This window comes from Aestuariibacter sp. A3R04, from assembly GCF_018860805.1.
Classification (GTDB): Bacteria; Pseudomonadota; Gammaproteobacteria; order Enterobacterales; family Alteromonadaceae; genus Alteromonas.
In genome coordinates this window covers 575,844-633,514 of sequence record NZ_JAHKQR010000001.1, presented here as the reverse complement: position 1 = coordinate 633,514, position 57,671 = coordinate 575,844, and the positions used below count along the sequence as shown (strand labels likewise).

Sequence of the window (57,671 nt, the reverse complement as noted above, 5' to 3'; positions counted from 1 at the left end):
AGGCAGGCCCCTCGAGAAAAGTAAACCTATCCGGTATTTTTGCGATTGATAAAATCAAGTGCTCACCCGCAACACTTTCCTTACATTGAGCTGTATAACCAAATAAAAAAACGGGAAAAAAACAAAATAAAGAGAGATATCTTATCATTTTAACCTAATTGTCATTTGGACCATTATGTGGTATTCGTAACTTACAGCATGCAGCAGAAGATTTGCAAACAATTTGTAAATCTTCACAGTGAAGCCCAAAAGAGAAAAAACGCTGTTGTGATTTTTTTAACAATATGGAATATCCAGAATGACAAAAACGCTTTGTGCAATTGGCGTACTTTTAGGTACCGCTTGGTCAACATTTTCTGTAGCAAATTCCACGGCGCTGAAGACCCATTTTTCATCTGATTTTAAAGTGGGTGCAGCAGTGAGCCGTGACATCGTAAACGGACAGTCTCCTGAGGCTGATGCCATCGTTGCCAAACATTTCAACACACTCACTGTTGAAAATGATATGAAGGCAGAGATCGTCAGCCCCAGGCGCGGACAGTATGACTTTTCACATGCGGACAATTTCATCGATTACGCTCAAAAGCACGGCACTTTTGTTATTGGGCACACATTAATTTGGCACAACCAAACGCCGCCGTGGTTCTTTGAAGATGAACAAGGCGTATCCTATACACAGGATCAACAGGCAGAGGTTCTCAAGCGTCACATCGAGGTAATGGCAAAGCGCTACGCAGGTAAAGTAGATGCCTGGGATGTGGTTAACGAAGTTATAGACGACAATGGCGAGTATCGTCCAACAGTTTGGGTGAAGCGGATTGGCAATGGTGACAAGCTGGTAAAATTAGCTTTCAGTACAACCCAAAAATACGCACCGGACACGGAACTTTACTACAATGATTTTAACGCTTGGAAACCCGGTAAAGTAAAAGGCATTGTCAGAATGATCCGCATGCTCAAAAAGGCGGGGATCCGCATTGATGGAGTGGGCATCCAGGGGCATTGGGGTTTGAACTACCCAAGAATTGAATTGATTGAAAGCGCCATCGATGCATATGCAGCAGAAGGGGTAAAAGTGATGATTAGCGAAATTGATATTGATGTGCTTCCCATCACGAAAGAAGGCCAGGTAATTGGCACGGGCTTGTTACACAAACAATTTCAGCAACCGGAATTTGAAGTGTTTCTCGACCCCTATAAAACCGCCCTTCCCGCCGATGTTGAAAAGCAGTTGAACGCTCGCTGGACAGAATTGTTCTCACTGTTCAAGCGCAAGTCGGATAAAATTGACCGCGTAACATTCTGGGGCGTTGATGACTCGACATCTTGGAAGAATTATTACCCTGTGGCGGACAGAACTAATTACCCACTGATGTGGAACCGGGACTTTTCCCCCAAGGGCGCACTTGAGGCGGTTTTGGCGCTATAGTTTTACCCGCAGATGTGCCTGTTCCCGGCACATCTGTCCCTAACTTTACCCACCTTTCTCTCCTCTGCTGCACTCCCCCCCCAAATAAACATAATTTCACCTGGCACTTTTCATAATTGTACCCAGCGCATTCTTAGTTAACTATAGGTTAAAAAATGAGGACAAATTATGCATTACGTAGGAATCGACATCGGCACATCAGGTGTTAAAACAATCGTGTGCGATGCATCCGGACGGGTTATAGACAGTGAGTCTCACGCCCTCTCTGTGAGCTCTCTTCATCCCAAGTGGTCAGAACAAAACCCGGCTGACTGGTGGCATGCTATTGATTACACCATGACAGCCTTGGGCGGACGGGGCAGCCTGAAAAAAGTCAAAGCTATAGGTCTGGCCGGGCAAATGCACGGCGCAGTGCTTATCGACGGAGAAGGTGAGGTTATTCGGCCCGCCATTTTGTGGAACGACGGGCGTAGCGAACAACAATGCGTTGATTTAATGGCGGCATGTCCTGATGCTACAAAGATTACCGGCAACCTAATCATGCCCGGCTTCACCGCCCCTAAAGTCAGGTGGGTTAGGGAAGTAGAACCCGATAACTTTGCCCGCATCAGCAAAGTACTGTTGCCTAAAGATTATGTTCGATATCTGTTAACGGGCGCGTTTGCCAGCGACATGTCAGATGCAGCTGGTACTTGCTGGATGGATACCCAACAGCGAGATTGGTCTGACGAACTGCTGGCGGCATGCGGACTTAGCCGGGAAAACATGCCTGAACTGGTTGAAGGGCCCGCATCAACGGGCGTACTTTCAAAACACCTTGCCGAACAATGGCACATGCCCGAGGTTCAAGTTGTCGGCGGTGCCGGTGACAATGCTGCCGGCGCCATTGGCAGTGGCATTACGGAAGCTGGGCAAGCGATGATATCCTTGGGAACATCTGGTGTGATCTTTGCGGTGACAGACCGTTTCGTGGCCAATCCCGATGCAGCATTACACAGCTTTTGCCACGCCATTCCAGACAAATGGCACGCCATGTCTGTACATTTAAGCGCAGCCTCTTGCCTTCAGTGGTTTGCTAACATTGCCGCAGCCGGTGATGTACAAACGCTACTCGATGAACTTGGCGACAGTCCGGAACCCGCTTTAGAACAGAATTGCTATTTCATTCCTTATCTCAGTGGCGAAAGAACGCCTCACAACAACCCCAGCCTCACCGGGCGCTTTTGCGGTCTTACTCACAATACGTCACGAAAAGATATGACCTACGCCGTATTGGAAGGCGTTGCCTTTTCTTTTAAAGACGGATTGCAGGTAATGCAGGATGCCGGGGTGACCTTAGATTCGGTCTCAGTGATTGGCGGCGGGGCTCGTAGCCGGGTTTGGCGACAACTTATTGCTGATGTGCTTGGTATTGCCATTACATACCGAAAAGGCGGCGAAGTAGGTCCTGCGCTTGGTGCCGCTAAGTTGGCGTTACTCAACGAATACGATAAAACGGACATTCAAAGACTATGCCCGGTGCCTGATGCCATCGAACAACACGTCCCAAATAAATCCCGCTATGACTTACTAAACCGCCGGTACGGGGTGTTCAAAGAATTAGCCCAACAACAATAGCTATTAGCGCAAATGGAAATTGCGCCGCCTTAGCGCTTTGCATATCAATAAGCGGAAAGCTGTTAGCAAAAAACATAATTGTTAGCAGCTTGTAAACACTCAATAATCTCTAGCCATACAACATTATTTTTTTACGGAGAACCATCCATGTCTCACTATTTCGAGTCCATAGATAAAATCAAATACGAAGGACCCGCTTCAGAAAATCCTCTTGCTTTCAGACACTATAAAGAGGACGAAGTGGTTCTGGGTAAAACCATGAAAGAGCACTTGCGCTTTGCTGCCTGCTACTGGCATAACTTCTGTTGGGATGGTGCCGACGTATTTGGTGCCGGAACGTTTCAACGCCCATGGTTGCGCCCTGGGGATGCCATGGAGCGGGCTAAACAGAAAGCGGATGTCGCCTTTGAATTCTTTAGCAAATTGGGTATCCCCTACTACTGTTTTCACGATGTTGATGTAAGCCCCGAAGGCAACAATCTCAAAGAGTATACTGAAAATTTCGCTGCAATGACCGACGTGTTGGAGCAAAAACAGGAAGAAACCGGCTTGTCTCTTTTGTGGGGTACGGCCAATCTGTTCAGTAACCCACGCTACGCCGGCGGCGCAGCAACAAGCCCTGATCCCGAAGTGTTTTCATATGGTGCAACACAGGTGTTTAATGCTCTGAACGCCACTAAGCGTCTTGGCGGCGCAAACTATGTACTGTGGGGTGGTCGCGAGGGCTATGAAACACTGTTAAACACAGATTTGCGTCAGGAACGCAAACAGCTTGGTCGTTTCATGCAAATGGTGGTAGAACACAAGCACAAAATTGGCTTCACCGGTACTTTGCTTATTGAACCTAAACCTCAGGAACCAACAAAACACCAGTACGATTATGACACAGCAACCGTGTTTGGCTTCCTCAAAGAGTACGGTCTGGAAAACGAATTCGCGGTAAATATCGAAACCAACCATGCCACCTTGGCAGGTCATTCATTTCACCATGAAGTAGCAACGGCAATATCATTGGGTATTTTTGGCAGTGTCGACGCCAACCGCGGTGACGCGCAAAACGGATGGGACACAGATCAGTTTCCCATTAACGTTGATGAACTAACCTTGGTAATGTATGAAATTCTAAAATCCGGAGGCTTTACCACCGGTGGTTTCAATTTCGACACTAAGCTGCGCCGCCAAAGCAGCGACCCAGCTGATTTGTTCTACGGTCACATCGGTGGCATGGACCATTTAGCTATGGCACTAAAACGCGCAGCTAAATTAATGGAAAACGATTTTCTCGGCCAAGCGGTATCAGCGCGTTATAAAGGCTGGAATACCGATTTGGGTAAAGGCATTATTGATGGCAACTATTCACTGGAAGCGTTATCTGAGCTGGCACTAAGTCAAAACCTGACTCCCGCACATCAAAGCGGGCAGCAAGAGCTGCTGGAAAACAAAGTAAATCGTATTATTTACGGTTAATACACACCGCGTCACGCAAACACAAAGGCAGGGTGCAAGCACCCTGCCTTTTTATTTGCAACACGACTGGGAACCCACGATAGTATCAACATCACGCGTCTAACCTGGAGATGTATCATGCAAAGAAAAGTAAAATGGGGAATAATTTCAACCGCGAGAATCGCAGAAACCTTCGCACGGGATATCAGACATTGTGCCAACGCTGAATTGTGCGCCGTTGCGTCACGGTCCCAGAAGAGTGCCGACGCCTTTGCCAAACGCCTCGATATTCCACAAGCCTTTGGGCGTTACGAGTCACTCCTCAATGATCCAACCATTGATGCAATATATGTAGCAACGCCCCACACCCTGCATGCCGATCACGCTATCATGGCGCTTAAGTCAAATAAACACGTACTGTGTGAAAAACCCGCCACTACCTCGGAGGCCGAATTACAACGCATATTGCAGGTTGCCAAATCACAGCAGCGCTTCTTTATGGAGGCCATGTGGACCTACTTTTTACCCGCTATCAAAACGGCTTTTGAATGGGTAGACTCAGGTCGAATTGGCAAACCCCTTCATCTTAAAGCCAGTTTCGGATTTCCCATGCCTTACTCTCCTGATTGCCGGGAATACGCTGTTGAGTTAGGCGGCGGATGTTTGCTTGATATGGGAATTTATCCCATCGCCTTTGACGCTCTGCTAAACCGAACAGAAACTGAGCCACAACTGATCCACGCTTCCCGCGCACCGAATGGTGTAGATGATGATGTTCTGTGGTTTCATCGCTATGATGATGTCGTATCAACTCTGCATACCAGCTTTAGAAGTCGCCTAGGAAATGAAGCGCTAATCATCGGCGACAAGGGGCTTGTCCGTATTCCCGATTTCTGGTCGGCCAGCGAGTGTTATTTGTTTGATGCCAACGGACAACAAGACTACTTCCAGGACAATCGCACCGGCAGCGGTTTCGAATTCGAAATTGAACATGCCAGCCAGGCAATACTGAATAATCGCATTGAGTCAGACATTGTATCCCATGCGGTTTCACTTGGCTTCCAACGCCGATTAGCCGCTGTGAAGGCCCAGTTCAGTTCCATCCGCTAAATTGCCCCATCTTGGGTATGGCTGGTATGATTGCGCCTCATTTTTAATGAGGCAATAACAAGTGATACGATTTTCAGACCGCGCAAACGCCATTTCTCCGTTCTTTGCGATGGCTTTTTCCGAGAAAGCTTCTGCGCTGGAAGCACAAGGTCATCATGTTATCCGGCTAAACATTGGCGAACCGGATTTCGGCGCTCCCCCGCCGGTGGTTAGCGCCATGCAAGAGGTAATGGAAGCGGCCGAACTACCTTATACATCGGCCCTTGGTCTTCCCGCTTTACGGGAAGGGATAGCGCGATTCTATAAACACATGCACAACCTTGATGTTTCTGCTGACAATGTCGTTGTAACGGCAGGCGCCTCTGCCGCCTTGTTACTTGTATCAGCAGCCTTAGTCAATGAGGGTGACACAGTTATGCTGGCCGACCCGGCCTATCCTTGCAACCGTCAATTTATCAAAAGTTTTGGCGGGAAGTTGCAAAGCATCCCCTGTTCTGCCGACGATCGTTTTCAACTGACGCCCGAACTTGTGCGAACAAACTGGAATTCTCGAACGCGGGGCATCATGCTGGCAACGCCTTCGAATCCCACGGGAACATCCGTTTCGCCTGAGCACATGCAATCCATCCTTGAATTTGTGAAACAACAGGGCGGATGGCGAGTTGTGGATGAAATATACCTCAACCTCAGTCATGACGGAAATGCGCAAACCGTGCTTGCTTACGATGATGAGGCCATTGTTATCAATAGTTTTTCTAAGTACTTTGGCATGACAGGCTGGCGATTGGGGTGGTGTGTCGTTCCCGATGTGATGGTGCCCGTTATGGAAAAACTGGCGCAAAATTTATATATTTGCCCTTCTACCCCCGCACAACACGCTGCGGTAGCATGCTTTACCCCGGAGTCTCTTACCGTATGTGAAAGGCGACGCGACATTCTTGTACACCGAAAAAATCTGGTTTTACAGGGGCTGCAGGACATAGGCCTAAGTATTGATGTGACACCTGATGGCGCGTTCTACGTGTACTTTAAGATCGCTCAATTTGGTTTGTCATCGATGGAATTTTGTGACCGTCTGCTCGCGGAGTATCACCTTGCCCTAACACCGGGGAATGATTTTAGCGAATCATCAGGCAGTGACTTTGTACGTTTATCTTTTGCCGCCTCTGAGCACGCACTGGAAATAGGGTTACACCGTCTTGGCCAGTTCGTCGCCTCTCTGCGCTGCCGTGACTAATTGAAAGATCAGTCAAATAAATCGATGCTGCCAGACTCCTTGCACTTCTCATTGATACGCACCGACAATTCTACCTCCCGTTCCGTGATTGTATTGTTGTTCATATCGTGGATGCGTTTCATCAGTACAGTGCCGTTAGAAGGCGTAAAGTAAATCTTTCGCGCGTAGTTGTTCATCAAATCACTACTGATAATAGGAATATTCTCTGTGCGGAGGAAGGTAAGAACGAATTCAGAGTTCGAAGCACCAATATTATTTTGAATATAGGTTGGTAACACTTTAGCCCCTCCAAACACTTTGGCGACAAGCCGTTTTTTTTCAGCTCCCAATGACAGACAGTCGTTAATGAGTACCTCCATGGCGTGCACTCCGTATCTCGTCGCCTGCAAATTATCTCGGTCTACGGCTTTATTGCTAGGCAACATAAAGTGGTTCATGCCGCCGATTTCTGTGATTGGATCAAAAATACATGCAGCCACACACGAGCCGAGCACAGTAACAATTAACTTATCTTCGTTAGTCACGAAATACTGACCAGGCAGTATCTTTGCCGCATCTCGGCCAAAACGGCTGTCGTAGTAATACGCGGGCTGACTAAAATCGCGATCGTCCACGCTTGCTGTATCTACCTGACTGGCGCGTAGATGGTTTTACCCACCGGACGAATGAGATGATTAGCTTCGGTGAAGTGTTCCGAGTGTCCGGCAATGTATAGCCCATCTTTATTAAGATGACTAACCAGATTATTAAGTACCTTATACTGGGTAGGTTTATCAAAATAGATCATCACGTTTCTGCAAAAAATCACGTCCATATTGTGATTAAAACCATAGTTATCGTCTGTGAGATTTATCTGCCTGAACGTTACCATTTTGCGCACGTCATCAATCACTCTAACATTGCCAGTATGACTACCTTTCCCGCGGTAGAAAAACTGCTTTTGTCGTTCCATCGGCATCTTGTTTAGCGTCTGAGCTTTGTAAATGCCTTGCCTGGCAGTAGCCAACACCTTGCTATCAATATCAGAGGCAATGATTTTGATACCCGGCGAAAACGTGCCAAAAACCTCTGCAACTGTCATGGCGATAGAATAGGGCTCTTCTCCCGTGCTGCTAGCTGCACACCAGATTGCGGTGGTTTTCGGATGGGCCCGCAAGTATTTTTCCAAGGCCGCGAAATGATGGGGTTCGCGAAAAAACGATGTCAGGTTAGTAGTAAGTGCATTAACAAATTCTTGCTGCTCGGTCTCACTTTTATCAACCAGCCCAAGATAATCCCGAAAAGAGCCGATCCCCAGCGCCCTGAGGCGTCGGGATAACCGGCTGTAAACCATGGTGACTTTGGTATCCTGCAACCGTATTCCCGCTATCTTAAATACGGTGGCGCGTACCCGTTCGAAGTCGTCCTGACTGTAGGTGTATTGCTTGCGGACATCATCGGCGGATACAGCAGTCATGTTAGAATGTCTCCCATTCGCTTTCTACTGGCGCACTTGGCTTCAGCGTCGCTGGTTGACTCATCGCGGTTACCCGCATCGCCGGCTTGGCAGAGCCATTCATTTGGGTACGCGCTGGCGGTGGCGTAAGCATACTGGCGCTACCCTGCTGTAATTTAAACATGGCAACCCGTTCTGAAAGGTTCACCGCTTGTTGCTGTAAGCTGTCGGCTGCAGCCGCGGCCTCTTCAACTAACGCAGCGTTCTGCTGGGTCATTTCATCCATGTTGTTTACGGCCTTACCCACTTCTTCAATACTGGTGGCCTGTTCAGAGGACGCAGCGGAAATCTCTGACATAATGTCGTTGACACGCTTGATGGCATTTACCACTTCTGCCATGGTATCACCCGATTTATTCACCAGGTCGTTGCCGTCATTAATTTTATTCACTGAGTTGGAAATGAGTTCTTTGATTTCTTTCGCAGCTTCGGCAGAACGTTGCGCCAGGGTTCTCACTTCCGACGCGACAACCGCAAACCCACGACCTTGCTCTCCAGCCCGGGCTGCTTCCACAGCGGCATTAAGGGCAAGAATATTGGTTTGGAACGCGATGCCATCTATCACACCTATAATGTCGGAAATTTCTTGTGCTGACGCGTTAATATCACCCATAGTGTTTACCACTTTGCGGATGAGGTCTCCCCCTTCGTTAGCCACTGTTGATGCTTGTGAAGCCAACATGTTCGCCTGCTCAGCGTTTTCCGCATTCAGTCTGACCGTACCAGTAAGCTCTTCCATTGACGAGGCTGTTTGCTCAAGGCTGGACGCTTGTTGCTCGGTTCTACTGGACAAATCAGCGTTGCCTGTGGCAATTTCCGACGACGCGGTGTTAATGGTTTCAACAGCTTCATTGATGCTGGTAATCGTACTCGTTATCTCATCTGCAAATGAATTGATGGCATCGCCAAGCACCTGAAACTCACCTTGAAAAGAATCTTCAATGCGCATGGAAAGGTCGCCGGAGGACATCGCCGTCATGACTTGTTTAATCACCCCGATAATATTTTTGATATCACCAACAAAACGGTTAATTGAGTCACCCAGCTCTTCAAAATCACCCTCAAAGTCCAGTGGCTTAGTATTGAGGTTGCCCTGAACCAAGTGTGTCATGGTTGCTTTGATATCGTTGACGGCTTTCGTTCTGGCAGTAATATCCGTGGCGTATTTCACCACGCGATATGGCTTCCCATTCTGGTCGAAAATAGGGTTGTAGGAAGCTTGGATCCATACTTCATCTCCTGATTTGTTAAACCGTTTAAACTCATCAGCAAAATAAATTCCTTTGGCCAGTTGATCCCAAAAAGAGCGATATTCAGCGCTTTTGCGATACTCCACATCGACAAACATACTGTGATGCTTGCCTTTAATTTCATCAAGGGAGTAGCCCATTGCAGACAGGAAATTGTCGTTGGCATCGATAATCGTACCATCAAGTTGAAACTCGATAACGGCTTGGGCGCGGTTCAGCGCTTCGATTTGCCCGCCGTAGTACGCGTTGCGCATTTTCTCTTCGGTGATGTCTGTGGCAAATTTCACCACGCGAACGACGTTGCCCTTATCATCGTAAACCGGGTTGTAAGACGCCTGGATCCAAATTTCACTGCCATCTTTTTTAATGCGGCAATATTCGCCAGAGGAAATTTGACCTTTCGCCAGATTTCGCCAGAAATCTCTATATTCATTAGACGCTGCATAATCGGCAGCCACAAATAAGCGGTGGTGCTGGCCCTGAATTTCATCCAATTCATAGCCAACTGCGCCACAGAAGTTATCATTGGCGGTGATAATGGTACCGTCGGGTTTAAATTCGATAACGGCCTGAACACGGTGAAGCGCGTCGGTGATCGCACGCATCATCATACTGTCTTCGCCATCAATTAACTCGACTGACCAGGACCTCACCTCACCATGGGTATCTTTAAGAGGAGAAACTTTGATTTTCACGTTTTTCTCGCCATAGGATACCGTTGAATCAACCGGCATCTGCGCAGCTTGGTTGATTTGTCCGGAGGAAATACCCAGTATGCTGACATTGTTGCCATGCAGATTCATGGCTGAAAACTGTCCGTTCACTTTTTTTATGCTGGCCTCCAACGCTGTCAGTAAGTGCTTTGCTGCACTGTTGGCCACCAAGATGTTGTGCTGACTATCGAGTAACAGTAAGCAGGAGGAAGAAGCTTCTAACGCCTGAATACTCTCAAGCGCACCGACTACTGCGCCATTGTCACCACTCAACCACTTAAACATACCCATGCCTCAATCTCCTGCCTTTACCTGGTTTACATCAACCAAACCCAGTTCATTACTGGTAATCAAATTTTCAATATTTACGAGTATCACCATGGTATCGTCCACGTCCGCTAACCCATGCAAATACTCACTGTCAAACGCCACCCCAAATTCTGGCGGCGGTAAAATTTCATCTTCGGCCAGACGGATAACGTCAGAAACCCCATCAACAACAATACCTACAATACGATCGTGTACGTTGAGCATAATCACGATGGTGAATGCGTTATACGTTGCCTCGCCAACACTAAACTTGATTCTAAGATCTACCACGGGAACGATATCGCCCCGCAGGTTCATTACCCCTTTTATAAATTTCGGGGCGTTAGCAATTTTTGTTACCTGCTCATAACCGCGAATTTCTTTGACAGTAGTAATGTCCAGCGCATAGTGCTCTTCGCCCAAAACGAAGCTCAAAAACTCCTGATCATCGCCAGCCATTACAGAGTGCTGTACCGCAGCATCACTCATGAGACTCACTCCTCATATAGTTGTTTCCCGTTTTACCGACCTGCGCACTGGTTACGCTGTCTATTTTTTGCCCACTTCTGTCTATATTTGTAGTTCAGAAAATGTGAAATTGCGAAGCCCTTAACTGGTTCGAACATGGAATTCGACTAAAGAACTAATTTTATTAGTGATCTAGTTAAAATCCGGTTGTCGAAACACTGGGTGGCCCACTCACAGCCAATAAAGGTATTATTTTAAATACTCATAACCATCAATTCATACCGAAATATTGACAGTGTGACCTACACTTTTCAGGCTCGCCACTCGGGCATTACTACCGCTAAATTACTATGAGGCAATGCACTTATTGTTGGCTCAGTGCCTTAACTCTTGTACACAGTATGAGCAGTTTTAAAATAAGTTAAATTATACTTTTGAATACTTTGTGACTTTTAAGCAAAAAGTGACATTTGCGACAAAAGACCCAATTGCAAGTTATTTGATTGCTGGCGTTTTCAAACGCAGTTGTTTTTTACTCATTTCAAAACGAGCAGGGTTGGCGCTTCGGACGAGGGAAAGAGTGAAGGTGGCGAAAAAAAAGCCCAACTGGCGTACACCAACTGGGCTTTTTCTAGCAGGGCAGACGTTATTCGTGGATACCATGAGCAACAAGCATAAATGCATGCTCTTCTGCTGCGTCTTTTAACCTGCCGTAGCGCCCGCTGTTAGCAAAGTGCCCGGCGCCCATGTTCATGCGCATTATTAGCAGGTTATCATCGGTTTTTGTCGCCCGCATCTTGGCCGTCCATTTGGCAGGCTCCCAATAGGTAACCCTAGGATCATTGAGCCCGCCGGTAACCAACATTGGTGGGTACGCTTTGGCCTCAATGTTGTCATAAGGTGAATAGCTGGCCATATACTCATAAGCTTCAGCATCTTCGATAGGGTTGCCCCATTCTGCCCACTCTGGCGGTGTTAGTGGCAAATTTTCATCCAACATGGTGTTAAGTACATCCACAAAGGGTACTGACAGCGTGACCGAACGCCACATCGACGGAGCCTGGTTAATCACTGCCCCCATTAGTTCACCGCCGGCACTACCTCCTGCAATGGAAATATTGCCTTCCGCAGTATACTTTTCGTTTACCAGAAATCTGGCCGCATCGACAAAATCGTTAAAGGTGTTGGTACGTTTGAACAACTTACCGTCTAAGTACCACTGATAACCCATGATGTCAGACCCTCTGACATGGGCTATGGCAGCGATAAAACCACGGTCGAGTAAACTGTGTCTCGCCAGTGAGTAGCGCAGCGGATATGTAATGCCATACGCGCCATACCCTGTCATAAATAAAGGGTTTGAACCGTCTTTCACTATGCCTTTTTTATACACCAGTGATACAGGAATAAGGGTACCGTCACGCCCAGGTGCCATAAGGCGTTCTGTGACGTAATCGTCTTTGTTGTAGCCAGACGGTATTTCTTTCACCTTGCGGGTGATCAAGCTCTTTGTTTGAGTGTCGTAGTCATACACTGTCAGCGGCGTAATGAGCGACTGGTAATTTAAACGAAGTTCAGTCTGATCGAACGACGGGTTTTGTCCTAATGACACACTGTATACAGGTTCAGGAAAGTTGATGTTGTATTCTTCACCATTGTACTTGCGCAAAGTGATCTGATCGACGCCATTTACCCGCTTGGCAATGGCCATGAAACTGGAAAAAGTAGCAAAACCAGTCATGTACTGATTGTCGCTGCCCGCTTCTAAAGTTTCCCAATTCTCGTAACCGGCGTTGTCGTCTTTTGCTGAAGCGAGGCGGAAATTCGCATGAGTGTCATTGGCTAGAATGTAAAAACTATCACCGGCGTGATCCACAGTATAAGAGAAACCTTCATCACGGGATGCAAACAGGGTAGGCTCGGCGCTTAGGTCATTTGCCGGCAGATAATAGTATTCACTTATCTCGCGCTGCCCGCTGCCGAGGACAAGGTATTTTTTGTCGCTGGTCAGACTGAAACCAAGAAAGAAACCATCATCACTTTCGGCTAACAGCACCTTGTCATCCGCTTGGTCCGTACCCAGCACATGTGCATTGATGCTGGCGATACGCCATTTTTGCTGCTCCAGCATGCCATAAACTAACGTTCGGTTATCAGCGCCAAACAGTACAGCCCCTGACGCATTGTTCACTGTGTCAGTAAGGTATTCACCAGTGGTTAAATCTTTAATTCGCACTTCGTACCGCTCAGCTCCGTCAGTGTTAAACGAGTACGCTAAATAACGGTTATCAGGGCTGATGTCCCAGCCGCCAAGGGTGAAGTAGTCATACGCTTCCGCCAGGACTGGTTCATCAAGAAACACGGTTTCTTCGCCAGTTTCCAGGTTTTTTCTGGCATAGGTGCGATACTCCTGTCCTTCGCGAAAATACCAGCGATATTCATACCCGTTTTCTTGCCAGGGTACAGAGCTTTCGTCTTCTACCACCCGCCCTTTGAATTCCTCAAACAGGGTATTAATCAGAGTATCGTTCTGACTGCGAAACGCATCGTAATAGGTATTCTCTGCCTTGAGATAATCGAGAACACGTTCGTCGTTGACATCAGGGTAATTTTCGTCCTTTAACCAGTGATAGGGGTCGCTGAGGGTGTTACCGTGATATTCAGCTGTGTAATCCTCTCGCGCGGCCATCGGCGCTGGTGTACTGAACTGCTTTATTCGCGTGTACTCTTTCACAGCTACCTCCTCTACGTCCTGCTGCTTAGAACACGCTGTAATGCCAACAAAGCAGATAATGGCCCCTACAATGAGCTTCATGTTGTTTTTCCTTCTTCCGTGTATCATTTATGTGCTGTCTGTTGCACACTAATATGCAGGCAACACCTGCACCTGTGATTATTCATACTACCCTTAACCGGTAAAAAGTCTATTTATCATCCAGCGTCGTTGGAAAGATCACGATACATCATCGAATGAAACTCGTCTGGCAGCCCGGCTTTAAACTGGATGGCAAGTGCGTTAATACTTATTTCACTAAACCGCTTTAATACCAACCGTTCGGCTTCCTTCAACACCCCTCCCACTGTGCGATTCACCGCTTTTTCAACCAGACATCCATCATGACTGTCAGTCAACCCCAGTGTAAACAACGAGGTTTCTCCTAACAATTTATGAATGTCTAACAGCGTGATATCTGTTAACACTCGGCAGAGTGTCCAGCCTCCGTGATGCCCTTTTACAGAGGTGACAATTTTTGCTTCCCGCAACAGTGACATGAAACGCCTCACTACGACCGGGTTAGTTTTCAACATTCTGCCCAGTTGCTCTGATGTTACAGGGCGTTCAGCCACATCCAAATAAAGCAGAACATGAAGAATACGCGACAACCTGCTGTCTTTTCTCACTTTTTATCTCCAATTATTTTTATCACGCAAGCATATCACGTAACTTAATAAGTTACTTAAGTTGCAATCACCACAGAATGATGTAACCATAAAAGTTACATGAATTTAAAGGTATAAACCAATGGATCGCAATGCACTAGAGCAACTTTTTAACGAACAAGCCCACACCTACGACAGCAATTGGAGTAAATTAGCGTTATTTAAAGACGCGTTACACGTATTGATGAAGGCACAGTTGCAAACTATACCTGAAAAAGCGCGTTTTCTTTGCGTTGGCGCTGGCACAGGCCAGGAAATTGTTTATCTTGCGCAGCAATTCCCCCACTGGCATTTTACGGCAGTGGAACCCGCGTTTAACATGCTTGAAATGTGCCGTGAACAGCTGAATTACCACGGTCTGCTAAACCGCTGTTCACTGCACCATGGCTACTTGGATACTCTTGCAACCACCCCGGCCTTTGACGGTGCAAGCTGCCTGTTTGTTTCCCACTTCCTCACTGATGAAACCGAACGTATGCAACTGTTTGAGGCCATAGGTAAACGACTGACAAGCGCAGGCATTTTCATTAACGCCGATTTGATGGCCGATAAAGAAGTCAGTACCTACGCTGCGTTAATGGCACTGTGGATAAACACCATTGCTGATGCCGGGGCGAGTGATGAAAAGCTCGCCAACATAAAAAGTGCATACGAAAAAGATGTGGCGATCCTCAGTACCGCAAAGGTTGCGGCACTCATTCAGGCTGGCGGTTTTAAAAGTGCCTTTCCCTTTTTCCAATCCGGCTTGCTTGGCGCTTTAGTCGCGATGCGCTAACGGTAAAAGCGCTTATAAGCAGGGTTACATTCACAATAGCCAGGACGCATTTATCGGATGAAAATGGGAGGCCTGTCTGATAAGCGAAGCGGCCGTCAGACTTGGTGCACTAAACACATGGGTTTGTACATGAGAGTGCCGCTTTAAGTGCGCAAGTAGTATGTCAAAATCGCCGTCACCACTTAACAAATACACGTGTTCTACCTGCGGCCCATATTCCATGACATCAATAGTAATACCCACGTCCCAATCGCCTTTGGCCGAGCCATCCTGGCGCTGAATATACGGCTTGGTTTTCACCTCAAACCCCATACACGTCAACGCCTTTTGGAATTTGTGCTGACCATCGCTGTTACTTTCGGTGGCATAAGCAAATGCATGTTTAAGTGAGTAAGTCTCATTGAGGTATTGCACAAGTTTGCGGTAGTTAAACTGCCGGGAGAATGCATCCCGGCAGGTATAATAGATATTTTGTACGTCAACAAACACGGCTGCCGAGGCTGGAGAATGTTCCATAGCACATCCACTGGCTAATTAAATTGCGCTCAATGCTACGGGGAACCCTGCCGCTGTGCAATCGTTTCTAAATACGAACTCAACGATGCACTTGCGACAGTTTTTATCAGTATCCTCAAACTCTCGTGCTAAACCCAAAATAGATCTCGTCCCCTATCGGCAAATCTATGGGGCAACAAATAGCATACCCAGTATTAAAGCTAACGGTACCCAAAGCACGCTGTTCTCGGCCTTTTACTAGTCTCATTTCTTTTTTAGCCTGATAAAAAAGCGTCTTTGTAAAACGGAGAACCAAAAGGCCATTGGTAGCGACAATGAGTTAGCGGTACTTATTACGGCTTAGCTGTTTGACGCGTGCAAATACGTCTACCCCTAACTGGCGGTATACGTGAAGCAAATCAATCAATACCCAATTCTCTCGGATCATACCATTTTCATTTCGCCAAAAATCCAAGCTGCGCATAGTGATAGGTTTATCGTTGGGGATAATACCCAGCCAGCCATCACCAGAAATCGTCATGCTCATACCAGGCCAACCGGTAAACCCAACGTAGTTATTTTCAGAGAATAAATGGCCATTTGCCGGGTCGCCTACGCGGTTAGGCATGCCGTTTAGAAACGCTTCCTGGTGAGTGTTGCGAAAGCCTTGAATACCGCGTCCAGTCCCAATGCCAGAAGGGCCATACCAGTTTGATTTAGGGTGCCAGTACTTGTCGAGGTTCATGGCTGCCACGCCACCTTCGGCAAAATTTCCCAGGCTGTTAAGCATGTCGAGTACGAGCTGGTGACTTTGCGCTGTTAAGACCTTGTCTTCTTCAATAAGCTGAACGCCATCTTGAGTAGTTGGGCCAGGTACATGCCATTCAGTACCCAGGCTTGGGCTAAATGGCCAGCACCTGGCCTGCATCATGACTTCAGGTAAATCCCAAATGGCTTGCACTTCAACAATTTTCTCATCAACGAAACGATAGAATTCGTGAAAGCGCATATGAATTTGATCACCGGTGGCAGGAATGTCTAACCAGGACTTTTCCAAACGCCCCGTGTAATACCCACAACACCCAAGCCAGCGTAACTGCTTGTCGTCTTCTCCCGCCATCACAATGGTGTCGCGGCGCTCAAGGTCTGGCACAGATTCCAGCAGAGGCGCGTATACCCGGTCCAACATTTCGCCATGGCCAACCATGTCGTCAAAAGGCACACAAAATTTAATGGCCGCATCTTGAGAAAAAAGTTCATCACCTAGTGCTTTTAGCTTTTCTAAATCAAAATCGTACTGGGCTTTACGAAAAGGTAGAAACTTCTTTTTTAATTTAACATTGGAAATAGTAGACATTGCTATCGCCTTCTAATCTATAAATTCCGGCGCTTTAGCCACATCACCGCGTCGGGTTACGTAAATTAATGCAGCTTCATCGCCGTGTTGCGCAAAACTGCGGGCAGCGCCAATGGGCGTAGTAAATGTGTCACCCTTGCTTAGAATCAGCACCTCACCATCGACGTGCATTTTTATGCTGCCTTCTTGCACAAATACAACTTCTTCTTCGAAACGTTTATGCGCATCAATAAATGAACCTGGTTTGAATTTCAGCGCACGGACGCAAAAACCATGAGACCAGTTTAACTTTGTTTCGCCAAGCTTTTCATCAGCACTTGCCGGGCCAATGAGGGGGGCTTCCAGTACACCGGTGCCTTGCGTTAGGGCCGTGTCACCGCTAAACGGGAAATCGGCTAAGCGCACTACGCATTGTTCAAGCGCCTCGCTATCGATAACGCGATGTTGGGCAACTTGTTGTTCTGACGTTTTCGGCATTGGAGCAACACCGTCGGGAATTTTTTGCCCCTGAGTTGTATCAACCAAGCCACCATTTTCGAGCAGTACCAAACCGTAATCCCTTGCCATGTCGAACACTTGCGGCGCCCAAAGAACGCGCCCAGGATCATCTTGCCCCAATACGGCGTAGAGATAGCCAATGCCATCCCCCACATTTTCGAAGCCGCGAAATAGATCCATTGGAATTGAAATAATATCGCCTTCTTCCATACGTACTACGGCGTCTTTACCCTCTACGCCTGTTGTAAAGTGCCAGCTGCCCTGAGATACCACGAACACTTCTTCCGTTAAATGGCTGTGCTGTGAATTCAGGCATCCAGGAGGTTGACGGGCGCCACCGATATTAAATCCGTGGGGAATGGCAATGTGAACGTGTTGATCCGGGTTTTCTGCCACACCCGGGCCAATTATAGTGAAATTTTCTTTTTGATCACTGCCTGGCGAACGCGTATCGATAAACGCGTTGCGGCACGGAATTAATTCTTCATAGCGGACTAAACGCTCGGATAATACTGACACAGTGATACCTCGTAATTAATGGGCGGTCCAACCGCCATCGACTTTAAGACAACTACCCGTGGTGGTCATAGACAGTTCACTAAGTAGAAATACACACGCATTAGCAACGTCTTCGACACTGCCTAAGCGTTGTAAGGGAATGTTGTTCATTACCATTTCGGCGAATTCAGGCTCTTTGAGCATGGGCTCAGTCATCGGCGTTTTTATAAACGTGGGGGCAACACTATTTACGCGGATGTTGTTAGGGGCTAACTCTACAGCCATCGCTTTGGTCAAACCTTCAATAGCGTGTTTGCTTAAACAATAGAGCGTGCGTCCCGGGGAGCCGACAAACCCCATTTGAGATGACATGTGAACAATAGCGGGGGCTTGGCTCTTAAGCATTGGCGTGATGGCAGCTTGGGCAACTTTGTATGCCGAGCGGATATTTAAATTCAATATATCGTCAATGTTTGCATCGCTCTGCTCTTGCATGGGTGCGACGCGGTTTGTGCCCGCGTTATTGATTAGGCCATGAAGAAGGGGCAGCGCCCGGATCTTTTCATAAAGTGCCTCATTTTGAACATCTCCCACCCAATAACTAAGCCTTTCTGAGCTCTCGTTTTTAAGCTCAACAAGATCACCTTCGGTGCGCGCCACAGCGATTACATTTGCACCACATGCATCTGCCAGTAAAGCACACGCTTTACCAATGCCTTTGCCTGCACCTGTGACCAAAATCGTCTTGTCTTTTAATAGGTCCTGAGAGAAAGCCACATGTCACCTCAAAATAATAATTGCATTCGAAGTCATTCTTATGTAATTTTTGGTGAAGATCAAGATAAATGTTTGTTCGATTAATGTAACATCTCATTCACCTTCGTAGAGGAATAGACCGTGATCAAGTACTTAAAGCAAGGCAAGCAAGCAGAAGAAAAAGCAATTGATAATCAAAAAGTTAAACAGATTGTAGAAAATATAATTGGCGATATAGAGAAGCGTGGCGACGTTGCCGTTTCAGAGTATTCCGGTCAATTCGACAAATGGACTCCGAAGTCTTTTCGACTGAGTCGTGAAGAAATTGATGCATGTTATGAAAAACTTAGTGAACAAGAGATCAGCGATATAAAATGGGCGCAAGAGCAAGTTCGTAATTTTGCTACCATTCAGCGTGAGTCAATGAAAGACGTAGAAGTTGAAACACTGCCAGGTGTGGTGCTTGGTCACAAAAACCTCCCCGTAGACAGCGTGGGTTGCTATGTACCAGGAGGGAAGTACCCGTTAGTTGCATCTGCACACATGAGTATTGTTACGGCAAAAGTGGCTGGCGTAAAACGGGTTATTGCTGCTACTCCTCCATTCCAGGGAAAACCCGCACCCGCAGTAATTGTTGCTATGGATTTAGCAGGTGCAGACGAAATTTATACTTTTGGCGGTGTACAAGCGATTGCCGCCATGGCGGTTGGAACAGATACCATTGAACCGGTTAGTATGATTGTTGGACCGGGCAACGCATTTGTTGCTGAAGCGAAACGCCAGTTGTTCGGACGCATAGGTATTGACCTTTTTGCAGGTCCTACAGAAACACTGGTTATTGCAGATGACAGTGTTGATGGCGAATTATGTGCGGCAGATTTGCTGGGTCAGGCAGAGCATGGCCTTAACTCTCCTGCAGTGCTTCTCACCAACAGTGAAAAGCTTGGCAAAGAGACCATGGCCGAGGTTGAACGCCAGTTAACAGTTCTTCCTACGGCGGATGTTGCCTCAGTAGCATGGCGTGATTACGGTGAAGTCATTGTGTGTGACACGTATGACGAAATGCTAGAAGTCGCCAATGATTTAGCCTTCGAGCATGTGCAGATCATGACAAAAGACATCCCCTACTTTCAGAAGAACATGCGTAACTTTGGCGCATTATTCTTAGGGCCTGAAACAAATGTGTCATACGGCGACAAGTGCATTGGAACGAATCACACTCTACCCACAAAGGGCGCAGGTCGTTATACTGGAGGCCTATGGGTTGGCAAATTCTTAAAAACCTGCACATACCAGCGTGTTACGGAAGAGGCGTCAGTCATGGTTGGCGAATACTGTTCACGTTTATGTGCGATTGAAGGTTTTGCAGGTCACAAAGAACAGGCTGACATTCGATTACGTCGCTACGGAAAAAAATAATTGAATAAAAAAACCAGGGTAACGTCCTATGACGTTGCCCATGCAGCAGGAGTCTCACAATCGGCAGTGTCTCGGGTGTATCGCCCGGGCGTTAGCGTATCTAAAAAAACCCGTGAAAAGGTGCTGAAAGCCGCTGAGGAATTAGGTTATAAGCCGAATGCCATTGCGCGCATGCTGATAAACAGAAGTACGGGTATGATAGCGGTGATTATTTCGTCGCGAGCAAATGTGAATTTTCCCGAAGTCTTAGCACAGTTAAATAAACACATCGCCGAGAAAAATAAGCGGGTACTTTTGTTTACGCTCGACGACGCCGAGCAACTTGAAACCGTTATTGAACAAATCTTAGCGTACCAGGTTGACGGTGTTGTGGCACTAACTGCGCATTTTGAGCCAGACAGTGTGACACAGTTTACCAAGCACAATATTCCTGTGGTGTTGTACAATCGTGAACTGCCTGATCACAGTGTAAGCTCAGTATGTTGTAACCACGATCAAGGCCTTCGTATGTTAGTCGATATTTTGGTGGCGCACCATCACCAGCGCTTCCTGATCATGGCTGGGCCCAAAGATTCAGATGTGGCCCGTGCAAGGTTAAGTGGTGCAAGGAATGCCTTACTATCTCATGGATTTACCGACACTAACGTGGTTTATGGCGACTATAGCTATGACTCGGCAAGAGAAAGCCTGAGTGCTTATGCTGAGAAAAATGCGCTTCCTACTGCAATAATTTGTTCCAACGACACAATGGCAATTGGTGCCATTGACGAAATACGGGAAAACCTGAATTTACGGGTACCCGAAGATATTTCAGTTGTTGGGTTTGATGGTATCAGTGCTTCTTCGTGGCACAGCTACCAGTTGACTACCGTAAGTCAGCCAACCTATTTTATGACAAAAGCAGCGGTAGAAACCTTAGTTAACTTAATTGAGAACCCTGACATACCACCAGAAACACGCTATTGGCCAGGCAAACTCATAGAAGGCAACTCGGTCGCTGCAGCCCCAAGAGACGATGAGTAACCTATTATTTATACCCGGAACCCTTTGTAACAGCGCCGTTTTTTCGGACCAAATTACAACCCTGACGAATGCTGGCCATCACTGTGTAACCTTAGCGTATGATCTGCATAACAACCTCAGCGATATTGCAGAGCACGCCTTAAGTCTTATTGCCCCCCACGAGCAGTTTAACATTTGTGCCTTTTCTATGGGAGGCATGGTGGCGTTTGAACTTTTAACGCGCGTTCCACAGCGCATTGATAGAATTGCATTATTAGACAGTAATGCACACGCCGATAAGCCCCAAGGCCGAACAGTCAGAAACGAACACCTAAGCTACGCCATCGAACATGGTTTAGATACGTTGATTTACGACTATTTTAGTTCAGTTTACTTGCGCTCCCCGAATGACAAACTAATGAATTTAATTGCTCAAATGGCTAAAGATACTGGTATTGCCCGCTATAAAGCCCAACTGGAAATACTCGCCACACGCCCTGATAGCAGTGAACTATTAGCAAATTGCGCCCACCCCATGCTAATCATGGGAGGCTGTGACGACGTACTTTGCCCGCCATCTGAGCAGCAAAGAATGCATCAACTAGCGGCAAACAGTGAGTTGGTATTAATTGAAAAGGCCGGGCATTTTGCAATGCTTGAACAAAGCGACAAGGTAAATTTACACTTATATAACTTTTTTGGAGGTGCCGCGCATGCTTAAACAAGCACTTAAAAACAGACAAAGCCTGCTAGGCACCTTCGTTAAAACACCACATTACAACACGGTTGAAGTGCTAGCCCATTCAGCGATGGACACACTGTGTTTAGATGCGGAGCACGCCCCCTTCTCCCGACACGACTTGGACACCTGCATTCTCGCTGCAAGGGCGGGGAATATGCCAGTTTTAGTGAGAACACCAAACGACGCCCCTGAAACACTGCTAAATGTACTGGATATGGGCGCAGACGGTGTAGTTGTGCCACATGTGAAAACGGCGGAACAGCTCAGTGCCATCGTAAGGCATTGCCACTACGGTGCAGGCGGAAGAGGCTATGCAGGTTCAAGCCGATTTGCAGGCTACACAACAAAGCCATTGAGTGAAAACTTAGAAGCGGGCAGAAACGTTAGTATTGTTGCCCAGCTTGAAGATTTAGACGCAATTGACAACATAGAAGCCATTGCACACGTTGACGGTGTCGATTGCTTGTTTATAGGTCGAATGGATTTAACCGTAGCACTTGGCGAAACCAGTGCAGACGCCCCAAAAGTTAAGCAAGCGGTTGAGCACTTAGTTGAAGTTAGCCACAAAGCTGGAAAGGCTACGGGCATGTTCGTGGGTAATTTAGAAGAGCTGACCTACTGGAAAGAAAAAGGGGTTTCTCTGTTCTTATTAGGCTCTGACCACGGTTTTATGTTAAGCGGAGCTAAAGCGTTGCGAGACACGTTTGACAACGCCTAAATGAAGGATACGAGGAGAAATGAAATCTGGTCGAGCATCACATATTTTCTAATACGTTAAGCGATACAGCATGATTAAAACAGTAACAGGATTTCTTGGTATTCAAAGTGAAGTTGTATCTTCTGAGAAATTAGTCGCCACACTAGGCGGGATGCTGGCCATTTTCTTTTGTTTCTATACAACCGCGTATTTTACCGGAACAACGGGCTCGATGGCTATTTTACCTTCAATGGGCGCGTCAACTGTCCTACTCTTTGCTGTGCCTCACGGCCAACTTTCGACACCGTGGGCATTCATGGCGGGAAACTTACTGTCGGCCTTTATTGGGGTAAGTTGTGCAATGTTCATTGACCCCATTGCGCTTGCGGCCCCCATTGCCGTGGCTTTATCTATTCTAGTTATGCACATAACCAGAAGCCTGCACCCTCCCGGAGGTGCAACAGCGTTAGCGGCAGTTATAGGCGGGCCAAACATATATGAACTTGGCTATTGGTATGTACTGACACCAACGTTTATTAACTGTTGTATATTGTTGTCCGTAGCACTTGTTTTTAACAATTTATTCAGATGGCGAAGGTATCCGCAAAGCTTAATGCGATACCAGAGTGCTGGCTATCATCCCGATACCCGCCGCATCAAAATGCAACATATTCATGAGGCTATAAAACGGTCAGAATTAGTCATTGATGCAAGTGATGAACAGATAAAGCATATCGTTGATATTGCAGATGCAATTTATCACGAGGAACTCATTGCTGGCTTTGTGTTGGAACCCGGCGCCTTCTATACCAACGGAAAGCCAGGCAGACATTGGTCAGTACGTCAAGTTGTAGACCACCGAGAACACAAAGACCCTTCGCTTTATTTGATTGTTTATCAGGTTGTGGATGGCGATCAGAAGGGAACAACCGACAGTTGCTCCTTGCATGAGTTTGCCGAGTGGGCCAAAGAAAAAATGAAGCCTAAAAGATAACAGGTGCAGACAACTGGAAACCCAGGTGTTATTGCTTCATTCAGCCTACGAGCGCCTTAATGTTTGTACTGGCAATAGTTAAATAAACCTACACATTCCCAAACCCAGATCTTTTCCTTGACGCGGTATAAAGCCGTGTTTGAGATAAAAAGCTTCTTTTCCTTTTGCTGCTAACAATCCAACCGTTGAGCCTGCTGGGCAGTTGGCAGCGATATACCTATTTATGGTTCGCATGATTTGGGAACCTAAACCAAGTTTTTGGAACTCGGGGTGTACGATGACATCTTGCACATAAAAATACATAAAGCCGTCACCAATCAGCCGACCGCACGCAACGAGACGATTATCCTGAAATATTGAAACCCAAAACAATGAAGAATTTATACTCTTTTCAATCACTGATAGTTCAGGATTAACCCACCCGACAGCAGCTCTCAGGGAAGAGAAATCAGCCGCAGTTGGTGGTGCTTCTTTTAAAACTGTTTGCGGTGTTGGCATTCCGTTGTCCTAACAATGTAATGTGCGGAAGAATTCACTTTCAATAGAGGATTCTTCCATATATCACGCAACGGCTCTCCCACCCTTACGTGAAAATATCTCAGGTTCAATATCCTACACGCTATTGTTGAAGTAAGCACATGAAATACTAACTACTCCCTACTCATTGGCATTAGTTGCCAAGGTACTTACTCCATTTGTCCAAATTAGAAAATACATTGTTAATTTTATTAACATTTTCCGTATCGCGCCCTTCGTAACTGCGGTGCACAATTCCCCATGTCGTAGTCGAATTTTCTCGGGAACTTTCGGTGACACCCCTAATTTCATTATTCCTTATGGTGTTAATTCCTTGCACACCATTTAGTGAAATACCTTCGAATGCATCGCCGTACGCATTGAAATTGGCTTTGCTAGAAGAAGTTTGCTCAGCAACAATATCTCCGAGTTTGTTTATCTGGTTATCTTCAACCGTCACATTATTGGTTGTTTCAAGACTGATAGCTCGCATAGCATTATCGATTGTGTTGTCCACAATGTTCACGTTCGTGGCTTGCCATCCTGGATAAACACTTTTGGTACTTAGTCCCACCACTACGTCCTTGAGTATATTATTCCGCATAACTATATTATCAGCCCCTCTTTTCGACGTGAAACCGTCAAACGCCCGCTCTACATAGTTGTCGTGGATGGTAAAATGATCACCAAATTGCCCGTTGTCGCCCCCCGCAGACAAGTAAACCGCGGCGTCCCGAACACCATAGAAGTTGTTATATCTAATGATTGCTTTGAGGGCTCCTGTCATCAGAATGCCACTGTCGCCTCCAGCTTCATAGAAAGGATCGCTATTGCTGCGCGTTCCCACATAGTTAATATTCTCAATAATGAGCTCATTGAGCTTGTGGTAATTTGTCGTATTCACAACACCGCGAATAGAAAGCGCATCGGCAGTCTTGTCTTCACCTTCTCGTCCTTCCGGAGTCAAACGCGTGATAGGCACAACGGTGGAAACTTTCGCTCTAGACATATCGAAGTCTCCACCTTTCCACGTAAAATTAGCAAGTTGACCTTTGTTCCCGCAAACGTTGTCGTTGTTCTTCGTATCAAAGCTAAATAAATCGCCATCTAGATCTGCTTTGGCAATAAAACGAGCACCCGTAGCATCCACTATTAAGTTTTTTCGTAGCGTCACGCTTATGCCCTTCAAAATTGATTTACCGTCTGCAGTATTTTTGTCAGTACCAATGTAATAGGTGCCGGTCAATCTCAAAGGTTTACCTGTGTTTGTAGCTTGTTGCAGGGCATCCTGAAGTTTAGATGCTTTTCCATTTGGGTTAACCGGGTTACTGCTGCAGTCTGCCGCGATCACTTGGCCTGCCCACAACATGGCGCTGCAAGTGGCCATAACCCTTAGCGAATTTTTTATGCTTGTTTTCACTTTTCATTTTCCTGGTTACGATTAATTGAAGCTTGAAATTACTTCTTTCCGAGAAAGTCGTACATTGCGCTCCCAGCGAGCAAAAATGCACCTACCCCAAATAACTGGGAATCTTCTTTTGTTACCACATCAGGCTTTTCATTCACGCCTTGTACCCAACCGAATTTACCGTCTGGATGTACCGCCGATGACAATACCTTCCACCCTTTTACGACATTGGGTAAATATGTACTTTCATCAAGCAAGTCGTTGTTAATACCCCATGTGATGCCGTAAGTGAAAAAGGCCGTTCCACTGGTTTCCGGCTCCGAGTACTTTTCGCCAGCCAGTAATGACATTGGCCAAGCGCCATCTCGTTTTTGTAGCCTAACGATAGCTGCTGTAAATTCTAAATAAAGTGATTCATAGTAAGGACGGAATTGGTGGTCTCGAGGCATATTTTCTAATATGTGCACAACGCCTGCATACACCCATCCCATGCCTCTGGACCAAAAGACCTGCTCGCCAAACTTGCCCTTCTTTTCAAAATACCGTGAGTCTCGAAAGAGCAATTTGGTGTTCGGATCCTGTAAATAATCGACGGTCGCCTGGAATTCCTTGTGGGCGTAGTTCGCGTACTTGGGGTCGCCGGTAATATCAGAAAGTTCAAAAAGCACCGGCGGGGCCATAAACAACGCATCAGCCCAACACCATCTCCACTGGCAGTGGTGTACATTATCCTTATTTCTGCCTGCGACGAATTCAAGACCGTCATCGGGCGCTTGTTCAATGAGCCAATCAAAGGTTTCTTTAACTGGCGTCAGCGCCTGTTCGTTCTTGTGCCTCCGGTAATACCACAGGTTGGTTTGCCCAATCACATGGTCATCCGCAAAATATTTAACCTTCCCCAGTTTCCAGTCGTGAGCGTTGCCCACATAGCCAATCCATGTTTCGTAAAAGGGGTTTTCAGACCGTTCCGCGAGTTTGGTTAGTCCTTTGTAGAAGGCCCCCTGAATCCATCTCCCGTAGGTCTCAGAGCCTGCTCTGGCACGACCAACATGAGTCATATATTGTGTACGTGCGACTTGCCAATTCGCTACTTTTTCCATTTGTACCATAACGTGTTCTTGCGTTGGCAAATCAGTTACCACTTCCTTGGCCGACAATGAAGCGTAGGGCAAACAAGCAAATGAGAGAATGACGAGCTGACTTTTGCAAGACAGCCAGAGCGTATTCAGTCGTGTTTTCATGGGTAATCCTTTGTAGACAAAACATGGTCCAATGGCATGATGTGGACGCGTTGAAATTGCACTCTACTGCTTGCTGCTAGAATGACGATATTTCCTCTCCGCATATGCACTCCACCGTATTTATAATTAAGGCTTTCACAATGAGGCTTTAGATTGCGTTTTCCTTTAGCAGGGTGGCTGCATAATCCGCGGCCCTCGCTGTTATAGCCATATAGGTAAGCGAGGGATTTTGTGTCGCTGTAGAGGCCATACAGGCGCCGTCAGTAACGAACAAATTCGGTACATCGTGAGCTTGGTTCCAACTATTTAGCACTGACGTACTGGGGTCGCTACCCATGCAGGCCCCGCCCATCTCGTGAATTTGTTTGCCAAGTGGAATGTGTTTGTTTTCAGGAATGGCACTCACTTCAATGTTTGAACATCCACCAGCTTCAAGCATTTCTTTAATATCTTTGGCTGCCTGCTTAATCATTTTACGCTCGTTTTCCCTTACTTCTGCATCGATATGTAGTAAAGGCATACCCCATTTGTCTTTTTTGGTCGGATGTAGTTTTGCCACATTTTCGAAATAAGGAAGTATCTCGCCGTACATGAACGCTCTAAACTGCCAAGGCCCAGGCTGGCCAACCTGTTTTTTTGCCGCTATGCCGATACCCGGGCGTTTAGCAGATGGCCTGGTTGAGAAACGGTGCTGAGCTGTGGTTTGAAATCCGAAACCTCTTACAAAATCGGCATCGGCGAGTTTGTCGTGACGGTAGTTGGGAATATAGGTCGCTATAGGTCGCCGTCCAAAGGCAAACTTATCTTCCTCCACGTCGACATCTGCGCTGGCAACAACACCAGTAAAATGACTCATGATATAGTGACCCAATGCACCGGAAGAATTCGCAATCCCGTGAGGAAACGCATCTGACTTAGAATTAAGAAGAATTTGCACTGTACCCAGTGCCGAAGCACACAGGAAAACGGCGCGGCCTTTGTACTGCCTTTTCTCCATAGTGTTGGCGTCAATGACAGTGACACCTGACGCCCGCTTGTTTTTTTCATCATAGTCGACGCGCTCTACGATGGCATCGGTCACGATAGTCAAATGCCCGGTCTTCTGGGCCGCTGGCAGTGTGGCAGATTGTGAGCTGAAGTAAGCCCCAAATGAACAGCCACGTCGACAATATGAACGAGCCTGACACTTTCCTCTACCCAACGCGACTTGTTCTTCAGTAGGCGAAGTAATGTTGGCTGATCTACCTATAATCAGGTGTCTGTCCTTATATTGCTTGGCCAGGTTGTCAGAGACGAAGCGTTCAGCATAGCTCATTTCCCACGGAGGCTGAAATTCACCGTCTGGCAGAGTTTCCAGACCATCTTTATTTGCAGCGACACCGATAAATTTTTCAACATAACTGTACCATGGGGCTAAATCTTCGTAGCCGATAGGCCAAGGGATACCGTGGCCATCATTCGCATTTGCTTGAAAATCTTTTTTGCTCCAACGCAATGCCTGACGCCCCCATGTTAATGAGCGCCCTCCTAACTGATGCCCTCTGACCCACATGAAGGGTTTGTCTTCAGGGAAGCTATAAGGACTTTCTTTATCGTCAACGAAAAAGTGCAGCGCATCGGTCTTGTATAAATGCCCTTTCTGCCTCAGTGTGGCGTATTGGCCGTTCTCAGCGAGCGCTTCGTCAGGCATGCCTCTGTTTTGCAGATCCCACGGCGCTTCAAAATCTTTATACTCTGGCCCCCTGTGCTCTACATGTCGCCCCCGCTCCAGCACAAGCGTATTAAACCCTTTTTCGCAAAACTCCTTTGCAGCCCATCCACCGGTTATCCCTGAACCAACAACAATGACATCGAATTCATTATTCATAGGTATTTTCTCTTATGAATTGCATGTAGCTCTTCTAAGCTAAGGGTTCCTCTGTATCCTCCTGGAACTAAAAAGAAATCCGGATTGGCTTCTTTTGAAGAGTAGTGAATATGAAAAATTAGTGCTTTCAAACGTTTATAGGCGACCAGAAACGGCGATGTTGTTTTCTCGAACGCATGACTGTCAATCTCAACCAGAAATGCCTGGCGCTCTTCCCGGGGCATTAGGAGGAAATCTTTGTTGTTGGAGCTGCGAGCCCTATCTCTAAGCTCCGACAGAAACGCCGTTAATTGCTGCTGTGTATTGGAGGATGCCCACGATACCATAAGTGCATCAAGCACTTGTGCTGTATGCGAGTCAGATGCGCCCGGCGTGTCTGTTGTGGGGATCATAATGTCCGCAATATCGTAAACCAGCGTTAGTTGCTCAGCACTGAAAAACAAAGCATCCGAATTAAAAACTGTCAGCTTTAACGCATTTTTTAATTCAGAAGGAAGGACTGCTGTCGAAACAACATAGAGCACCGAGCCTAAAAATACTCGTCTGTTTATTTTCACATTCCCCCAGCGCTACTAGGCCAGAATTTGTTAATTTGATGTGATGATACATTGATATAAAAGTCAAATGCAATCACAAATGATCACAAAATGTCACACCGTGTAAATCAACAAAGTCTAGAATGATGGCTTATCCATCAACGCAGGGAGGGACTGGCCCATGCGCGGGTTGCGTGCCCACGTACCTTTGGAGTATTCCCCATGCTCGTCTTTAAAGGTGCCTGAAAACACAAAGATTTCTTCGCCATACGGTAAAACTCGCGCTGAGTTATATACCAATCTGACCGATGATTTTCAGTAAATGCCGGCATAGACCTCCTCAACAGCGACATTTCTGATTAGTCACTCTACAGAGGTCACTCCATCAATGTGTTAATTGCATAAAAAAGCGCCTCTACAAAATGAGAGGCGTAAAAGACCAACGTTTACAACGCTGGTGACTGAAGCTAGAACGGTAGTGGAATGGCAAAACGCTTTTCAAATGCCAGTGCATCTATTACCCAATATTCCCTTTCGATTTTGTTTTGCGCAAACGTCAGCATACTCGCAATGGGTATACGAACGCGGATTAACCCGTTCTCTGATTTAATATCAGCATCTATACGCCATCTTACCAACGCGCTGTTTTCATCAGTAACAACCTGTTCAAGCTGGCTGTAGCGTCGATGTAGCTTCCCCTCAAGTTGTGCGAGCCAAGATACAATAGAAGGGGATGCCGATTCTTTGACGACTGCACTATTAACACTGAAATGGTCAATAGTTTCGTATACGCTTTCAATGCCAGCAACATCAAACCCTTGCCATATCTGCCACCAATCTGACAACATCCCTTTGCGTGCATCGCTTGCGTCTCCCTCAATCACATCACAAATACCCGCATGGGTAGTTTGCAAGTGAAGTTGAGGGTCGAATTCACTTAATTGAAGTGGGTCTGGCTCGGGCCAAAAGGGTAGCGACATCGAGTTGTCATAGCCTGAGGCTTCTTTCGTATTGTAGTGCGCGGCAAGTGAAGCACTGTCTACCCATTGAAGCAATTGCTTGATAGCGCCATTGCGATGTTCGCATTGTGCAATAAAGTAAGTGTTGGTCGATGCTGATGAAAGACAAAATACGCCTGCTTCAACATCACCACTTTGCACCTTCGCACATAGTTCAACGGTTTCATAACGCGTTGTAATATCAAGCCAATTAGCCATTAAGCCCCGCTGCTGAATTGGCCCGTAGTGTAGCCTTTCTCCTAAAAGCCAGCGACTGGAATGAAGGAGAGCACGGGACAGTGTTTTCGTATCTTTTTTTCCCAGCAGTTGATGAATTGTGTGTAACATGCTTATGCTCCCATCTCTTGCGGTAGCTTGCGCATTAGATTCGCCAGTGCGGCAACTTCGTCAAACACCGTAAATTCCTTGGCTATTACACCGTCTTCAATCTCAAAATGAGAGGCCCCTAAAATGTAATGGGGTTGCTGATTAAACTGCGCATATTTGCTTTGTGTAGCATTGTAATGACCCGCCAGGCCCCATCTAAGCGCAATGTTCACGCGATTGTCGTCGTAATGGGTAACGCAAATATGATCCACAACCATGTTGGCGTCTGGGCAGCTTGCCAACCACTTTATCAACATGCCGCCAATAGCTGCATTGCCAGTGGCTTGACGTCCGCCCGGCCACTGCACTGACGCATTAGGTTTATAAAAGTCAGAGAGCTTATTGAACATGCGCTTATTGAAGATTTGATCGGCCCATGATTTGGCAAAGTCGCCCCACTGCTTGTCTTGCTCTGGCAATGCTTCCCAGCGCGATGCGTCATTAGCAAGGGTGCGAGCATACTCTTCAGTTATCCATTGCGTAAAAGTACTCGATGCTGGGAATTTAGCCTGATAAGCCGCCGCGTCATCAAGTGAAATACCGAGTTGTGCAATGAGAAAGCTGTTGTCTCGCATCAACCACTCATAAAAGATCTTATTGTCTTTGCACATACAATCTGCAATGGTGGTCACCCGGCCGGTTTTACCAGTAGCGGGGCCAAATTCAGACTGCCCTTTGTTAGTCATTATGCTGGTGATGCGGTGAGACGAATAATACACTTCACTGGCCTCTTTTCGGTAAATCACATCTTCTCCTATTAGTGATCTATCTGGAAACGCAGCTATGGTTTTGAGTGTGTTTTGGACGACCACATCCACACTGTCTGCATAGCTTCCGAGCGTATGCACCGGGCAGTAATCAGCATAATAATCGTAGCAAGCGCCAATATTTTTCTGCTCCCAAATACGATGGGTAATGCGCAATATATAGTCTGCTAAGTCGACAAACTCTTCGTCAAAACCCGCTAAGGTTTGCGTTTTACTTCGTGCAGGGTCCAGCATGTCATGCAGAGGCTGCCAATACACCGTTTTTGCTATGGATGTCTCGCTCATAGAATCTCCCTCAAAAGCGCTGAGTTGGGCTTTTAAAACATAAATTGAAGTGAAAATAAGAACACAAGTGTGAGTACGAAGAACCCAAATAAGATGTAGTTGATAGGGTCTACACGACCGGGTACCCGATACCATCCCTGCTCTTTTTCATCGAGGCCCTGGCGGGCAAAATGTTGCTGCTGCCCTTTTATGGTGTAGGCGTTGTACTCGCTTTGCACACCGTCAATAAGTCGGCTTGCAATTATAGACACAACAATGTTGGCACTCGCGCCGATAATGCAGTACCAGGGCCAGGCGATATCTGTGTTAAGTGCTACCAGTGTGACGACAATGAAACCACTTACCGTTCCTGCTATAAGGCCGTTCTCTGTCGTTTGTTTAGAGAAAAAGCCTAAGAAAAACATACCCATTTGCGCACCCACAAAGTATGAACCTACTTTAGAGAGAATTTCTAAAATTGAGCCCTCACTGAACAGGTGATAACCAATAGCAGGAAAGATAATAAGAAGCGCAAAGAACAAGGTGAAAAAACGCGAAGCTTTGAGATAATGCGTTTCAGACCCTTCCTTCTTAAAATACTTTCTATAAAAATCGATAGTTGCAACCGTAGATAGGGAGTTAAACGATGAATCTAAACTCGACATTGACGCTGCCATTACTGCGGCAGCAATAATTCCCATTAGCCCGGGCAAACCGTAGTCAGCAGCAAACTGTAAAATGATGGTATTGCTGTTTTCAAACGCTTTACCTTGGTAAAAGTCGTAGAACAACACACCGAGAACAATAAAAAAGAAGTAGATAAAAAACGCACAGAACCCCATTAACAGGTAGGACTTTTTGGCATCGCCGATGTTCTTTGCCGCCAGAGTTCGCTGAACCATCATTTGGTTAGTCCCATAAACAGTAATGTGGTACAGCGTCATAGCAATAATGCCGCTCCACACCGTGGTTTCCTGGGTAAAATCAACATCCCAATTCAATGGGTTTAACTTGCCTTGTGCTTTGAGTTCACTCATTGACGAAGACAGTGTGGTATCACCACTGTCCAACAGGGCGTACATAATGATGCCTGCGCCTGCGAATAAAATGACGGACTGAATAACGTCTGTCCAGATAACCGCAGTTATTCCCCCCATCATGGTGTAGATGAGCGCTATGGCAGTCACAATAACAATAGACCACACCACAGGTACACCAGTGATAAATGACAGAACGAGAGACGTGGCGTAAAGAATAGCCGCCGAGCTCATAATCTGGCTCAGCATAAAGATGCCAGATACCATGGCCCGAGCCCGTTTCCCGAATCTACGCTCCTGATAGTCGTAAATTGACGCAACGCCAGCGTTATAAAAGAAAGGGAAAAAGAAGATGATGACGGCCATAATGACAAGCGGATAATTGAGGTGCAGCGCAATGACTGAAAGGCCTTCTGAGTAGGCCCATGCAGGTGCGCCCAGAAATGTCATGGCACTGACATAGGTGGCAATGACCGAAATTCCTATTGCCCACCATGGCGTTTGCTTTTGGCCGAGATAGAAATCGTCAGAATTTTTTATATTTTTACCAATCACTAAACCCAACAACAGGTTCGCAATAATGTATCCGCCTAAGATAGACCAGTTTAAAACGCCAAAATTTTCAGTCATATTCTCTACTCTGCCTGCTTAATAAGCGCGCTTTCTATTTACAATATTATTCAACCTAATACATAATGACTTCGAAGTCATTAATTATTTAAGCCTGCAATTAACAATTTTTTAAACAACGAGGCGTAAGTCATGAGTTTTAATAGCGAAAAAGCCATTGTCAGGTCGTATCAAGCGGCCTTTGACAAAAGTAACGCGAGCGATGTCAAGAATGTGGTAGAGACGTATATTGATGATAATGCAAAGGTTTATGCTTGCTACCCCTTTGATTGTTGCACAACGCCGTCACAGTTAGTGAAAAACTTATGGGCGCCTTTAAAGCACAGTTTTACACGCATGAAACGACGCGAAGATGTATTTATGGCGGGAGATAACACTGTAGGCAAAGGCAAGTGGGTCATGTCTATGGGTCACTTTGCCGGGCTCTTTGACACCCCTTTTCTTGATATCAGAAGCACGGGGAAACTCGCTTTTCTGCGCTACGCGGAGTTTTACGAAGTAAGTGAAGATAAAATAGTTAGCCATGCTATTTTCTTCGACATCGTTGCGTTAATGCAGCAGGTTGGCCTCAACCCTTTACCTGTAGAGACAGGGCACACGTTTGTTTATCCTGGCCCTAGTGATCACAATGGCTTGCTCTTTGAAGAGCAGGATCCCGCTGAATCCAAAAAAACCATCGACCTGGTAGAAGAGATGGTTAACGATCTGGATGCTCTGAACAAATCGGGGAATGACAACTGCCCTCCAGAGCTGTTAGCCAAATGCTGGAGCGAGGACATGGTGTGGTATGGCCCAGCCGGAATAGGTGCTACCTATACCATTGAACGCTATCAACAACAACACCAGTTTCCCTTTCGCAAAGGACTGAAAGATAAAGTTTTTAATGGCCATATCGCACGTTTCAGTGAAGGCAATTTCGCATGCTTTTTCGGTTGGCCAAATTTATCTAATACAGCGGGCGGCGGGCTTTTTGGAATGCCAGCTTCAGGCATTCGTGCAGACATGCGAGTGGTTGACGTGTATTACCGCAAAGGCGACAAGCTATTGGAAAATTGGGTGCTGATGGATGTTCCCTACTGGTTAAAGCAGCAAGGATTAGACATTTTGGCACGCACTACCACATACAGTTAAACTCAGGTTAATAGCGTCCTAAAGGGCGCAATTTGTGAAATAAACTGACGTCTTCACTTAATGCTCCCCCAGTAAAAACCCTCTCTTTACTGGGGGAGCTTTCGCCTGACTTCCCCCCTCATCGGTTCAGGTACCTCTCCTTCGACTCTTCATCGCAAGGTACTGGCATTTTAACCAGTCGTTCTGATTAGACCAGTCACCAATGACTCAAAGCCTACACTAATACTTCGAAATCGGCCAAATAAGCCATTCAATGACTTAACAAAAAACAAAATAAATCGTTTATAATCAGAAATTTAATACATAAATAGAAATGCAGACACATACCAATAATTCATGAATTAACATTCACAAAACATTTTTATTGACTTCGAAGTTATTTGAGTTGTATGTTTATTTAGACCAAGAATTAAACAAACCAATGTCGCGTTGTTAAAACTGGCGCCGTAGAAGGTTTGAAAAACGCAGAACTACAACAGGTTACTGCATATAAGGTTTTATTAATCCGGGAACCATCACGATGAATCAAGATCAACGAAAGTACCATACAACTTACCTCTCCCGTGCCATCCAAAGTGCACTTCTCATTGGTGTTAGCTTTTGCGCTAATGCGCAGCAAGCAACACCTGCAAACGAAACGCAAACAGACGGCGTTGAGCGCATTGAAGTTACGGCTAACAGACAAGCTCAGGACTTACAGGAAGTCTCGTCTTCTGTAAGTGCCTTAGGCGCAGACGACATAGTTCGCAATGGCATTGAAAACATCAGTGGCCTTGAAAATGTCGTTCCCGGTTTGAGAATAGGAAGCTCAGGTGGTGAAGTTCGCCCGGCTATGCGGGGTGCCCGCACCAATGAAGTAGGCGTTGCGGGAACCGGTATTGCTGAACAAGTGGTTGGTATTTTCCAAGACGGCATCTACGTACCTACCACAACCGGTGGACTAGGCGCATATGTTGATGTTGAACGCATCGAGGTATTAAGAGGTCCACAGGGCACTTTGTATGGGAGAAACACGTTTGCCGGAAGTATAAACGTGATATCTAAGCAACCGGAACTCGATTACACCAGTGGGTCAGTGAAGGTAACCCATGGCAGTTTTGATCGTTCAGCTTATGAAGCGGTATTGAATGTCCCCCTAAGTGAAAAAGCAGCGACCCGTTTTGTCATGAGCCACGACCGTCACGACGGTATGATTGAAAATCACTTCCTGCCCGGCTCTTCAGATGATTTACGTGAAAAAAACCAATTCTATCTTCGCAATACCACAAAGTACGAATTTTCGGATGATTTTACAGCCTTGCTCCGGGTCGACTACAGCAAAAAAGATGCGAATTCAGAAGCCATCTGGGGTTACCAGCAAACTGCTGGTTATCAAATTTCCGAAACAACGCCAGGGTCAGGCATTTATAACCCTAACGCAACTGTAACACCGGGGCACATTTATCAGCCGGCAAACGCCGAACGTGATGATGAGGGTCCATATGATGTTTACAGAAACGCGGTGTCTTTTGACAACCAGGAGGCATGGTCGGCCACCCTCACCCTGGATTGGGTTATGGACTGGGCCAATGCAAAGTGGACGACCAATTACTCAGAGCTTTCGGGCGAACAATTTTACGACAACGATTATAGCGACGGCGGCGTAGATTTTGTTGGTGGTTTTGGTCGTCAGGACGACCAAAAAGCATTCTCTACCGAACTTCAGTTGTCATCAGTGGAAAGTGACAGCCCTTTTTCCTGGATAGCCGGCTTGTATTTATTTTCACAGGAAGCTGATTGGGAGTGGTTGTGGCCCGAAGATACTACGGGTAACGGCGAACCCGACTCAATTACTGTTCCTTCTTGGGGCAACCCAAATCATGATCCTCACGAAGTGGACTCTATTGCAGTATTTGGTCAGGCTCGCTATCAGCTAAACGATAGCAACCGCCTGCTCGTTGGACTGCGCTACAACAAAGACGAAAAAACCTTTACCGGCGATTCAATCCCGGATTGGGATGACTCTGCAGTATTGTGGAAATTGGCTTACGAGTTTGATGTTGCCAAAGACATGATGGTGTATGCCAGCGCTGCTACTGGCTATCGCACAGGTGGAGCAAACGATGCCCGCGTGGTAGCGCGAGGTGCCGATCCACTCTACGATAACGAAGAAGTAATATCATACGAGATTGGCTTGAAGAGCTTTTTATTCGATAACACGGTACGTTTTAACGTGTCTGCGTTTGCCAACCAATACGATGATGTAAAAGCACAGCTTTTCGCGGTTTCGTGTAATGACACAACCACTGACCTAACCGTTGCTCAATGTGTATCAACAGGCGTAAGCACGACCTTCGAATACTATGAAAACGGTGGAAAAGTAGATACCTATGGCTTAGAAGCTGACCTGGAATGGCGTCCGCTTAGCGAACTAACCCTAAATGCAACGCTTGCGCTACTCAATGCAGAATTTGCTGATGAGTTCGCAGTGGGCAATTCACAACTGCAACCGCTTCTAGGGTTGGGTAATGTTGACGGCCGTCAGGATATCAATGATCCAAACAGTCAGTTTAGTTTTGCTGGTTACTCGCCAGCTATGTCGCCAGACTATACACTGGGTTTAAGCGCTCGGTATGAATTTGCATTGCAAAATGGCGGTTATGTAACGCCTTATTTCCACGTTAATTTTGTCGATGATCACTACGCGTTTGATATCAATATTCCTGAAACAAAAGTGGATGCCCACGCCATGGTAACAGCACGCGTTTCTTGGGAGGTAAACGAAAATCTGAACATCGACTTCTTTGCAAACAACCTAACTGATGAAGCAGTACTAACCCGTGCAGTAGTTCAGTCTCAGGTACTTAACGGTTTACCAATTAATTCAATTCAAGCGAACTGGAACAATCCACGCACTTACGGCGTAAGCTTACAGTACAAGTTTGAATAGGCATTAGTGTTGCGCGCAGAATGCAAAAATCAACAAACTGGGCAATCACCAATGTGATTAGCCCAGTTTTCTTTCTGTCGTTATACGTACACGCTCTTTCTCAGTATAACGCTAGCACGGCGTTCGAGCAGGATTCAACATGAAGTACTTATCACTTAACGGAGATATCAGATGAAAGGTTCTCGTCCAGAACAAGGTATTCTTACAAAAGACAACGACTTATCAAAAACGCAGGAAACCATCGATACAATTGATGCCATGGTTGATGGTTTAAACGACCATGATATAGACAATATGGGCCGCTTTTTCAGTGAGAATTTTCGCTGGATGGGCAATGCGGGTTGTGGCTTTAAACAAGGGTTGAAAGAGTTCCAAGACAACTGGCAGCGTCCGTTTCAAGCCGCTTTTTCTGACAAAGTTTGTATTGATGAAGCCCGTGTAACACAGGGTGAATGGTGTGCAGCATTTGGTCGTCAGGAAGCGGTTCACACCGGTACTTTTATGGGTATTGAGCCCACAGGTAAACGGGTAGAAATCCGCTACATGGACTTTTGGAAAGTGGTCGACGGAAAAATTGTAGATAACTGGGTTAACGTAGATTTTCCGTACATCATGCAGCAGTTAGGTGTTGATCCATTCAACGGTCACGGCTGGGAAAACCTCGATTCGGGTAAAATGCCCGTGCAAAACGGCGAGTAGTCGCTGCATGGAAATGAGCCGGAGACCCAGCGGATCCGGCTCGCTATAACCTTGTTCGAATACGTTCTCTTGCATAGCCTCCCTTGCAAATTCATTGAGCAACTGATGCAATTGAGTGTTTGATAAAGGTTCGCACAATAAAGCCTGTACTTTTTAGAACAGAAATGTCATTCCTTCAAAACTGCTGTTGACACGCGGCAGTTTGTCAATTCTACCCATAGCGCGATAACACTGCCGAGTATTAGCAATGCCAATCACAAAAGCAGCCATAAAGAAAATGCGCTGCGCTTCCTACTGACGTGCTATGCCGCTACCACACAAGTGTGGCCACTTGTTTTTCCCTGATATAACGGTTTGTCTGTTGGTTTAGCAAAATTTTCATTTTTGGGGCCACTTTAAGGAGCAGGTTAATTGCGCTGGGTTCACCGGTTGCACTCATGGTCTACAGACCATTTTGTAATTGCCCAACCAATACAGTCACATTAAGTAACCTATCAATCTTATTTGCCTAAAAACCCCCAAACATTGGTAAACCCTATTGGTAATGACGAAAACAACAATTGGTTGTTAATTTGGTCAGGTTTGTTTATATTATCCGCAACAATTGAATAACAACTAAATAACAGTAATACCATTAATTGCTCGCACTATTAACATCGGAGAAAATGATATGTCGGTGATATCAGGGAAACACAGGGGTTTGAGCTATCAGGAAGAGCACTTCAGACTTTCACCCGTTGCCAAATTGGTAAAAGCTGCTGCCATCGCTTCGGTAGCCAGTTCCATTGCTTTTACTGCAACAGCGCAAGAAGCCGAAAGTCAAACAACTGCAGATGACAATGTTGAGGTTATCGACGTTGTTGGCTCACGAAAAACGATTCAGGATCAAATTGCCATTAAGCGTGAATCTACAACAGTACTTGATGGCCTGTCAGCTGAAGATATTGGCGACCTTCCTGCACTGTCAATTGGTGAAGCACTGGAATCTATCACCGGCGCCTCCTCTCACCGTGAAAACGGTGGCGCAACTGAGATTACCATCCGTGGTTTAGGCCCATTTTTGAGTGCAACGCATATCAATGGTCGGGAAGCCACTAACGGCAGTGGTGACCGCTCTGTTAACTTCTCTCAATTTCCTTCCGAGCTCATGAAGAAAGTGGGCATCTATAAAACCCAGGATGCATCAATGATTGAAGGTGGTGTGGCAGGTGTTATCACCTTAGAAACATTGAAACCACTGGATTTTGGTAAGCAGCGTTTTCAGACTGAATTTAAGTTAAATGCCAACCCAGACGAGTTCAATGTTGATAATTCACTACATAGCGACCTGGGCTATCGGGGTACTGTCAGCTATGTTGACCAATTTGAGTTTGAAAGTGGTCAGGAGCTTGGTTTATCAATTGGTATTCAAAAGCAGGATATCAGTCAACCGGAAGCTGAATACCGCAGTTCCAGCCCAACGGGTTCTTCTCTGTGGGCTTGTTTGAATGATCCAACCAATAGCAATGAAGGTTTTTTCCGCAGCTCAGCCGGGGATTGTGAAGATCAGGTCGCCGGTAGCAACAACCAGGGTTATCAAAATAGCATTGACCCGGAAACCGGGCGTGCGCAAGACGCCGGTACTCCTTATGCCTGGACGGGTTCCAGCCGAAGCTTCCGTCAAAATGAAACATCTGACGAACGGGATGCACTATTCATCGGTTTGCAGTTTAGACCCTCAGACAGCTGGGACATCAACTTCGACGCCCAAATTTCTGACCGGGTGCAATCCGAGGCTCGTCACGATTTACTCTTCTTGCAAAAGCGCGTTACCCCAGGCGTAACCGGTGAAAATTTAATTACCAACTCAGTGGGCGGAATTTTGCATTGGGAAGGTGAAGAGCGTTTTGAGTCAGCCGGTGAGCAGTTCTCACGTGAAGAAAACTATCGTGGTTACGGGTTAAACATCGAGCATTCCTTTAGTGATGATTTGGTTATTGAGGCCGATTTCAGCTATTCCCAGACCAAACGTGAAGAATTGCAAATATCCAACCGCGGTCGTACCAGCGGACGCCCGTTTTTCTCCTGGGACATGGGAGAATATATCCCCAACCTGACAGTCACTGATTTTGATGTAACGGATATCTCCAACTTCACTGACAGCTTGCGTACTCGTTTAGACCGTGAAAATGTGCGTGAAAATGAAATTATGGGTGCAAGGCTGGATTTTGAATACTTCTTAGGTGGGGATACCTTTAGCAGCATTCAGGGTGGCGTCAGACGATCTGAGCTCACTTTTATTCAGTTCGGTGGAACCCAAGGGAATGGCTCAAGAAACGAATACAATTTAGATGAAAGTGTGACATCTGCCATTGATGTACTTGAAGGGTGCCAGATTGACTTCCCGGAAACTGAATTCTTGTCAAATGTCTCTGACGGCGACCTCATTACCCATGTGGACAGTGCAGGTAACGTGGTAAGCAGTGGCACAGGGTCTTCGTGGGCAACCTATGACAACGTTTGCTTCTCTAAAGCAGTGGCTGTATCTGAAGGTGCCGAGTTCGGTTACCCAGAGGTGGTATACGAGAATTCCGGTACAGTAGACGTGACGGAAAAAACCACCGCAGCGTACCTGATGGCAAGCTATGACACTGAAATGTTCGGTAAATTTATTCGTGGTAACTTCGGTGTTCGCGTAGTAGACACCGAAGTTACGTCTATCGGCTTTAGACAAGCCATTGAAATTACTGCTGATGAAAACGGCATACTCCAGCTATCCAGAAGCCCGGATAACATCGAACGCGTTGTCGGCGGCGGTGACTACACGGAAATCTTACCGAGTTTCAACCTGGTTGTAGACTACACCGATGACATCTTGTTAAGAGTGGGTATGTATCGTGGTATGTCACGAGCCGACCCATCGGATATGGGTTACAGCCGCGACTTCATTGAAGATCTGGGCGCCGACCCAACCACCATCAGCGACCTTTTAGTGGGCGTTAATGGCTCTGGTAATCCTGACCTTCAGCCGCTCATGTCGTGGAATTATGATGTGGCTGTTGAATGGTATCCCAATGAAGACTCTATTTTTGCATTCGGCTTGTATCACAAGCAGTTCAATGGTGGCTTCCAACAACAAACGCAATTGGAAACCTTCGTCGTAAATGGTGAAGACATCGCGCTACCCATCACCAATTCAGTGACAACCGACGATTCGAGCAGCCTGACTGGAATCGAAGTCTCTGTCGCCTACCGCTGGGAAAGTGGTATTGGCGTTAAATTGGGCTACAACTATGCAGACACTGACTTTGAGTTTGAAGACAGTAATTACGGTACTACGTTTGAGACTGATTTAGACGGCGTTACCACACAACTTACAGAAGGTATTGTGCCTCCTGGTTCTGTTCCTGGATTTTCTGAGCACGTATTTAGCGGCCAGATCTATTACCAGGTGGGTGATTTTGATACTGCGCTTATCTACAAATACCGTAGCGAATACTTCCAACCATACACAAGTAACGGCACACGGCTTCGTTTTGTTAACGACGTAGGTGTGTGGGAAGCCCGCGCATCTTACAAAATCAACAAACACGTTCGCGTGAAAGTAGAAGCCATCAACCTGTTTAGCGAACCTCGCTCTGATGACTTCTATGTACTTGGTAACACTGGCCAGGTTAGCGATTACGGCCCGCGCTTGTTCGCCGGTATCAGCTTTAAATATTAATGATGTGTAGCAGCGAATTTTTTTAATTCGACAAGAGTTAAAACAAACAATTTAAACATTTTGGATATGTCAAAAGTCACAACAACCCTTTTGGCATATCCACTCAGGTGTGCCGGATGTGCGTATTTGCCATCGCATTTAACAAGTAGAGCAACACTTGGGAACTGGAACTTTCAGGAGTAGAAAGCATGGTTAAAAAGTTACTTGTACCAGTCATAGCCGCAACGGCCTTAGTAGGGTGTGGAGGCGATGACGACGCGGAGTTGGACAGTAATAGTCGCGGAAGTATTACCATTTCGGGAGGCGAATTTATTGCTGGCGTTACGCTCACTGCAACAGCAAGCGATCCTGATGGCATTATCGCAGATACACTGACCTACGCGTGGTCTACTGGCGCTACTGGCTCATCTTACACCATTACCGAGGCCGACGAAGGTTCGGTAATTTCTGTATCGGCAAACTATACCGATGAAGCAGGCTTCACTGAAGGCGTTGGTGCATCAACCTCAACGGTTAATCCCACGCTTAATGTCACGGCCAAGGTTGTCAAAGGCCCGGTAAGTGGCGCAAGTTGTGAAATTTTTGCCATAGACGACAGTGGCGCAGCAGTAACACCGGCTCAGGCATCTTCAACAACCGATGAAACCGGAAGCGTTACTTTTACAGACGTACACTTTGAAGGAAACGGCCTGGTATCCTGTACAGGTGGAACCTATGTTGACGAAGCCACAGGCAACACCTTAGACGCTCCCGCAATGCGTTCCGTACTCAATGTAGTTGAAGGTGATGAAGATACACCGGCCCCCACCTATGTGATATCACCGTTAACTGAAATGGCGGTGCAAGGGGCAGGTTCAGACCTTAATACTTACGCTGATGTCGCAGCGGCCTATCACCTGCGTTTTGGTATTCGTTTTGACGCCACCGAGGTGCCGCCTACTGCTGTCGGTGTCACACCATTAGGTGCAGATGGCGCTGAAAATGCAGACAGATATGGTTCCGTACTCGCGCTTTTGTCTACCCTGGATGCCAACGATGCCGACAATGATATGGCTGCTCTACTGTCCGAACTCGCCGCCGATTTAGCAGATGGGACGTTCACTCAAGACAACCTTGATGCGCTCGAAATGGCGCAAATCAGCTTGCAAACTACCTCTGCTGTTGCGGGGGATGTGGACGAGTCATTGCTCGACCTCGTTGGTGCAGCCATTGGCTACAACAACACGCCAGTAGCCGCCATCATTGGTGGAACTTTGGAAGGTACGGTTGAAAATACGGCAACAGATCCACTGACCGGCATTGTAACGATTGATGACCCAAACTTCTTAGAAGATGCGGTTGTTGCACAAACTGACGTTGCTCTTGATTATGGTTCATTCAGCATTGCTGAAAATGGGGAATGGTCGTATACCGTTGACCTTACAAATGAAACCGTGGCCAACCTGGAAGTGGGCAACTCAGTGCGTGATTACGTTACCATTGAATCTGTTGATGGTACCACCGCCGAGATTGCAATTCGCGTGGCAGCATTAACCCAGGTTGTGAAGCTCTCGGATACGGGTAGTGATACTGGTGAAATCAGATTCAGCGTAGATAACTTGCGTCAGGGTAAACTAATGGCGTCTTTCTCGAAAGAAGAAGCCCTTGGTAGCGATGGCAACATTAAAGATGCCTATATCACCCTTTACGGTAGCTCAGGTAGTTCAAGTGAGTCTCTGATCGACTTGCGTATTCAGGGCAATCAAACCGACAGCACAGGTCTTCCTATTGAGCCTCGCTTCTTGGTTCGAAATACTGATAGCGATGCATACCCGGGTTCTATCATTACCGCGCCATTTGTTGAAGAACAGTTTTATGATGTAGAAATTACCTGGGACATGGACAATGCCGAACAGCTGACCGTGAGTATTAACGGTGAAGTCATCGGTGGCGGTTCGTTCTCAACGGCAGCAGTCGTTGATTCCGACTTTACAGATTTGGATCAATGGTTCGTCGATGGTGTTAAAACCGTTCAATTCAGATTTGGTGATAACGACAGAACCATTCCATTTGGTTCATTCTATGTTGACAACATTGCCGTATATTCAGATACAGATGGCACTACCGCCGTATTTGAAGATGACTTCGAAAGTTACGCGGTGGGCGAGACCCTGGACGGCGATACCAGCCAATACAGCCTGGCGATTTACTCTGAAGTTGTGGTATTTGATGTGGGTGATGGTGAAGCTGAGCCAACGCCTGCAGTCTTCTTTGACTTAAAAGGCGCCATAACAAGTGATGCGGTTGACCCGGTAACGGGTATAGTCAGTGTACTTGACCCGGATGCTGGCGAAGCATTCATTGTTCCTGCATCCACCGTGAGTACTTACGGTATGTTTACCATCATGGCGGACGGTTCATGGACTTACACCTTAGATACAGCGAACCCCACCATCGCAGCACTGGTAAGTGGCGATCGCGTAACAGACACCATCACCATATCCTCTGTTGATGGCACCACTGCCGAGGTTGATATTACCATATCAGGTGTGGGTGGTGACACAGGTGGTGCCAATAAAGTCGCCGTCATTAGAGATACGAGCGACAGTGACACCGGCGAATTACGGTATGCCCTTGGCGATGACGGCCCGCTTGCTGCTGGTAGAGTAACGGCTTCAGTTATGCGACTGGATGACGATTTCGGTGACGGCGATGCCTTTATCACGTTGTTCAACTCAGCAACCAACAACGATGGTGCCATCTTAGACCTGCGTATCAGAGACGACAGCTTCGGCGTACGCAGTCCTGGCGACGTGGATACCTCTGCAGCAACTGTCTTTTTAGATGAGTTCATGGATGTTGTTATCACCTGGGAATACCCGGAGGGTAATCTGGAAACTACACCACTGGTGACTGTTGAAATTGATGGTGTCAGCTTCACTGCAGAAGGCTTCACCCCAGATAACAACTCAACAGGCGGCGTTACTCATGTAGCCTTCAGATTTGGTGACAACAGCGGTGTAAGAGCGGACACAGGTACGTTTATCGTTGATGACCTGGTAATTTACTCAGACACCGATGGTACGACGGAAGTCTTCTCTGATGACTTTGAATCCTATCTTGATGGCGATTCACTGGATACTGACAACCCGGCCTCTGAGTACAACTCAAGCACCTCAGAAGCAACGGTAGAAACCATTGGTGAAGACGGTGGCCCGGGTACAGAAGGTAACAAGTTCGCCGAAATCCGCGACACAGATGCCTCAGATACGGGTGAACTAAGATATGCGCTGGGTGATGATGGCCCGTTAGCCCAAGGTCGATTTGAAGTGGCAATTAAACGTCTTGACGATGATTTGGGCGACGGTGATGCGTTTATCACACTGTTTAACTCAGCAACAAACAACGACGGCGCCATTTTGGACCTGCGTATCAGAGACGATAGCTTCGGCGTTCGCAGCCCAAGTGATGTAGATACCTCTGCTCCTACTGTCGTACTCGACCAGTTTATGAACGTAGTCGTGACATGGGAATACCCTGAAGGTAATCTGGAAGTGAACCCTCTGGTCACCGTTGAAGTTGACGGAGTAAAAATGACCACTGACGGGTTCACGCCAGACAACAACTCCGTAGGTGGTGTTACACACATCGCAGTGCGCTTTGGAGATAACAGCGGTACGAGACCTGACACGGGTGTGGTATCAGTGGATAACTTCACCATCTACTCAGATACCGATGGTACAACGCCAGTCTTTATGGATGATTTTGAGTCGTTTCTTGAGGGTGACTCGTTAGATACCGATAATGCCGCATCACTCTATAACTCCTCCACGTCTGAAGCTGTGGTTGGTGTAGAGTAAACTGCATATCAATACCATACAGAGGCGGGAAACCGCCTCTGAGGCACTTGGGTAAAGACCTAACTTCGTTTACGCCGCCACCACGCGATTTCTGCCGCCGGATTTTGCCTGATACAACGCTTTATCTGCCCTTCTCAACAGCTTATCTGGCTCATACACAGACGTGTTCGACACGGCAAGGCCAGCACTTACGCTTATTGAAAGGCCAGCTATTTTGGTGGAACAGATAGTTTCTCGAATGCGCTCAGCTAGCGCGAAAGCGTGTTCCTGGGTGGTGTCTTGCAGTAAAATCGCAAACTCTTCGCCGCCCCAACGAGCGACGACATCGCCGCTTCTCACTTGCGCCTGTAAGATTCGGGCCATACTTTTAAGTACTTCATCACCTTTGAGGTGTCCATAAGTATCGTTAATCTTTTTAAAGTGATCGACATCCACAAGCAATAGACACAACGCTGAATGCTGACCTTGCTTGAGCTCACAATCAAATTTTTCGCGGTTATACAGGCCTGTAAGACGATCTGTTTGCGCAAGCTCCGTCACTAAAGTGTTACGCTCTTGTAATTGCAAATAAGCTTGTGAGCGCGTTTTTTCATAGAACCGAAACAGTAAAACAATGACCGTGCAAGCTTCCACCACGTTTAAAAATGCCCCCATTCCCTGAGGCTTAGGAAAATCTACACCAACCTGCTGATAAACAATGTAAGCACAGAACATAAAGGCAAGCCCACTGTAAACGGTTCCCCATCTTCTACCTACAAGGAAATAGGTGATAGGCGGAATAACCAACATCCATACCACAGAATGAGAATATCCCTTCGTGAGGTAAACGAATAGACATATGGCCACGGTAACTGTCACAGCGATGCAGATGGAGGCAACTATGACGTTTCCCGTACTGCGAAACCACATATAAGCGAGAAAACTAATCCCACTGATAGCAGCATCGAACAGCGCCAAGTCATAGCTACTGAAAAATAGTACATTGATAACACAGAGTATTAGAGGCACTACACTGGCAATAAGCAGACAATGAAATACTAATACCACACGCCAGTAATCGCGATGCGTTATCGGAAACTGTGGAAATTCTTTATACCAAAAGCGTAATATTTTCATTTACTTGACCGACCTCAGACAGGCTGCTGATTGTAATAGAGTCAAGCTGTTGCGTCTATCGACTATCTTAGAAACCCGTTGACAACGCTTATTAAGCGAGGGCGAATTAGCAGCGTGATGCCGTACATCCAGTCAGCTATTTAACAGCCTACCCCGCAACAACATTTTGATTTTGCCGTATTAACACAGAACTTAAATCACACACGGGCCTATTCCAATAGTACAAGGTGAGTTTGAACATCATTCTCAGTATTGTAAAACTGGTGATGAGTAATAAACACACACAGTGCTTCTTCCACAAACTCAACCAACCCATGAGTCGCGTTGTAAAACACAAATTTATGGGGGCAAGTGTGTGCCTATGCGCCCCACTGACAGACAGAGTCTTGCAAGGCTTGACGGAAGCGATTGTTTTTTTGCGGGCAGAAAATTCACTCTATTTGTGACATGTTACAACTTGCGTTAACTTACAGAGCAAGGAATACTCGCGTTACGTTTAACACAATTTTTTAACAAATTGATAATCATATGAAATCAATCTTAAAACTCATGCTTTTATCTGGCTTTGCTTTTTCATCTTCAGTCTTTTCACATGACGAAACGGGAGTACAACCAATTTATAGCCTCACACCAGTGGAACAAACAGCTGACTGGGCAGTGCAATGGTGGAAACCAAGGCATCAGGAAAAACTCGAAGCCGCAAAAAATTCAGATGTCGAACTACTTATGTTAGGAGACTCCATCACCCATGGCTGGGAAAATGGTGGTTTACCCGTGTGGAACAAATACTTTAAAAACAGTAAGGCATTCAACCTAGGCTTTAGTGGTGACAGAACAGAACATGTGCTTTGGCGGATTGAAAATGGCGCGTTTGATAATTTATCACCGAAATTAACCGTCTTGATGATAGGCACCAATAACACTGGCCACAGAATGGATCCGGCAGAACACACAGCCGAGGGAATAAAAAAAATCGTCTCTGAAATTCGCAGCCGTATGCCTGAATCAAAAGTGCTTTTGCTTGGCATTTTTCCCCGAAACCTGTCTCCATTTAATGATATGCGTAAACGCAATGATCATATCAACAAGTTAATTTCTCAATTAGATGATGGAAAACATATCTATTATTTAAATATCAATCAGATCTTTTTAGATGATAAAGGCCAGGTAAAAGCCCGGTTGATGCCAGACTTGCTTCACCCAAATCAACAGGGCTATGAAGTTTGGGCGGAAGTGATGGCTCCCAGGATAAAACAACTGATGGCTGATTAAAGCAAGCTTCACAACGATGAATCGTTTAAAAGCACACGACGCCGAGCAATGCCTACAACTGTCGATAAATGCGTTTAGTATTTGAAAATGATTGTAGCGGCACCAGAAATCAAAAAAGCCCCGCATTTTCAGCAGGGCTTCCTGAGAAATGATGCCTCGACCCGGGATTGTAACGCGCGGCGCAGCCACAGGGACACGCGGATTTTCAATGCAATTAAGTCTGTCTCAGTTTAAGGGAAGTGGACAAATAGCGCTCACTTCAGCAGCAAATTCAAAATAATTAAAGGGTTGTAGATCTCTGCCAAGACTGTTGGGTGACGTCAACATGTTGGAGATATACAAGATGAAAACTAAGCTGCCTCATATTGGTATTTTTTGGGTCTACAAGTCGACGGTAATTGCAAAAGCAATGCCTTTGAATAGAGCAAAACCGGATAGCCTTTCACTTTATGACTGTGACTTTAGCCATCAAATGGAGTGGGAAGAGCATAGAATTTACCTTCCGTGTTTTCCTGAGCTCCTTGCTGTTGAATATCAAGAAATCAGCAGAGGCAGAGTGATTTACTCTGGAAACTCAAAATTTTTTAAGATATATGCAGACAGAAAAGTCGTAGAGAGCATTGAGTTTCAAACCTTGGTATGTGACAAGTTTAACCTTATACCGAGTCAATGCACTTGGAAGCTTGATAAGCATTACCGCATCTTTACTTCATAAAAACCTTGCGAAGAAGCTAAAAAGACGCTCAGTAGAGACTACGCAAGCAAACCATAGAGACGTGACGTTGAATATATTTGAAATAATAAACAATAGTATTTCTGACTTTGTAAAAAACCAGGACAATGAAGCACTCAAGCGAGGTACAGGCTCTTATTCGATACCGTTTAGAGGCTCTATCTTTGGAGAAATAGAGACAGCGAAAGTATTAAGTAAGCTCAAAACCGAATCAGTTGATGTAATTTGGTTAGGCTCAAACCCAAATGTTCCTGAATCGCTCGACGCCATTTTGACTCCTTCCTCCCCTTCCCACTATGAGGGTTTTGTGCAACAGGCGATGAACGATAACTTCAGCGAAGCATACGAAAATAGCGATGGTGTGAACGCCCCATTGTGGGATCCAATTAACAACCCAAATAACAAGTGGCAATTCTACTCTGAGATATTCAATAAGCAGTTTGGCGAACACAAAACGCTCATGGCTAACATAGTACTGTGGGGAAGTAAGGATTTTAAAAGCTTCACTTCTCAGTTGGCTAAATACGATAAAGCGCTTTTAGACAGAGCCATTCAATTTTCTTGCGAACTGAACAATCAGATAATCGAGTACTTTAAGCCAAAGGTTGTTCTTGTTCCTAAAAGCTTTAACAGCCCATCATCAAAGAATTGGCTGCTACACTCATCAAACTTAACGGACATACAAGATCACGAAGTGAGAGGTAAAGTAACATTCAGTTTTTCAGTAGGTACCCTGCAAAAAGACGATTTCAAAACAACGGTAATATCAGCACCCCACCCTTCATATACACCTAGAATTGGTCGTGAATATAGAGAGTCTGCGCAAAACGCCATTCTCTCTGTATTATAAAACTGCTAAGGCATATTAATTGACGCGTCTACAGCAAAGTGCTGCATGCGATATCTGGCAGCACTGTCGTAGTAGCTAAAGATCCACTTATTTGCGTGGTTAAGCTTTGAGATGAAGAAGGGCTAATTGCTTTGTGCCCAGATCTGAACTTCACAAAATCTTTAAAATTACTCACTAGCAGCCTCCTGAGCTTTTTTCTTTGAGCGGAAAAACTCCCTAAACATGGCCTCGAAGGTTTCGACGATCATATCGATGATTTTTTCTTTAACTGGGTCAGGGACTTTCCCCCAATAAATTAACTAGCCAGCTAAATATACTGGTCAACTAACCGAACATACTATGACCTCCAAAAATATAACGCCTCAAACACCGGCGCAGCTTTCCTGTGATGATGACGCAGGGAACACTGGTGGATGCCACGACTATTGAAGCGCCAAGTTCTACTAAAAATAAAAAGAATGAGCGTGACCCGGATATGCATCAGACAAAGAAAGGCAATGAATGGCATTTTGGTATGAAAGCCCATATCGGAGTAGATGCCCAAAGTGGCCTGACGCATACGCTTGTAACCACTGCCGCCAACGAACATGACCTGAATCAGTTGAAAAACCTGTTGCAACGGCGACGAGGAATTCATCTCTGGCGATGCTGATTATTAGGGCGCAGAGAAGCGGGAAGAGCTTAAAGATACGAATGCAGAATGGCTTATTGCCGAACGCCCCGGTAAAGTCCGGGCCCTGAAAAAACATCCCCGCAAAAACAAAATGGCCATCAAAATTGAATATCTGAAAGCACGCACACAAAAATTGTAAAATGTTGATGACTAACCTAAACACTTGGATTTGTAACCGGAGTTTTTATTAAGCGCGGATTCTTCAGGGTATTGGCGTATTATTGGACTGTTTTTTTGATAGTGAAATAATCTTAATGCAATGAAATACCCAATGTCAGGTTTCTGCCGTAATAAGAATATCTTGATAGCTGCTGTTCCAAAACAATCTCAGTTTCGGCATTGTCTAACACATTATTTACTTCTAAATACAACTGACTATTTTGGGTCAGCTTATAGTTTACCCGTATGTCTAACATGCCAAATGCTGACTGGAATTTCTCTAGCTCGTTTTTGGTTGGTGTGTTGAGCTTTATTCTATCTGTCCAACTGTAATTCACATGTGTCGAATAGTGACTGGTTTCATGAAACAAGTGAATGTTGAAGGTGCGAGGAGCGACGCCTGTGAGGCTATCTTCAACGGACTTATCCGGATAGCGATAGGTGGCCTCCGAATGAGTGTAAGTATAGTTTGCTTCAACCCCCAAACGATTGTTCAGGGATGGGAAGTAGAAAAGCTTTTGAAGAGATAAGACCAATCCATAAACATTGGCTTTGGCCCCGTTAGTATAGCTGGTGACATCATAGATCTTGTCTCCCAGCAATAACCTTGACACATCACTTTGCAATACATTTTTTAACCGTTTTACAAAAAAGCTACCGCCATAGAAACTAGAATTTGCACGATGCTGTTCTAATGAAAAATCTAACTGCCAACTCTCAACAGGCCTTAAATTGGGGTTTCCTCCCGTTGCAACCAGTTGCTCTCCAGAGTTCAATGTCAATCTTGGGGCGATATATTTCGCATCAGGTCTTTTCATGGCGCGAGAAACAGCGCCACGTAATTGCCATTGTGCACCTAATTCAAGTGCCAGATTTGCGGAAGGCAAGAGATATAGGTCATCATTAACAAACGCGATGGGCTTTGGGCTGGTTGATAACAGGTTCTCGTTAGTAAAGTATCCCTCATTTTTTTGGTTAGTCGATACTAGACGAACTCCAGCATTGCCCCACCAAGATTTGGCATCAAAATTAACTTGGGCGTGTGCAGACCAAGTATTTTCTGCAATTTTATAGCTGTGTAACAGATCTGAGTTGTTTGAAGAAACTGGCAATTCATTTTGTGAAATGATTTCTGTCCAGATTTTTTCCTCATCAGGAGTTATCCATCTTCGAGGGAGTTCAGCATCTGAAGAGGACAGGAAATCGACATCAACTAGATTAAAGTATGACTCTGGAAAGAACTTTTGAAAAAATTGCGCTTTGTAAATCCGATCTGTTCTGCTGTAGTCTCGCACATGATTGTGATACCCCAAACCCAATACGAGTGATTCAAAATGCCCGCTATTCATCACGTTGGTGCTACTGAACGTAATATGTTCGCGTTTGTCATTGGACGCAATATCCCTCCACTCTAACCTGCGACCCGGAAAAAACGACGAATCAGTAAGAGAAATATTGTTGTAGCGAATAGAAGGCAGATTTTCATTGTCCTGCTGTAAGTTAAAGTTGAAATCTACGCCTTCATCAATTCTAAATCGGGTTCGCCTGATTGGGTTTTGGGTTGTACTTGTGGCCTGAGACTGATTCCATCTCAGTTTATTTTTCCAGCTATTTAAATGCCATTGATAGCTGATATCAATTAACTCTGTTTTATCCAACAAACTCGCACTTTCGCTTGCGACTTGTACGGACCCGTTTAAAGAGTTTCCCGCCATCAAACGATTGCCTTGCCACTCCAATGAGTTTGTAAGCAAAGAGTCAATTGAATAGTCAGCACTGTATGAGAATTCTTGATAGTCAATAATGCGATCGAAAATCAATGCCTGAGCGGTCAGTATGCGATTGTCGTCGAATGCCCAATCAATACCGAAACTCATACCCGTGCGTTTCCGTTGCTCCGACTCCAATGTTGGTCGTATGCCTGATGCAAAGTAAATCGACAAATGGTCCGGATTTAAGTTGCTATTCTGATTCTGCCAGTTAAACAAAAAGAGTCGGTCCTGCCTGACATGCCGTTCATTAAACGTGGTACCTATATTTATTCCAAACGACTTGTCTTCATTTAGCCAAGTATACCCTATGGAGTGCTGCATTGCATAATCATCAGCCAATTCAGAATGAATAAGCGATGAGTTAACGCTAAACACTGAATCTTCCTTATGCAGTGGTCTAAAAGTTTTGATGTTAACATTACCACCGATACCGCCGTGAATATCAGTGGCTAAATTTGTCTTTTTTACCTCCACAGAGGCAGCCAGTTCCGCAGGGAAGACATCATAATGAAAGCGGTTGCCATACTGAGTGGAGTTTCTAGCGTTTTCATTGGTTGCAATGGGTAAATCATCGATAGTCAACAAATGAAACTCTGAAGGCAAACCATTGACACTCAGAAACTGCGCTTCACCTCGGTCTCTGAGAACTGAAACACCCGCTACGCGCCCTATGGCCTCACCGATATTTAAAGACGAAAAATCGGATATATTGTCTGACAAAATAATTTCCAGAGTTTGTTGAGATAAATATTTATCTCGCATTGATTCACCCATGTAATCGCTATAACGATCTTTTACGATTATTTCTTCAATGGCATTCTGTCTGTCAAATTTCTGTGTTATTTCTATAGGCTCACTTTTTACTTCTATAGACTCACTTTTTACCTCTTCACTGCGTTTTATTATCCAGTTATCGCCGATTTGTAAAAACAGCAGAGGTAGTTTGCTAATCGCCCGGTCAACCGCCTCTTTTCCACAGTATATTCCATTGACAGGATTGGTTAATAATTTCTCAACATCTTCAGGCGCAAAGATAATGGAGACCTGGTTAATTCTGGCAAGCTCCGATAAGGTTTTCGACGCTGACTGTGATGGTATTGCATAAGCATTTTCACACCCACGTTGATCTGCAAAAGCTTTGTCGTGCAAAGGTGCGATACATAGCAATATTGCTGCTATTACTGAACTTCTCACTGAATGTTACCGAAAATCTATTTCAGTAATACCACGCTTTGTTGTGACTGTTATAGGATAAACTTCTTCAAGCATGGCTAACACCTGCTTAGAATCATCCAAACGAAATCGCCCTGAAACTGCCAGTTCTTTGAGAGAGGCATGTTTGATTATAATGGCTGTATTTCTATATCTGTTTAATCGTTCTATTAAAAACTGTAATGAGTCATTATCAAGTTCTACCCAGCCTGACCGCCAGTCTACCCGCTTGGCTAATTGGAACTGCTCGACCGGCGCAAAATCTTCAGCGAAAATTCGAACCTTTTCCGCGGCCTTGACTAATCGTGAAAGACCAGTCATTGCATCTCGAATCTCAACAATACCTTCATAAACGGTAACGTCGGTAATGCCTGCCCCTTTATCAATATTAAATTCGGTACCTAAAGCTGTGACACTAGCGTTCCCGACAGAGACGACAAATGGTCTTTCGGTATCTCTGGCGACATCAAAATAGGCTTGACCATCAATCAGATTGATGTCTCTTTTAGTGTCTGACAGGTTTACCCTTAAATTACTTTGAGGGGCAATATTTATTTCAGTTCCATCTTCAAGCAATACATCTCTTGTTTCTGCCACCTGAGTTCTCAGTTGCAAATTAAGAGAATCTTCCACCTGTCCGGACATGATCGTATTCAGTAACATAAAAACAAAAATAGCGGACATGGCGACGCTTGGAACAGTTATGGCTAACCATTGCTTTGGTACTTTTGAAAAAATCGAATCCACAGGTTGCCATTTTGCGCGCCCCTGTTGTTTTAATCCTGTTTCTAATTCAGGGGCAGACCATGTATCCACCATAGACTCAAAAACTTTTTTGTGCTCAATTGACTGCTTCAGCCATTTTTGAAAACGACGTTGGGTTAAACTGTCAAGCTTGTGTCGACTCATCAGCTCTAACCATTGTGCTGCTTCATCATAAACTTCATCATCTATATCTGTCATTATAGCTCTCCTCCCTGAATCATTCGCTGTTATCCAGATATCGTTGAATATCAGCCATCGCTCTGACAATATGCTTGGATACAGCGGCTTCGTTCATAGTTAACATGTTGCTTATTTCTTCGACAGATTTGCCATTAATACGACGTAAAGTAAACACCCTTCTTCTTAGCTCGGGCATTGTCTGAAGGGCTTCTTCGACGAGCTTCAGGCGTTGCACATGGTGTAATTGGGTTTCAGGGGTAGCACGCTGACACTCAACGGAATCCAAATCATCATATTCCTGCTGATTGTTGCGCAACAAAAGGTTTCTGGCTACTCGAATTGCATAAGCCAACGGATTCTTGAGTTCTGTCTTTCTGGCTTGCTCTAAGACCCTGACTATTGATTCCTGATAGACGTCGATGGCGTCATCTGGATTTAAGGCGTGACGCTTCACATAACCACATAATTGCTGTTGGTTATCTATGAGTATTTTCTGTACACCAGAAACTCTTTTCACTACTGCTTCACCCATTGTTTCAATCATAAAATGAGCCCATAACAATGATACGTTGTATGGACTCTATTTTGCTTTTCATGTTGTGAAGGCATGCTATATGAATATTATTAAATTTTAGTGAAAATGGCGCCAAGACTGTCTATCTCGTCCCCCGAGCTGCCATGTAAGCCCTCTATCTGCCAGCCTTGAGGTGCTGTTATTGTTTGGCATTCATTTGATTTTCGGCCGCCTTCAATGCGATTTTCCCTGTTTGTTTTAAATGCGGCATAAAAGACTCTGTCACTACCATTTTTATTACCAATGCAAATTTCCAGAGAAGTCAGATATTCTCCAGATTGCAGCTCTAGGACTTCTAGGCTTCCGCCTGAACCGCCGCGAGTGCTCACGGAACCACTATTAAATGTGAGCTGTATTTGGTCAACTCGTCTGCCAGCGCGTAACGCGATTTTACTGATACCATTTGATGTGGCCAATGCGTCAAGATCGCTGAAGTTTGTGCCACCGTTGCCACCATACTTGTCACTCCATTGGATTTGGCTATCCGTCTCGTAGCGCCAGTCAACAACAACAGGAGGGTGATCGGACAGTTTTTCTCCTTTTCTATTTTCATCATCTTGCCTTACTTCATAGGTAACGGGAGTCAGGTTAATATAGCGACTATTTTTGAATAGAACTTTGTCGACTATTTCGCAGGAACCTGAGGTTACCTGTGGATTGCATACCAGGGCATTGCTTCCGGATTCAGGCGTTATTCCTGCCCGCAACAACTCTATCCAGACATCCTTAAAGCCACGGTCTAAGAATAGTTCCATGTTGTCACCCGCCCGTGTGTACCTGGTGTTAGCATCTCCCATTACGATAACCGCATTTCCGGCAGAATGTGATGAAATATAAGTGAGTAACTGCTTTATGTTTTCTCGTCTTGCCGCCAGAGCCGCACTGTTTGTTTCGGCTTGAGTGTGCAAATTGTATACATCAATAAACACGCCTTCTTCTAAACGCAGCTTTGTCATGGTGAAACCTTTTGGCGTAAAACAATCCACGCCACTACAGTCTTCCCATTGAATTCTCTTGATATCGGAAAACTCAAAGTAACTCATGGTGTTGAGGCCACTTCCTATTCCCATCCCGCCAGATGTGGGCGATCGATAGTTGTGGTTGTTACAGGTATCGTATAGCGCTGCATGATAATTAAAATCTTCCTGAACGTTTACAATATCAAACTGGTTTACATAGCAACTTATTTGCTCAGTGGCAGATTGCCTGCTCGATGGCGCACTTGAGAAGAGTTCCAGCAAACCTGCGACGTTATAGGTTAATGTTGAAAAGTTGCCTGATTTGGAGGCGGCATGAAGTGGTTGAAACAGCCCAAGAAATACAAAGGCAAATATTATTTTTTTAAAGGTAACCATATTAAACGAACCCCTTACTTTGATTGAATTAGACGTAAAATTAATTTTCATAGCACACATAGATAAGAGGTTCATTTGATTGTAAATGAGACAATATATTTTGTGATTTTTTTGTTACAGTCAAATTTGGTGCAATTTTTTGTGAAAGCTGTTTATCCCAATTTAAAGGTAGTGCTAATAGCTTAAGGTTGCAAAAAATCTCCGGTGATATACTCGCTCTAAGGTAGGTTCCAAGTTTTGGTAACTTTGACGGTTTACCCTAGGCGATTTATTTCAGAGCGTTATTGGGTAATATTGACAAAAACAGGATTGGTGTAAAACCACAGGTCTTGCCACGGATCTTCTCCAGGGGGATCGGGCTCAGGTTCTAATTCATGTAAGTTGTTGGTCCCCCGAATTCTTATGTAAAAAGGGGCCTTAATTTTTTCTATTGTAAAGTTCATGTGATACCAACCACCTTTGGCTTGCCATTCACTGGCGGTAAATCTTTTTTCGACTTTGGTTGATGGGTTGCTATCTATTGCTAAATCATTGTATTTGTTATAAATATTTCCGGTAATTAAGTCTACACGGACAAGGCGAGGGGGTGTGCCTTGGCGGTTTCCAGAATCCTTATCAGATTGGGGCTCTCTGACTTTCACCTCTATATTGACGGAGCTTCCTGCGCTAATCGTTAACTCTTCCCCGATAGATGCAACAGTGCCATCAGCAGATCTGACATTGACGTTGATCCCGTTTATTAAGTCGCCAGTGACAGCAAAAATATGCCCTTTCCGTAATGCATTGATAATACTATTGTAGTTTTTTTCCGCAAAAACATAGGTTTTTGAATACTCCCCAGGCCAAAAATCCGAACGGCCGTCAGTGTAATGTACATGGCTATCGGATGTTGCAGTTATCCACCAACGACGACCTTCACCTAGCATACTGTCCCAAAAACCTCCCAGCCTTGCCGTCATTTGGTCGAATCCACCCATCGTCGGGTATTCTTTATAGCCACTTCTTTTTGCTGCCTGATTGATACTGCCATCTGGATTTAGCGCAGACGCCTGGTGACCTGGAGAACCTTCCATGCCAATCGCAACATTAGGGGCAATGTTGTTCCATTTTCTCAGTTCTTTGGGAGTGACCCAAGTATATTCTCCTAATCCTTTTGCTGTTCTGCCTGGATGATTGGCAAATAATAAGGGGTTAGGCGTTAATTTGCTCATTGTTTGCAGTGCATTTAGCATGGCCTTTACGGTATCTCTACGGATATCTGTTGGATGAATTTCACGCCTGTTAAAGTTTTTTTCGATGAAATATAGATG

At 45.7% G+C, this 57,671-nt stretch carries 45 protein-coding genes and 1 pseudogene (2 of these 46 cut by a window edge); 20 read left to right on the top strand and 26 right to left on the bottom strand.

Annotated elements, in window-relative coordinates; translation table 11 throughout:
- Positions 1 to 58 carry the 5' end (the start) of an SMP-30/gluconolactonase/LRE family protein gene (locus KO518_RS02690; protein ID WP_216024253.1) on the bottom strand. 782 nt of this gene lie to the left of the window's left edge, so 58 of the gene's 840 nt are visible here — the first part of the coding sequence; the start codon lies at positions 56 to 58; its stop codon lies beyond the left edge, outside the window.
- Positions 59 to 298: 240 nt separating this feature from the next.
- On the opposite strand from KO518_RS02690, the gene KO518_RS02685 reads away from it, so the two are divergent.
- From KO518_RS02685 to KO518_RS02665, 5 genes are all read left to right on the top strand, one after another.
- Positions 299 to 1,429, top strand: coding sequence for an endo-1,4-beta-xylanase (locus KO518_RS02685; RefSeq protein WP_216024252.1), 1,131 nt, complete (start codon positions 299 to 301; stop codon positions 1,427 to 1,429).
- Positions 1,430 to 1,597: 168 nt separating this feature from the next.
- Positions 1,598 to 3,046, top strand: a complete 1,449-nt coding sequence (gene xylB, locus KO518_RS02680) for a xylulokinase (RefSeq protein ID WP_216024251.1) — start codon at positions 1,598 to 1,600, stop codon at positions 3,044 to 3,046.
- 147 nt (positions 3,047 to 3,193) lie between these two features.
- A complete protein-coding gene (xylA, locus tag KO518_RS02675; protein ID WP_216024250.1) occupies positions 3,194 to 4,513 on the top strand; it encodes a xylose isomerase in 1,320 nt (439 codons plus the stop codon).
- Between the two features lie 117 nt (positions 4,514 to 4,630).
- Positions 4,631 to 5,602 carry a Gfo/Idh/MocA family protein gene (locus tag KO518_RS02670; protein WP_216024249.1) on the top strand — a complete coding sequence of 324 codons (972 nt, stop codon included), beginning with the start codon at positions 4,631 to 4,633 and terminating at the stop codon, positions 5,600 to 5,602.
- Positions 5,603 to 5,666: 64 nt separating this feature from the next.
- Positions 5,667 to 6,839: an aminotransferase class I/II-fold pyridoxal phosphate-dependent enzyme gene (locus tag KO518_RS02665; protein ID WP_216024408.1), complete on the top strand. Its 1,173-nt coding sequence runs from the start codon at positions 5,667 to 5,669 to the stop codon at positions 6,837 to 6,839.
- 8 nt (positions 6,840 to 6,847) lie between these two features.
- Here the strand turns inward: KO518_RS02665 and cheD are convergent, their stop codons facing one another.
- From cheD to KO518_RS02635, 6 genes are all read right to left on the bottom strand, one after another.
- Positions 6,848 to 7,453, bottom strand: a complete 606-nt coding sequence (gene cheD / locus KO518_RS02660) for a chemoreceptor glutamine deamidase CheD (protein ID WP_216024248.1) — start codon at positions 7,451 to 7,453, stop codon at positions 6,848 to 6,850.
- An 11-nt stretch (positions 7,454 to 7,464) separates the two neighbouring features.
- Positions 7,465 to 8,295: a protein-glutamate O-methyltransferase CheR gene (locus KO518_RS02655; RefSeq protein WP_216024247.1), complete on the bottom strand. Its 831-nt coding sequence runs from the start codon at positions 8,293 to 8,295 to the stop codon at positions 7,465 to 7,467.
- Between the two features lies 1 nt (position 8,296).
- Entirely contained in the window at positions 8,297 to 10,588 is a 2,292-nt protein-coding gene (locus KO518_RS20130) for a methyl-accepting chemotaxis protein (protein WP_216024246.1), read from the bottom strand.
- 3 nt (positions 10,589 to 10,591) lie between these two features.
- Positions 10,592 to 11,095, bottom strand: a complete 504-nt coding sequence (locus KO518_RS02645) for a chemotaxis protein CheW (protein WP_216024245.1) — start codon at positions 11,093 to 11,095, stop codon at positions 10,592 to 10,594.
- Between the two features lie 625 nt (positions 11,096 to 11,720).
- On the bottom strand, positions 11,721 to 13,889 hold the full coding sequence (locus KO518_RS02640; protein ID WP_216024244.1) for a S9 family peptidase: 2,169 nt from the start codon (positions 13,887 to 13,889) through the stop codon (positions 11,721 to 11,723).
- Positions 13,890 to 14,005: 116 nt separating this feature from the next.
- Positions 14,006 to 14,476 (bottom strand): Rrf2 family transcriptional regulator, encoded by a 471-nt coding sequence (locus tag KO518_RS02635; RefSeq protein ID WP_216024243.1) that lies wholly within the window; start codon positions 14,474 to 14,476, stop codon positions 14,006 to 14,008.
- 121 nt (positions 14,477 to 14,597) lie between these two features.
- On the opposite strand from KO518_RS02635, the gene KO518_RS02630 reads away from it, so the two are divergent.
- Positions 14,598 to 15,290, top strand: a complete 693-nt coding sequence (locus KO518_RS02630) for a class I SAM-dependent methyltransferase (protein WP_216024242.1) — start codon at positions 14,598 to 14,600, stop codon at positions 15,288 to 15,290.
- A gap of 30 nt (positions 15,291 to 15,320) precedes the next feature.
- Here the strand turns inward: KO518_RS02630 and KO518_RS02625 are convergent, their stop codons facing one another.
- The 4 genes from KO518_RS02625 to KO518_RS02610 form a co-directional block, all read right to left on the bottom strand.
- Entirely contained in the window at positions 15,321 to 15,806 is a 486-nt protein-coding gene (locus KO518_RS02625) for an NYN domain-containing protein (protein ID WP_216024241.1), read from the bottom strand.
- A gap of 319 nt (positions 15,807 to 16,125) precedes the next feature.
- Positions 16,126 to 17,142: an ester cyclase gene (locus KO518_RS02620; protein WP_216024240.1), complete on the bottom strand. Its 1,017-nt coding sequence runs from the start codon at positions 17,140 to 17,142 to the stop codon at positions 16,126 to 16,128.
- A 12-nt stretch (positions 17,143 to 17,154) separates the two neighbouring features.
- Complete coding sequence (locus tag KO518_RS02615; protein ID WP_216024239.1) at positions 17,155 to 18,159, bottom strand: cupin domain-containing protein; 1,005 nt, start codon at positions 18,157 to 18,159, stop codon at positions 17,155 to 17,157.
- Positions 18,160 to 18,174: 15 nt separating this feature from the next.
- Positions 18,175 to 18,915 (bottom strand): SDR family NAD(P)-dependent oxidoreductase, encoded by a 741-nt coding sequence (locus KO518_RS02610; RefSeq protein ID WP_216024238.1) that lies wholly within the window; start codon positions 18,913 to 18,915, stop codon positions 18,175 to 18,177.
- A gap of 120 nt (positions 18,916 to 19,035) precedes the next feature.
- On the opposite strand from KO518_RS02610, the gene hisD reads away from it, so the two are divergent.
- From hisD to KO518_RS02585, 5 genes are all read left to right on the top strand, one after another.
- The gene (gene hisD / locus KO518_RS02605) at positions 19,036 to 20,313 is read left to right on the top strand and encodes a histidinol dehydrogenase (protein ID WP_216024237.1); all 1,278 of its coding nucleotides are present in this window, start codon (positions 19,036 to 19,038) and stop codon (positions 20,311 to 20,313) included.
- Complete coding sequence (locus KO518_RS02600; protein ID WP_216024236.1) at positions 20,314 to 21,336, top strand: LacI family DNA-binding transcriptional regulator; 1,023 nt, start codon at positions 20,314 to 20,316, stop codon at positions 21,334 to 21,336.
- Positions 21,329 to 22,036, top strand: a complete 708-nt coding sequence (locus tag KO518_RS02595; protein ID WP_216024235.1) for an alpha/beta fold hydrolase — start codon at positions 21,329 to 21,331, stop codon at positions 22,034 to 22,036. The genes KO518_RS02600 and KO518_RS02595 overlap by 8 nt, the downstream gene beginning before the upstream one ends.
- Positions 22,029 to 22,775: an HpcH/HpaI aldolase/citrate lyase family protein gene (locus KO518_RS02590; RefSeq protein WP_216024234.1), complete on the top strand. Its 747-nt coding sequence runs from the start codon at positions 22,029 to 22,031 to the stop codon at positions 22,773 to 22,775. Before KO518_RS02595 ends, KO518_RS02590 begins: the two co-directional genes overlap by 8 nt.
- Before the next feature lie 70 nt (positions 22,776 to 22,845).
- A complete protein-coding gene (locus KO518_RS02585; protein ID WP_216024233.1) occupies positions 22,846 to 23,748 on the top strand; it encodes an HPP family protein in 903 nt (300 codons plus the stop codon).
- 78 nt (positions 23,749 to 23,826) lie between these two features.
- Here the strand turns inward: KO518_RS02585 and KO518_RS02580 are convergent, their stop codons facing one another.
- The 9 genes from KO518_RS02580 to KO518_RS02540 all read right to left on the bottom strand — a co-directional run bounded on the left by KO518_RS02580 (position 23,827) and on the right by KO518_RS02540 (position 33,399).
- The gene (locus tag KO518_RS02580; RefSeq protein ID WP_216024232.1) at positions 23,827 to 24,246 is read right to left on the bottom strand and encodes a GNAT family N-acetyltransferase; all 420 of its coding nucleotides are present in this window, start codon (positions 24,244 to 24,246) and stop codon (positions 23,827 to 23,829) included.
- 172 nt (positions 24,247 to 24,418) lie between these two features.
- Entirely contained in the window at positions 24,419 to 25,684 is a 1,266-nt protein-coding gene (locus tag KO518_RS02575; RefSeq protein WP_216024231.1) for a right-handed parallel beta-helix repeat-containing protein, read from the bottom strand.
- Between the two features lie 38 nt (positions 25,685 to 25,722).
- Positions 25,723 to 26,913: a glycoside hydrolase family 105 protein gene (locus KO518_RS02570; protein ID WP_216024230.1), complete on the bottom strand. Its 1,191-nt coding sequence runs from the start codon at positions 26,911 to 26,913 to the stop codon at positions 25,723 to 25,725.
- A gap of 148 nt (positions 26,914 to 27,061) precedes the next feature.
- Positions 27,062 to 28,780 carry a GMC oxidoreductase gene (locus KO518_RS02565; protein WP_216024229.1) on the bottom strand — a complete coding sequence of 573 codons (1,719 nt, stop codon included), beginning with the start codon at positions 28,778 to 28,780 and terminating at the stop codon, positions 27,062 to 27,064.
- Complete coding sequence (locus KO518_RS02560) at positions 28,777 to 29,337, bottom strand: gluconate 2-dehydrogenase subunit 3 family protein (protein WP_216024228.1); 561 nt, start codon at positions 29,335 to 29,337, stop codon at positions 28,777 to 28,779. Before KO518_RS02560 ends, KO518_RS02565 begins: the two co-directional genes overlap by 4 nt.
- A gap of 117 nt (positions 29,338 to 29,454) precedes the next feature.
- Entirely contained in the window at positions 29,455 to 29,616 is a 162-nt protein-coding gene (locus tag KO518_RS02555; RefSeq protein ID WP_216024227.1) for a cupin domain-containing protein, read from the bottom strand.
- A gap of 167 nt (positions 29,617 to 29,783) precedes the next feature.
- Positions 29,784 to 30,662, bottom strand: a complete 879-nt coding sequence (locus KO518_RS02550) for a nuclear transport factor 2 family protein (RefSeq protein WP_216024226.1) — start codon at positions 30,660 to 30,662, stop codon at positions 29,784 to 29,786.
- 2 nt (positions 30,663 to 30,664) lie between these two features.
- Positions 30,665 to 31,753 carry a nuclear transport factor 2 family protein gene (locus KO518_RS02545; RefSeq protein WP_216024225.1) on the bottom strand — a complete coding sequence of 363 codons (1,089 nt, stop codon included), beginning with the start codon at positions 31,751 to 31,753 and terminating at the stop codon, positions 30,665 to 30,667.
- 32 nt (positions 31,754 to 31,785) lie between these two features.
- Complete coding sequence (locus KO518_RS02540; RefSeq protein WP_216024224.1) at positions 31,786 to 33,399, bottom strand: sodium:solute symporter; 1,614 nt, start codon at positions 33,397 to 33,399, stop codon at positions 31,786 to 31,788.
- 132 nt (positions 33,400 to 33,531) lie between these two features.
- Between KO518_RS02540 and KO518_RS02535 the strand changes: the two genes are divergently transcribed.
- The 5 genes from KO518_RS02535 (at position 33,532) to KO518_RS02515 (ending at position 45,700) form a co-directional block, all read left to right on the top strand.
- Positions 33,532 to 34,530: an ester cyclase gene (locus KO518_RS02535; protein ID WP_216024223.1), complete on the top strand. Its 999-nt coding sequence runs from the start codon at positions 33,532 to 33,534 to the stop codon at positions 34,528 to 34,530.
- 520 nt (positions 34,531 to 35,050) lie between these two features.
- Positions 35,051 to 37,459: a TonB-dependent receptor gene (locus tag KO518_RS02530; RefSeq protein WP_216024222.1), complete on the top strand. Its 2,409-nt coding sequence runs from the start codon at positions 35,051 to 35,053 to the stop codon at positions 37,457 to 37,459.
- Between the two features lie 171 nt (positions 37,460 to 37,630).
- Positions 37,631 to 38,158, top strand: coding sequence for an ester cyclase (locus tag KO518_RS02525; protein ID WP_216024221.1), 528 nt, complete (start codon positions 37,631 to 37,633; stop codon positions 38,156 to 38,158).
- Positions 38,159 to 38,828: 670 nt separating this feature from the next.
- Complete coding sequence (locus KO518_RS02520) at positions 38,829 to 41,861, top strand: TonB-dependent receptor (protein ID WP_216024220.1); 3,033 nt, start codon at positions 38,829 to 38,831, stop codon at positions 41,859 to 41,861.
- A gap of 188 nt (positions 41,862 to 42,049) precedes the next feature.
- The gene (locus tag KO518_RS02515; RefSeq protein ID WP_216024219.1) at positions 42,050 to 45,700 is read left to right on the top strand and encodes a VCBS domain-containing protein; all 3,651 of its coding nucleotides are present in this window, start codon (positions 42,050 to 42,052) and stop codon (positions 45,698 to 45,700) included.
- A 69-nt stretch (positions 45,701 to 45,769) separates the two neighbouring features.
- Here the strand turns inward: KO518_RS02515 and KO518_RS02510 are convergent, their stop codons facing one another.
- Positions 45,770 to 46,816, bottom strand: a complete 1,047-nt coding sequence (locus tag KO518_RS02510; protein WP_252735755.1) for a GGDEF domain-containing protein — start codon at positions 46,814 to 46,816, stop codon at positions 45,770 to 45,772.
- Between the two features lie 528 nt (positions 46,817 to 47,344).
- On the opposite strand from KO518_RS02510, the gene KO518_RS02505 reads away from it, so the two are divergent.
- From KO518_RS02505 to KO518_RS02490, 4 genes and pseudogenes are all read left to right on the top strand, one after another.
- The gene (locus KO518_RS02505; RefSeq protein WP_252735754.1) at positions 47,345 to 48,088 is read left to right on the top strand and encodes a platelet-activating factor acetylhydrolase IB subunit; all 744 of its coding nucleotides are present in this window, start codon (positions 47,345 to 47,347) and stop codon (positions 48,086 to 48,088) included.
- Positions 48,089 to 48,431: 343 nt separating this feature from the next.
- Positions 48,432 to 48,803 (top strand): hypothetical protein, encoded by a 372-nt coding sequence (locus tag KO518_RS02500; protein WP_252735752.1) that lies wholly within the window; start codon positions 48,432 to 48,434, stop codon positions 48,801 to 48,803.
- Positions 48,804 to 48,864: 61 nt separating this feature from the next.
- Positions 48,865 to 49,671: a hypothetical protein gene (locus KO518_RS02495; protein ID WP_216024405.1), complete on the top strand. Its 807-nt coding sequence runs from the start codon at positions 48,865 to 48,867 to the stop codon at positions 49,669 to 49,671.
- Positions 49,672 to 50,056: 385 nt separating this feature from the next.
- A pseudogene (locus KO518_RS02490) lies at positions 50,057 to 50,465 on the top strand (IS5 family transposase); the annotation flags it as partial.
- Between the two features lie 130 nt (positions 50,466 to 50,595).
- On the opposite strand, the gene KO518_RS02485 reads toward KO518_RS02490, so the two are convergent.
- The 5 genes from KO518_RS02485 to KO518_RS02465 form a co-directional block, all read right to left on the bottom strand.
- The gene (locus KO518_RS02485; protein ID WP_216024217.1) at positions 50,596 to 53,469 is read right to left on the bottom strand and encodes a TonB-dependent receptor; all 2,874 of its coding nucleotides are present in this window, start codon (positions 53,467 to 53,469) and stop codon (positions 50,596 to 50,598) included.
- Between the two features lie 6 nt (positions 53,470 to 53,475).
- Positions 53,476 to 54,450, bottom strand: coding sequence for a FecR domain-containing protein (locus KO518_RS02480; protein ID WP_216024216.1), 975 nt, complete (start codon positions 54,448 to 54,450; stop codon positions 53,476 to 53,478).
- A 19-nt stretch (positions 54,451 to 54,469) separates the two neighbouring features.
- Positions 54,470 to 54,976: an RNA polymerase sigma factor gene (locus tag KO518_RS02475; protein WP_216024215.1), complete on the bottom strand. Its 507-nt coding sequence runs from the start codon at positions 54,974 to 54,976 to the stop codon at positions 54,470 to 54,472.
- A gap of 80 nt (positions 54,977 to 55,056) precedes the next feature.
- Positions 55,057 to 56,361, bottom strand: a complete 1,305-nt coding sequence (locus tag KO518_RS02470) for a jacalin-like lectin (protein ID WP_216024214.1) — start codon at positions 56,359 to 56,361, stop codon at positions 55,057 to 55,059.
- Between the two features lie 281 nt (positions 56,362 to 56,642).
- Positions 56,643 to 57,671, bottom strand: partial view of a phosphoesterase gene (locus KO518_RS02465; RefSeq protein ID WP_216024213.1) — the 3' portion only. It continues 483 nt past the right edge of the window; only the last 1,029 of its 1,512 coding nucleotides appear in the window; the start codon falls outside the window, past its right edge; the stop codon is at positions 56,643 to 56,645.

What these genes read in the sequence shown, in the direction of transcription:
- KO518_RS02685 (WP_216024252.1), top strand. Translation starts at nt 299, where the DNA reads ATGACAAAAACGCTTTGTGCAATTGGCGTACTTTTAGGTACCGCTTGG.
- xylB (WP_216024251.1), top strand. Translation starts at nt 1,598, where the DNA reads ATGCATTACGTAGGAATCGACATCGGCACATCAGGTGTTAAAACAATC.
- xylA (WP_216024250.1), top strand. Translation starts at nt 3,194, where the DNA reads ATGTCTCACTATTTCGAGTCCATAGATAAAATCAAATACGAAGGACCC.
- KO518_RS02670 (WP_216024249.1), top strand. Translation starts at nt 4,631, where the DNA reads ATGCAAAGAAAAGTAAAATGGGGAATAATTTCAACCGCGAGAATCGCA.
- KO518_RS02655 (WP_216024247.1), bottom strand. Translation starts at nt 8,295, where the DNA reads ATGACTGCTGTATCCGCCGATGATGTCCGCAAGCAATACACCTACAGT.
- KO518_RS20130 (WP_216024246.1), bottom strand. Translation starts at nt 10,588, where the DNA reads ATGGGTATGTTTAAGTGGTTGAGTGGTGACAATGGCGCAGTAGTCGGT.
- KO518_RS02645 (WP_216024245.1), bottom strand. Translation starts at nt 11,095, where the DNA reads ATGAGTGATGCTGCGGTACAGCACTCTGTAATGGCTGGCGATGATCAG.
- KO518_RS02640 (WP_216024244.1), bottom strand. Translation starts at nt 13,889, where the DNA reads ATGAAGCTCATTGTAGGGGCCATTATCTGCTTTGTTGGCATTACAGCG.
- KO518_RS02630 (WP_216024242.1), top strand. Translation starts at nt 14,598, where the DNA reads ATGGATCGCAATGCACTAGAGCAACTTTTTAACGAACAAGCCCACACC.
- KO518_RS02625 (WP_216024241.1), bottom strand. Translation starts at nt 15,806, where the DNA reads ATGGAACATTCTCCAGCCTCGGCAGCCGTGTTTGTTGACGTACAAAAT.
- KO518_RS02620 (WP_216024240.1), bottom strand. Translation starts at nt 17,142, where the DNA reads ATGTCTACTATTTCCAATGTTAAATTAAAAAAGAAGTTTCTACCTTTT.
- KO518_RS02595 (WP_216024235.1), top strand. Translation starts at nt 21,329, where the DNA reads ATGAGTAACCTATTATTTATACCCGGAACCCTTTGTAACAGCGCCGTT.
- KO518_RS02590 (WP_216024234.1), top strand. Translation starts at nt 22,029, where the DNA reads ATGCTTAAACAAGCACTTAAAAACAGACAAAGCCTGCTAGGCACCTTC.
- KO518_RS02585 (WP_216024233.1), top strand. Translation starts at nt 22,846, where the DNA reads ATGATTAAAACAGTAACAGGATTTCTTGGTATTCAAAGTGAAGTTGTA.
- KO518_RS02580 (WP_216024232.1), bottom strand. Translation starts at nt 24,246, where the DNA reads ATGCCAACACCGCAAACAGTTTTAAAAGAAGCACCACCAACTGCGGCT.
- KO518_RS02570 (WP_216024230.1), bottom strand. Translation starts at nt 26,913, where the DNA reads ATGAAAACACGACTGAATACGCTCTGGCTGTCTTGCAAAAGTCAGCTC.
- KO518_RS02565 (WP_216024229.1), bottom strand. Translation starts at nt 28,780, where the DNA reads ATGAATAATGAATTCGATGTCATTGTTGTTGGTTCAGGGATAACCGGT.
- KO518_RS02550 (WP_216024226.1), bottom strand. Translation starts at nt 30,662, where the DNA reads ATGTTACACACAATTCATCAACTGCTGGGAAAAAAAGATACGAAAACA.
- KO518_RS02545 (WP_216024225.1), bottom strand. Translation starts at nt 31,753, where the DNA reads ATGAGCGAGACATCCATAGCAAAAACGGTGTATTGGCAGCCTCTGCAT.
- KO518_RS02540 (WP_216024224.1), bottom strand. Translation starts at nt 33,399, where the DNA reads ATGACTGAAAATTTTGGCGTTTTAAACTGGTCTATCTTAGGCGGATAC.
- KO518_RS02535 (WP_216024223.1), top strand. Translation starts at nt 33,532, where the DNA reads ATGAGTTTTAATAGCGAAAAAGCCATTGTCAGGTCGTATCAAGCGGCC.
- KO518_RS02530 (WP_216024222.1), top strand. Translation starts at nt 35,051, where the DNA reads ATGAATCAAGATCAACGAAAGTACCATACAACTTACCTCTCCCGTGCC.
- KO518_RS02525 (WP_216024221.1), top strand. Translation starts at nt 37,631, where the DNA reads ATGAAAGGTTCTCGTCCAGAACAAGGTATTCTTACAAAAGACAACGAC.
- KO518_RS02520 (WP_216024220.1), top strand. Translation starts at nt 38,829, where the DNA reads ATGTCGGTGATATCAGGGAAACACAGGGGTTTGAGCTATCAGGAAGAG.
- KO518_RS02515 (WP_216024219.1), top strand. Translation starts at nt 42,050, where the DNA reads ATGGTTAAAAAGTTACTTGTACCAGTCATAGCCGCAACGGCCTTAGTA.
- KO518_RS02510 (WP_252735755.1), bottom strand. Translation starts at nt 46,816, where the DNA reads ATGAAAATATTACGCTTTTGGTATAAAGAATTTCCACAGTTTCCGATA.
- KO518_RS02505 (WP_252735754.1), top strand. Translation starts at nt 47,345, where the DNA reads ATGAAATCAATCTTAAAACTCATGCTTTTATCTGGCTTTGCTTTTTCA.
- KO518_RS02500 (WP_252735752.1), top strand. Translation starts at nt 48,432, where the DNA reads ATGAAAACTAAGCTGCCTCATATTGGTATTTTTTGGGTCTACAAGTCG.
- KO518_RS02480 (WP_216024216.1), bottom strand. Translation starts at nt 54,450, where the DNA reads ATGACAGATATAGATGATGAAGTTTATGATGAAGCAGCACAATGGTTA.
- KO518_RS02475 (WP_216024215.1), bottom strand. Translation starts at nt 54,976, where the DNA reads ATGATTGAAACAATGGGTGAAGCAGTAGTGAAAAGAGTTTCTGGTGTA.
- KO518_RS02470 (WP_216024214.1), bottom strand. Translation starts at nt 56,361, where the DNA reads ATGGTTACCTTTAAAAAAATAATATTTGCCTTTGTATTTCTTGGGCTG.